Here is a 57671-nt window from a genome sequence, read left to right on the forward strand (position 1 = left end):
GCTTGATGCTTCTGCAACACCAGTTGACGGCCTTACATCACAAGGGGTGGCAGTCACGCTGACTGAAACCGCAAACGCTGATGGCAGCTTTACTTACCAAGCGACAGCGGGGACTAAAGCGGTCTTTACGCTGACAGTGAATACCGATGGCTCTTATAACTTCACGCTAGAAGGTCCAATCGACCACGCGGTAGATAGTGACGAGCTGACACTGAACTTCCCAATCATCGCAACCGACTTTGATGGCGACACGTCTGCTGAGACAATTCCTGTCAAGATCGTTGATGACAAACCGACACTTGGTGGCATCGAAGCAACAAGTGTGCAAACGGTTGACGAGGACGATATCCCAACAGTCGGATCTGATGGTACGCAGTCGAACAGCATTGCAGGTAACTTCATCGCGACTGATGGTTCTGATGGCATTTTGGAGTACAGCGTTTCTGACCTGACGACGCCAGTACAAGGCCTGACCTCTGGTGGTCAATCTCTGGTTATGGTTGAAGTATCAAACGCAGGTGGCGTTTCAGTTTACGAAGCTCGTATTGATGGCACGACGACACCAGTATTCCGTGTGACCCTTGATGCCTCTGATGACAGCTACACGTTCGATTTGCTTGCTCCTCTCGATCATCCAAATGCTGATGGCCAAAATGAACTGGTCATCAATTTACCGATAAACGCGACTGACTTTGATGGAGACGTGTCGAACAACATCACCTTACCAATTACGGTTGTGGATGATGTTCCGACCATTGATGGTTTGCTAGCAGGCAGCGAACAAACCGTTGATGAAGATGACCTACCAGCAGGTACGGATGCTGCAAGTGCAGAAGATACTGTTATTTCAGGTACTTTTGATATCACCGAAGGTGCTGACCAAGTTGCTTCTATTCAGCTGAGTGACCTGACCACGCCTGTTGCGTCACTGACTTCAGATGGTGAAGCTATCACCTTAGTTCTGTCTTCTAGCGCAAATGGCGTGAACGTATACCAAGGTGTTGCTGGCAATCCTGCTGAAGTGGTTTTCGAACTGACGCTGGATGCAACGAACAACTCCTATGAGTTCGATTTACAGAAGCCGCTTGATCATCCCGATGGTAATCAGCAAAACGAGATTGTTATTAACCTCCCTGTGACGGCGACAGATAATGATGGTGATACTTCACCAGCCTTCACATTGCCAATTACCGTTGTGGATGATGTTCCAGTTGTTACCAATATTGAAAGTCTACGTGTCGACGAAGATGACTTACCTCTTGGTTCTGATGGAACGAAAGAGCCATTAACGGTATCAGGTGAGTTCGAAGTCACTAGCGCAGATGGTATTGATGCTTTCGAATTGGATCTAAGCTCAAATCCTATCCCGAATCTGAAATCGGGTGGAGAAGAGGTAACACTTTCTCAAGACGTTGGCGCTTCAACTGCTGACGCGCTTGTATACGTGGGACAAACTCAGGGTGGAGTGACGGTCTTCACGTTGACACTTCATCAAGATGGTAAATACGACTTTGAGTTATCTGGTCAGTTAGATCACGCGGTTAACTCTGATGAGATTTTGTTGAATCTACCTGTGAAGATCACGGATGGCGACAACGATACCATCACTGCGACCTTGCCAGTGACCATCGTAGATGACAAGCCAACCATTGATGCTATTAGCTCTGGTAGTACCTTGTCTGTGGATGAGGATGATATTCCAAGCCAAGGTTCGGACGACACGCCAGAATCCAATATCATTGGTGGCAACTTTGACGTTACTGATGGTGCCGACTCTATCGTTAGCTTCCAGTTGGATAGCTTAACGTCGCCTGTTTCTGGACTTACCTCAGGTGGTCAACCGCTTGAGTTGGTTGAGTTTTCAAATTCAAACGGTGTGATTGAGTACCGAGCTTATGTACAAGGTACGACGGACACCGTCTTTAAACTGACGCTAAATGGTTCAGCAGACAGTTATGAATTTGAACTGTTGGGTGCACTTGATCATCCTGCGGGTAACGATGAAAACTCGTTAGTCATCAACTTCCCAGTCAACGCGACCGATTTTGACGGCGATGTGTCCAATAACATCACCTTGCCGATCACCGTGGTGGACGATGTTCCAGCGATTGTGAAAGTGACAGACTCTAGCCAACAAACCGTTGATGAAGATGATCTTTCCGGTGGCTCTGACACGACAAGTAATGATTCTACGGTATTGAACGGCGGATTTGAGGTCGTTGCTGGTGCAGACAAGATTGTCAGCTACCAAGTTTCAGACCTCGATGCCGTCGTGTCAGGCTTAACGTCGAACGGCAGCAGCATCGAGTTGAATCTAGTAGGCACCAATGGTGGAGTAACCAGTTACGAAGCGGTTATTACTGGCACATCAACTAAGATCTTCACGCTGTCTCTTGATGCGAATAATGACAGCTACCAATTTGAGCTGTTGGGACCAATCGACCATGACGCTGTTCAAGGTGAAAACAACCTTGTCATTGATATTCCAATTACAGTAACAGACTTTGATGGTGACACGTCATCATCACTGAATCTTCCAATTACCGTAGTTGATGACATTCCCGAAATTAAATCAGCAGATGCTTTGGCTGTAGATGAGGATGACCTTGCCAACGGCTCCCAGGCAGCCAACAAAGACAGCCTAGAAGCAACGGGCAATTTCGATACGGTGGAAGGGGCAGATACCGTTGTCTCTTATCAGCTGGATCTTACTTCTAACCCGATACCAGGAGTCACTTCAGGTGGTCTTGCGGTGACGTTAGTTCAAACCGCGGTAAGCAACAACAACTTTACTTATCAAGGTCAAACACCTGATGGTAACTCAGTGTTCACGCTAGTTTTGAACGCTGACGGCTCTTACAAGTTTACGCTTGAGGGTGCGCTAGATCACTCAACTCAAGGCGAAGATACACTCATACTTGATCTCCCAGTCTTTGCGACCGATGTCGATGGCGATACGGCCGGTATTAACTTACCAGTGACGATTACCGATGATGTTCCAACCTTGCACGATGCATCTATTTCGCGTGTTGAGGGACAAGGCAGCCGCACGGTTCGTTTATTCCGAGACCCTGTAGAGGGGGATGATGACCTTGGTGCTGACGGCGCACAAGTGACTTCATTCTCGGCTGATGATTCAGGCATTTACTTCAAGCAAAACGGTGTTGATTCCGATTCTGTTGATTTAAACGGCAGCAACCAAGTTGTGTTCGTTCACAAGGTTCTTGACGGAGTGGATACTGAAATCGGTCGTTTGGTTGTTCGAACCGATGGCAGTGTGTCATTCCGTCCGAATGACGATCTTGACCATACCGAAACCGACTCGATTGATTTCACCATAAACGTTGTTGCAACCGATGGCGATGGCGATATCGCAGATGCCGATGTGGATATCTCGATAAGAGACCGCAATGCGCAAATTGACACGTCTACCGTTACTGCGTTCGAAGACCAAGGGCGTGATGGTGTCGTTGTGGGCGTTGACTCTGCAAATACTCAGGACAACTTGTCGACGCTGGATGTTAGCCCTGCGAAAGTCGACTTGGTTATCAATTTACATGATATCGACCGTAACGAGAGCTTAGGTGACATCACTATTCGAGATGCTGATACTCACAACGGTACGTTCTACTACAGAGACGGCAGTGGCAACTACATTGAATTAACATCTGTGGGCAATACGGTTGTTCTCGACGCATCAAATGTTGAGCAGTCATTCAATGGTGAGCTTGTCTCGCTAGATAACTTGTACTTCGTACCAGATCGTCATACATCAACCGATGCTTCTGGTATCGATCCTCGTATCCGCGTGGAAATTCTTAACAATGGTACGCCAGATCATACGATTAATGGTCGTTTAGACATTGAAGTTGCTGCCGTTGCAGATATTGCAACGTGGACGGCAAACAGTGAATTTCACTACTCGGTTGATGAAGATGGAAACAATGTCGCACTTAACATCACGGCTGAAACCCAAGACACTAGTAACCCTGAAGGCATTGTGTTCGAGCTTGTCTTTACACAAGGAGAAGGTAACGCAGAGTTAGTCTATTCAGATGGTAGTGCGATACCAAAATCCGGTGGTGTTTATCTGGTGGATGCAAGCCGAATTGATGAAGTTCAAGTTGATCCGATAGATAACTTCTCGGGCGAAATCAGAATTGATGTCACCGCTATTACGACGGAAAACAACAATCCACTGCTTGGGAAAGATACCGCTCGCTCAGAAACCGAAACCATCATTATTGATGTAAACCCAGTTGCGGATAAAGGTAGTTTTACTGTAAACCGAATTAATGTGTTTGAGGATAATGCTCGAACTCAAAATACGGTAGACCCTGTCACTGATCACGACCCACTCCAATTAAGTGAAGTGATCACCATGAAACCATCAGCGGACTTAGATGGTTCTGAAGCGTTATTTGTGCGCATTTCTAACTTCTCAATTGATGGGGTTACTCTGGTGTGGCTGGACTCAGCAAACCCAAGTCAGATAGTAGAAGTGACCGATTCAGGCGGCAATATACTTTATTACGAAGTGCCAGAGTCTGAATTAGCGAACGTCGAAGTTCTTCCTCCGTTGCACAGCAATGATGACTTTACTTTCAATGTCGAAGGCATTGTGAAAGACACAGCATCATTGTCTACCGGTACGACAGAAGATGTGTTGTCACTGGGCAGTAAGACCGTCATCGTTGGTGTAAAAGGTGTTGCTGACATACCAGACACGGTATTAATTGACGCGGGGAACGTTTGGAACCGATTCGTAGACGGAGATGTGGCCGGGATAGAGACGACTATTGAAGAGAATGGTGTTGTAAACCTCAACTTCTCGGTTGTATCAGGTGAAGTTGCCGATAGACCTCTGGATGATTCAGAAGCCATTACTGTTATCCTGTCCAACATCCCCGATGGTGTTCGTGTCGTAGATTCAGACGGTTCAAGCGTTGACCTCACCTTTGTTGGCTATGATGGTAACGGTCAACCGATTTACGAAGCAAACATCACTGGGCTGAATTTTAATTCCGGTATTCAAATTATTCCAGAAGCCTCTTCAACCGAAAACATTGCGATTACAGGGACGATCATTGTTACCGAAAATGATGGTCATAGTCGTGTGATTGAAAGAGAGGTAAGGATCAAGGTCGAACCCGTTATTGACGCTCAAGATAACTACGTTGTTCGATCTGAGGGAGATGAAGATACGCGCTTTGACATCGATTGGAAACCGACGCTCGTACAAAGCCCTGATACCGATGAATTCTTTAGTGATGTAACCATCTCTGGATTTCCTCCAGGCAGCACGGTCTATGTAGATGGTGTGGCACAAACGCTTGTTTCTGGAACACTAACGCTTTCACCGCAAGCCGGTGAATCAGAGCAAGATTTTTCCGCTAAAATCTCTCAAAGTGGCTATGTTCAAGTCCAGTTGGAGCAGGATTCAAGTACTGACTTTGACTTGACCACGACCGTCACTGTGAAAGAGATTGACCATGAATATGTTGACGCTTCGAATCCCGGTGAAGGTATCGCTGAGAAAACCATCAATGGTACGGTGAATGTCCAAGTTAATCCAATCGTTGAGCCAGAGGATAAAACGGGGGCAATAGATGACCAAACCCGTCTGCTTGTCACTGAAAATGGTGGTGGTGCTACCGATATCGTGAAGTCAGACGATCAAGGTAACATTGATTTTACGATCAACACTTCTATGGGGGGCGAATCTGGTGCTCATATCATTAAATATCAAGAGTTTGATGCGTCTTCTGATGAAGTGGTGACTCAACTTGTTGTTCAATTTCACAATGTGGACCCTGAGATCCTCAACCAATTGGTTATCGTCGGTGCACTAAATGAAGGTGGAGGTCGTTGGACAGTAACCAATGAAGATAACTTCTCAATTAAAGCGCCGTCTGGTCTTGATTTAACACCAAATGATGACAGCGACGATGGCGATAACGGCGGTCTCTCTCAAATTGGCTTAACCATTTACGCAGAAGTGAATGATTTGGGCGAAGATTTGGGCAACGAAAAAGATGCGACTGTCATGCGCCAAACGGATGTGACACTTGAATTTCCTACCGTTCTCACACCACAAATGAGTGTAGCGGCAGAGATTCAGGTGGCTGATGATGTCCAAATTCAAGCGTTGGAAGATAATTCTATCAACCTTGGTGCTCAGTTAACGTCGAAAGTTGATGCGATTAATGCAGATGGCGTGGAGGATGTCTTGACTATTATCGTCGATCCTTCAGCTCCTGGCATTCCTCCTGGTTTGGTGATTACGGGGACGGATATCGACTTTGTCAATGGCAAATACGTGTTCCAAGCCCATATCGATGCGAGTGGAAATATTACTGGCCTTGATGGTTTGACGATGCACTTGGCAGAAGATTACGCAGGTGATTTCGAATTACCAATTCGGTTCGTCACTAAAGACACTGAGTCCGGTGATGAAAAAGAAAATAATGTCCAGTTTCCAGTTCAGGTTTTACCGGTTGCAGACGTTCCGAGTTCAGCCGGGGATCAGCCGTTGGATAGCGATGTCACACCGAATGTAAAAGTAGATATCGTTGGTACTTTCGGCTTGGATGCAAACAAACAACCTGTAACTGATCTAAATAACGACGTTCCCACGGCGGATGGTGTCGGTTACGAAGATGGCTTAATCCAACTTAACTTGAGTGTTGATTTTGCCGATCAATTTAACAACACTCAAGGTGGTCGAGAAACACTAACGAACATCAAGTTAGAGCTTGATGACACAACATTAGGTGAGTTTGTTGATGCCAATGGTAACAGCTTAGGAACCAGTATTGAGTTTAATGAAGCTGAGATTTTAGCTGGTGCGCTTGACAATGTTCTGTTTAAGCCAAAAGAAAATTACCCCGTAGGTGGTGGCCAAAATACCGTCAAGATTAATATCGAGGGAGAAATTACTGATGAAGCTGTGTTTGATCAGTCTATCTTGAATAACTCTGGCGATAATATAGATGTGAGAACCTTCACTGACGATGTCACATTTGAAGTTACGCCAGTCGTTGATGACATTACCATTACAGGTGCCGATCCGACGCAGCCAATCACGGTGATTGGTGACGAAGATACTTTAATTTCGCTGAATCAATCGGGCTCTGGTGTTTCGATCAGCCTGAACGATAATGACGGTTCTGAGAGTTTCGTTTCACTCAAGTTAACGGGACTTCCTGATGACTTTATCGTTAAATCCAATTCCTCTGATTATGTTGTTAAGAACAACGGTGGGGGCGAATGGAGTATTCAACTAAAAGATCTCACTCAGACGTCCATTGACCTGAGTGACATCCAAATTAAACCGCCAAAACACTTTAGTGGCGAGGCTGAGATAGGTATTACGGTCTTCATTCAAGAGGAGTTGCTACAAGTACCAACGGAACGAAACAACAACTTTACGCTGATTGTTAATCCTGTTGGTGATGATGTTGATGTGAATCCAGACACTTCGGCTGCAGGTAATGAGGGCGAAGACATTGTTATTAATGTAAATGCGTTAGTGGTTGATAACAAAGAGTCCATCGGAGATGGTGCAAACTACCAGGAAAATGATCCAGAGACGCTGAGAGTTGAGGTCTCAAATGTCCCTGATGGGGCGAGCGTTTCATTACCTGATGGGACAGTATTTACTGACCAAGGCGGCGGCGTTTTTGTCTTAGAAATCAATGCTCAAGACTTGGATCAAGTGGTGTTTAATTCTGGGGATCGCAACGATAACTCATGGGATGGTTCGCTGCATTTCAAAGTGCAAGCCGTTGATACTGGGCTCGATGGCAGTCAAAGCTTGGGCTCCGCAGAGGAGTTTGATGTCACTGTTGATGTTGAAGCAGTGAACGATCGTCCAGAGTTCGTCAATACCGTGGATGTGGAAACACCAGAAGATACGCCAATGCTGCTTGATGGTTTCAGCATTACCGATATTGATGCCGTACTCGATGATCCGAATGCTGAATATGTACTCAATGTGAACGTCGACAGCGGTATCTTGGCGCTTAATCCAACGCTCATCGCTACTTACAACCTAACCGTGAGCGGTGATGGTACGGACTCCGTTGAACTGAAAGGTACAGTGGCCGATCTAAACAATGCCATTGCAGACGGTCTGATTGAGTTTAATCCAGACCTGAACTTCTTTGGTGACGTTCAGGTGGACGTGACAGTCGATGACCAAGGTAATGAAGGTATCGTAATTGGTGGGGTAGATGACACCCTAAATACCAACAGCAGCAGCTTCAATATTGAAGTGACAGCGGTGAATGATACCCCAGAAACTACGCCAGTGACGCTACCGGATATTGAAGAAGATAGTGGTGTGTTCTCCATCTCTGAAGCGGATCTTATTGCGAATGCGACAGACGTAGAGAACGATAACCTCACGGTCAGCAATGTTCAGTTAACGGATCCGAATTCGGGTAGCATTACTTTCAACAGTGGTACGGGAGAGTGGGAATTTACCCCAGCACCAGATTACAACGGTCCAGTTGAAATCACGTACACCATTACAGATGATGGCACGACAAGTGGTGCATCCGATCCTAAATCGGTTAACGGCAACGCATCGTTCAACGTAACGGAAGTCAATGATGCTCCAACGACGTCTGAAGTGGTACTTTCTGATATCGCAGAAGACAGTACGGCGGTTGAAATTACCCAAGCTGATTTGTTAGCGAATGCTTCTGACATTGAAAACGACACCTTGATGGTGAGTAATGTCCAGTTGGTTGACCCAAGCAGCGGCACATTGGATTTCGACAACGTAACAGGTACATGGTCATTTACTCCTGCGCCTGGCTACAACGGCAAGGTCGATCTGACCTACGACATTACCGACAACGGTACAACGAACGGTGTTTCTGATCCTCAAACGGTGTCAGGAACGGCGACCTTCGAAGTCACTGAGGTGAACGATGCACCGGTAACATCAGAGGTAACGTTGAGTAGTACCGAAGAAGATGGTGGTTCGGTAACTATTACGGCTACTGAGTTGCTGAGCAACGCAAGTGATCCTGAGTCAGACAACTTGACCGTCGATAATGTTGCGTTAGTGGACCCAGCTTCCGGCACGCTGACTCAAGTGAGTGCGACAGAGTGGACGTTTGAACCCGCAGCAGATTTCTTTGGTGACGTTAATTTCACTTATGAAATCACAGATGACGGAACCACTAACGGCGCTCCAGACCCAATTACAATCGCGGGCACAGCAGTGTTGAATGTTGAAGCGACCAATGACGCACCTGAAATCACTGCAGCATCGGTAACGGATACGATCAACGAAGCCGATGGCCAGAAAATAACGGGTATTAGTGTAAGTGACATCGACTTCACTGGTGCGCAGGCGAATGAAATCATGACGGTGACTCTTACAGTTACCGAGGGCGACCTTCGTGTCGAGCCGCCAGCAGGTAGTGGTGTGACTGTTGGGGCGGGGATGGCTGGTGAAATAACCCTAATGGGCACACCAGATAATATTAACTCCGTTCTTGGAGCAACAGACGCTTCTGAGGGTGTATTTGTGGATGCAGGAGATGTCAACGCAGCTTCAATCACTTTATCGGTGAAAGTCGAAGACAACGGCGTGTACTTCGAAAATGCGGGTACCGCATTGGAAGCGAATCAAGATTTCACTATCAATGTGACACCTGTAGCTGATGCACCTACATTGAGTATAAATCCTCAGTTTAATTACATTCGTCAAATTGCGGCTAGCCAAACCGCGAGCAGTCAAGGTTTAGCGATTGTCGGAATCATGGCGGCGCTTACTGATATTGACGAGGTGCTGTCTTTGGAGCTAACGGGCGTACCAGCTAGTGCTGAGGTAACAAGTGGCGTTTCTCCATCAGGCATTAGCTTCGATGGTACCACTTGGACAGTACCAAGCGATGAAATTGATACGCTAGAAATTGTCGCAACAGATACTAACAGTGGTATTGATGTCGGTTCTTACGATATTTCGCTTACGGCGATATCAACGGAATCTAATGGCGATGAAGCGCAGTCTTCACCTGTCCAAATTAGTTTGGATGTGAGTAGTGATAGCGACGATATTGACCAGTCAACCGCAGTGGACGACAGCTATTTAGTCGGCGGAGACACAGGTATCAACTTGATTGGTGGAGACGGTGACGACGTTATTCTGGGTGGTGATGGTGATGACGTGCTTATCGGTGGCTTAGGTTCAGATATCTTAACGGGTGGAGACGGCAGCGATATCTTCAAGTGGACGGTAGATTCCGTTGATGAAGGGGCAGTGGATACCATTACTGACTTCACTGTTAACGAAGACAGTATCGATTTACGTGAAGTTATCTCTGATCTCAATAACTCAATGATCGACATGGATGATCTGCTTGGTCACATTTCAGCAGACTACGATGCATCGACGGAAAGTGTTTCTCTGAACATTACGACGGATGCAAATGTTCAGCAGACTATTGTCGTGGAAAACTTAGGTACTTCAATCGACTTCAACGGTCTCAGCTCCAACGAGATTGTAGAGTCATTGCTGAACAACGGTGTTATTGATAACGGATAAACCTGTATACAACACAAAAATGGGCGGCTCTGATAAGCCGCCCATTTTTTTCGGGAACGCTTGATTTTAAACAGGAGATATTTGAATCGAAATAGAAAGCAAGAACGAAGCAAAGGGGGTATCTTGTTACGACGTTATAGTGATAGTTGGAAATGAAAATAGCGATAATTTGACGTTAAATCGCCTAAACGTGGATGTCTAGCAAGCTGCCAATGATTTCATTGTTTTTCTCTATGACAGACGCGCCAACTCGGTTATAACCAGCGGCTTGTGCGAGGTTGATGAGAGATTCAACTTTTTGAGAGGGAAGGCTAGGTGTTGAGGCTGTTATTGCGACATCCGAAACCGAAGCTAAATCGATGTTGTGATCAGAAAGCTCTTCTTTTACCTTACTTACATTATTGCTAATGCCATGTGCAGCTTTCTCGGCCATTTGTTGTGACATCTGAACGATGTGGTGTCCAGATTGAATTCCTGATACAGGCATATCACTACTCCCAACATTATGATAGTGAGAGCATAGGTGGAGTTTATAAAACGTTCAAGTGTTTTATATCAATGACTTGATTAGGCAAACAGTTTGGCAAGCATTTCTCTTTCTTCACCAGATAGAACCGGTTTTTGCGCTTTATTTAGTTTCACGCTTATCTCACCTTGTAATGACTTTAACTGACTTGCCGTTAAATCACTGAGCTTTTGCTTAAGTTCATTAAATTGTTGTGCGTTCATCTCAATACCTTCGTCGTGATTCGGTTTATCCGTCGTTGCCCGAAATTCTTCATCCTTTGGATACAACATATTTATTCAACCAAAATAGATTAGAATTTGATCGATTGCTTTTTGTCCGAATATTGTCAAGGTGTGTTAAGTGATACGTCAGATTTTTCCTAAGAAGGTACATAATTACCCACTTTGGGGTAGATGGAAACGTAAAAAGAAAAAGGGAAGCGATATAGCGCTTCCCTCTTACATATGGTTTGAATGTTACTAACTTACCCTGACGGCAAACTTACTAGCAAGTGAATGAAGCTCTGGGAGCATGCGATAGATAAGATGAAGTTGCTGCAATACCATGCGGGCAGAGCTGTCGTCTTCATCGCGCCATTCGTTTAAGCGTTGCTCGAGTCCAGCATCATCAATATTAGATAGGTCACACTCCTCACAATGCTGGTGAAGCTGTTTATGAAGTACATCCAGATGCTGATGAATACAACGGTGAGCATCTAAAACGAGTTTATGAATTGACTCATCTTCGATGCGAGTTCTGTGCGCGCCTAATGCAGAAATATAGTTCAACATTGCGTGATTTAACGTTAGGAAGCGAAAACTTTCATCAACAGCTGCGCGATATTTGCCAGGCTCCGCCAGCATCGTACTAATCGCAGAAGAGAGTGAGGCATCATTATTGTGGGCCTGGCGGCGAGCGATACGGTAACTCAAATTGTCTTTCTTGCCGATTCTATACTGACCAATGATCTGATCGAGATACTGCTTGTTCGCCTCTATCGCATCCGACATAACTTTGTGAAGCCTTCTCGACTGCCAGTCGGGCAAAATAACTAATACAGCTCCTACTGCAAGCACACACCCGATGAGGGTATCTGCTAGTCGAGGAAGGACAACTGCGTAACCTTCACCTAGTTGATTAAATAAGAAGAGGACGAGCAGTGTAATAAAACCAGTCGCGTACCCATAGTTGTTCATCCGGAAGGCGAAAAACATCACACCAGAGATAACGATAAATACTAACTGGCTTTCTTGAGAAGGGAAAAAAGTCAGCAATGGTACACCAATCAACAAACCAGCTAATGTACCTATTACTCGCGCCGTCAATTTTTGGCGAGTGGCACTGTAGTTCGGTTGGCATACGAATAAAGTGGTTAAGAGTATCCAGTAACCTCGGTCGATGTTGAATATTTGAATGATTCCATAGCCAATCGTTAAGGCAATTGACATACGTAATGCATGCCGAAACAGCATCGAATCTTTGTGTAAATTTGCTGATATACGCTGCCACATCGCTTTTAGCGTGTGTGGGTTGGTATCGGCGAGGGTATCTTCTTCGAGGCCTTCAACATCTGGGTTGTTAATGTTATTAAGCTGTTTTTCTACCGTCGCTAAGTTATTGAATAAATATGTTAACTGCATCAGAAGACGTTTCCAGTGCCCTTGCTTTTGTTCTTCTAGATAAGCAAGAGAGTTTTGTACTTCAGCTAATGCCAGAATAGATTGATCGGTATGGGAGTATTCATTTCCTAGCTGAATGGCTAGTGCAATATCACGACACGCTTGGGCTTGAGACTCCAAAAGATATTTAAAACGAAACAGCACATCAGAACGTTCAAATTCGGTCGCTAAATCCTGATAGCGATAATGGCTAGAACTGACTCGTTCGTGAATGTCTTGAGCGATGAAATAAATATTTAAAAATCGGTCACTAGGCCCATCAATGTGACCCCGTTTCGATCGGTTAAGTAATGTGGTTTTACAAACGTTTAGTGCCGTAACCGTGGCAGCATTGCATTTTGCAGCTTCAATCCGCAGCGGTTGTGGCGTCAAGTTGGTCACAGGGTGAAAAAGCTTGGCTTTCGCATCAAGATAATTCGCCATTTGGAAGAACACATTGGCTAAGCTTTGTTGCACCGGTTGAAGAGGCCAAAATATCTGCCAAATCATGGACATGAAGTAATACCAGGCGGCACCAGTCAAAAGCAGTAGTGGCTGAAACCAAATGTTGGTGCTTTCATGTGCGCCAAGCATAGTATAAATAGCGATCAGCAACGAACCAAAAGCAATACTCGCGTACTTAGGACCTATCGCCCCAAGAATGATGAAGCCGAAGGTTGAGATAAATAATCCCAACGCAAAAGCCCATGGGGTATCGAACAAGATTTCAATTGAAAAAGCAGCAAGCGCAAAACAGAGAAAGGTGAGAATCAGAGCCTTGATGCGTCCAGTGAAACTGTCATCACTTTCAGCCAAAGCAGCAGCAATAACGCCTAATATTAATGGCGTTATCAGCGTGTTTTGCTCGAAGTACCAAGTTGGGATAACCACACCCAGTAAGGTAATGAGGATAAGAACGCTGTAATTTATCGTCTTGTTTGCCCAATATAGCCGAAATTTAGAAGTTGCTTGCACAATGCGCCTTATGTTTCCGATGAAGAACAGGGGGAATACTACCAGACCCACTATAGCGCGTTTATGATTTACTTTAAGAAAAATTCGTGGTTGCTGATAAAATCAGCAGGGATGTCATTGACTTATATTAAAGCTGCCAGGTCATGTATTGAGGATTGTAAAGCCAGCTTCAAATAACCTCAGCTTTAGGTTATTAAATCGACAGTAATGTGAATTTTATTAAAGAATAGAAGAAGAAGCTTACTTAGGAGCTCGCCGTTGCTACAATTTAGCGCCTTAAAATGATATAAATCGACAACTTCTAAACTAAAAGGCGCACGTTTCATGCAGCTTACTGCCACTAGCAAAGCACAGTTTTTTATTCAAAATGAGTACCATCACGTCGAAATAAAAGAGAACAGTGTTTTATTAAGCTCGATAGGCAGTGAAGAACATATTCCTTTTACGATCTGGAATGGCAAAGTTAGCGTAAAGCGTGGGTTATTATGGAGCTCTTTACAGTTTTTTGCTCATGAACACGAAGGCAAACAACAAAGCTGGCTAGTCCAAGGTTTACCGTGGCCACAATGCCGAAAGTTCGCGCTTGAGGCCGTTCGTCAATATCAAGAGTGGCACAACACTCAGTGCCGAAAACTGGCTGAGTATCTACCTAGGTGGGAAGAAGAGCTTTACAAACTAAAGCACTTGCCTGCTTACTTATCGCATTCTCAAGTGGTCTCCTGGGTTGAAAGTCTTAACCAAGAGTTAAGCGAGATGAAAACCACCCTAGAAGAAGCCAAAATGCGAATGCCGAATCGTATGTCGCAAATAGAGCCTTGGCTCATTGATACCTCTGCGGCGCTTGGTGAGCGTAATCGCGATTGGCTAGAAGCAGAACGTCCAAATTGGGAAGTGCTGTTTAATCAAATTGAATCCTCTCCTTTGAATTTATCCCAGCAATATGCGGTATTACTCAACGACGACCACAACTTAGTTCTTGCTGGTGCCGGCTCGGGCAAAACCAGCGTTTTAACCGCACGAGTTGCCTATTTGTTGCAAAGCCATCAGGCTCAAGCAGAAGAGCTTCTCATGTTAGCGTTCGGTCGTGATGCGGCGACTGAAATGAAAGAACGCTTAGTAGATAAAGTGGGCATGGCGGCAGACGGTGTGCGCGTCAACACATTCCATCAGTTGGGCTTGTATATTCTTAAACAAGTCGAACAGCAACCTGTCGAAATTAGCCCTTTAGCGTTGGACGAAAATCAACGAACGGCATGGTGTGTAGACTGGTTGAAAAAACATTGGATGACACCCACCAACTTTAAACGTTGGCAAAAACATTTAGACAAATGGCCGATTGCGTACCTAAAAGGGGATGATGAGTTAGGAAGCCATTCAGAAAATCCAAAACTGATCGCTTGGCTAGATTCGCAGCTGTCTCATTTAGCGGCGGTAGGGTTGACCAAAAAGCAAGTACAAGAAAAGCTCGTAAACCACCAAGACTATACGCGTTTAAATAGTGAACTCGCCTTATGCTGGCCATGTTTTACAGCGTGGCAGAAAATGCTTAAAGAAAGCAACCAAGTGGATTTCCCAACCATGATCAGTCGTGCGACAGATTATGTGAATAAAGGAAAGTTTGTCTCGCCATGGCGCTTTATTATGGTCGATGAGTATCAAGATATCTCTCCAGACCGTCTGGCATTGATTGAAGCACTGTGTGAATCCACTCAGAAACAAGCAGGTGCGACGTTATTTGCTGTTGGCGACGATTGGCAAGCGATCTATCAGTTTGCAGGAGCGGATGTCGATCTTATCACTGGTTTTAAAGAACGCTTTGCTCACTCAACCGTTCATCACTTAGATACAACTTATCGTTTCAACAATCAGATTGGTGATGTAGCGAATACATTCGTGCAGCAAAACCCATCGCAGTTGCCGAAAACACTAAACAGCCACATACAACGCAAGCAGAAGAGCGTACATACCGCGCCGAGCAATCAAGTGGAAAAGATCTTGGATCACTTGAATCAACAAGCCAAGCAAACCAAGTCAGTTTTATTGCTAGGACGTAACCATTATCATAAGCCCGATTTGTTCGACGATTGGTTGCGACGTTTCCCTAATCTCGATATTCGCTTTATGACTTGCCATGCGAGTAAAGGACGCGAAGCTGACTTTGTGATTATTCTTTCTGTGGATGAGGGGCAATTCCCCGCTAAGAAGAAGCAAATTCACATTGATGGTGCGTTGACGGAGTCCAAAGACAAATTCCCTTACGCAGAAGAGCGCAGGCTATTTTACGTGGCGATTACACGTGCGAAAGAGAAGGTTTGGATCACGCATACTGGCGCGGGATCTGCATTCGTTCAAGAGCTCGTTAATGGTGACTATCCCATAGTGACTTCCCGTTAAATGCAACGTTTAGAATGTTAAAAACAGCAAGGGCGATACTTGGTATCGCCCTTGCTTTATTTGGTTGGCATCAAAGCTTACATGCGCTCAGCAAGATAGGCTTCGTAATCCGGTACTTCGATGTCTACTTCTTGCTCAAGAAGAGGGGAGTTAAACAGGAACTTAGCGGTGGCTCGGTTCGTTGCTACAGGAATATTCCAAACACTAGCAATACGAAGAAGCGCTTTAACATCTGGGTCGTGAGGTACGGCATTCAGTGGATCCCAAAAGAAAACGAGAACGTCGATTTTGCCTTCTGAAATGAGAGCGCCTAGTTGTTGATCACCGCCCATCGGACCACTGATCATGCTCTTGATCGCAAGTCCAGTTTCTTTACTCAGCATGTGTCCTGTCGTGCCAGTTGCGTAAAGGAAGTGACTCTGTAGCTTTTCTTTGTTTTCTTTTACCCAGCGAAGTAGCTCAGGTTTGCAGTTGTCGTGAGCAACCAAAGCCACATGTTTATGGGTTGGCATGGTACGAATGGTTTTTTGCATCAAGATGTTTCCGTTTGTATGATTTTAAAATTGTTGTGACTCAATAGAACACGTTTTTGGTCTTTCAATCAACAGCCTTAACACGGAATGTCGGCCTATATTCTGACGGAGATAACGATTCTTCGATCGTGTCGTCATGAAGCGTCTTCGGAGTCAGTGGTTTGATGGTTGGTGAGGCATGTTTGTCATAAGCTTCACCTCTTAAGTAATGCGTTGCTTGCATCACGGAAAGCCGACCTTGCTGCACCATTTTATCTGTTGGTGCGAAGAGTACTTTGTTACGTAACAGGCCTCGATATACACCATGACTTAAGTACACAGAAACTAAACCGATCTCCTCAGCTTTGCCGGCACTGCGCAGCTCACTGATGGCCGCTTCAATCGCCACTGCACTGCCAACAATGTAATCTATATTTCCCATATCGATCACACGTTGAACTAGGTTACGTTGTAACTCCTTGTCGTTGTCTGCCCAAAATGAGTCAACAATGTTGATATCACTTCCTTGTATCGCTTCATAAAATCCGGCAGTAACGGGTTTCGTACCACCACGAGTTCGCGGCCCCAAAAGTAAGGCAATGTTGGTTTTTCCTGACCCCTTTGGATGACTAGCTGCCAAATATTGACCCGCTTCGTATCCCATCCAATGCCAGTCAACACCAACAGTCCCTTTTAGCAACTCACTTTGTTCTTCATCCAAGTCGAGTTGGTTCACAGTAGCAAAAACGGGAGTATTCCCCACCCAATTTTTAAGTGAATGCTCGTAAGCCTGTGGGTCCACGGTCCCAAGGATAACCGCATCTGCTCCCCATTGGTTACACAGTGCGAGTTGTTGTTCTTGACGGGTTTTGTTTGGGTAGCCGCCCGCTTCAAGGACTCGTAGCTCGACACCTTCTCTTTTCGCTTCGGACACCATTCCATAGTTTACTGACAACCAGTATGAATCCTTTAGGTGAGGGTATATTGCACATATTTTCTCTGCGGCAACCGCTGGCAAAGAAGCAACTAGGGTTAAAGTGGCTGCAGAATGTTTGAAAAATGTGCGAAATGCGTGTTGATTTTTAACCATGAAATGAAGTTCGTTGGCATAGATTAAGTAAACACTGCAAAATATAACGTAATATGTCGCTGAACACGAACATTAAGGTCATGAAAATATGCTGCTAGCAACTGCAAGCATCGGTCGTAAACTTTTGTTGTCTTTCATTGCGATGGCAATACTGGTCATGTTATCGGCACTTATTGGTGTGTCTGGATTTTCTTTGGTTGCCAAAACCGAAAGAAATGTCGTGGATTCTGCGATTCCCGCCATGATTGAGGCGAGACAAGTCTCTGAGTTGAGTACTCGTATTATTTCGTCTGTACAAATGTTGTCGAACGCAAGAAACGAGCAGGAAAGAAAGGAGTCAGGGCGAGTGCTGTTCGAACAGCTCGAGTCTTTACTCACTCACATCAAGGAGCTCGGGAGTGAGTCGTTCGATTCTCAATTGTTAGAAGCTTTAGAGAATAACGTCCAGAACGTTATCGACAATTTGGCAGAACTCGGTGTTTCGGTTGAAAAAAAGCTGTGGCTTGCAAAAGAGATAGATACTCGTGTTGAAGAAATGCGTCTGCTCAGTGAAGAGCTAGAACAACTAACTCGTACGCAAGTTCAGAATACAAGCACCATTGCTGTTGCTAACGTCACGCATATTTATGACTTATTAGAATCGAATAAAAAATCGCAAGTTTATCAGGCGCTAGATGCACTGGTGGAGGTCGATCTTGATCTGACTGAGCGATTGCATGAACTGCACTTGTTGGCCTTTAAAATGTTGAATCAGATTGAAGAGGCTCGGACATTAACGAATATTGAGCGAATTCAACAGGTTCAAAGTGATTTCGATAGCAACCTCAAAATCATGCAACGCCGTGTACTCGCTGTGGAAGATCCTACGCGCTCTAAGCAAATGAGCCAACTGCTCATAGAGCTTGGTAAGCGTCAGGTCGTATTTTCTATACTGATGCAGCAATACGAGAATAACGAACAGTCACAACAACTGATGCAAAAGACATTAGAGTTGTTCTCAGAGCTTAATGGCACGGTCAACAAATTGGTTGATGATTCAAACAAAACCACTACCGTCGCTGTAGACCAATTGACCAGCACACTGAAATTCGCTCAGTGGTCTCTAACCGTTATTTCAATTGTTGGTTTGATTGTATTGGTGCTGATTTTATGGCGTGTGGTGTACCTTTCTGTTGTGAAGCGGTTAGCTGAATATTCCGCTGCGTTGCTGTCTGTGGCACAGGGTAACTTAGCGGTTGAGTTGGAAGTGAAAGGCAAAGATGAGTTGGCGCATATGGGGCAGGCCATCATCACGGCTCGTAATACCGCGCAAGCACTAAAAGTGGTAGCAGAGGGTGAAGCTCAAGCCAAGCGAGAGCTTGAGGAGCATAAAGAGCATTTAGAAGAGCTTGTTGAGCAACGCACTTCGCAGTTAAAACAAGCCAACCGCCGTTTGAATGAAGAGGTTTTGAATCACGCTAAAGCTCGCAAGCAAGCAGAGCAAGCGAGCCGAGCAAAATCGGCATTCTTGGCGACGATGAGCCATGAGATAAGAACGCCAATGAACGGAGTGTTGGGGACAGCACGCTTGCTGATTGACTCAGGCCTCAACCCAATTCAAAAGCGTTATGCAGAAATCATTAATCGTAGTGGTAAAACGTTGCTCGCGATCCTTAATGATGTACTGGATTACTCCAAGATTGAAGCGGGGCATTTAGAAATTCGTCACATGGGCTTCGATTTACACCAAATGGTGGAGGACACTTTCCAGTTAATGAACAGTCGAGCACAAGAGAAGAAGCTACTGTTCTCCTACCATATTGAAAGTGATGTTAGTCGCTACTGGAAAGGGGATGTCACCAGAATCAGTCAGGTGCTGAACAATCTTGTTGGTAACGCGATTAAGTTCACTGACGAAGGAGAAATTGATATCTACGTTAGCCTGAACCCTGAGGACGAGTCGCAAGTCCTGTTTGAAGTATCAGACACTGGAATAGGAATTGCCAAAAAATATCAGAGAACGTTGTTTGATGCCTTCACGCAAGCTGAAGGTGGGATGAGCCAAACTGGAGGTACGGGGCTTGGACTTGCCATCAGTAAGCGAATCATTGAAGCGATGGGCGGTGTTTTAGAAGTCGATTCCGAAGAGGGAAATGGTAGCCGATTCTGGTTCTCTATTCCGTTAGAGGAAAGCGAACCTGTTGAAACAGGAACCGTGGCAACCGCACGTTGCAAAGTGAAAGCAAAGGTCTTGCTAGTAGAAGATAATGAAGTCAACCGAGTGGTCGCGGAAGGCTTTCTAGAAAGCATGGGGCATCAAGTCGTGATGGCAGAAAACGGCTCACAAGCAGAGCAACTGATCAGCACACAAGATTTTGATATCGCTTTGGTCGACATCAACCTCCCTGATTGTGATGGAACTGAGTTGATCCAACGCTTAAAGCGGATTGAGTGTAATAAGCCGGCCAATAAAGCGCTTGCCGTCACGCCAATGATTGCAGTGTCTGCACACGTTTTTGCGGAAGAAGTTGAGCGCTATCTAGCCGCTGGTTTTGACGGATACTTGCCTAAGCCATTAGCAAAAGAGGCACTCGCGGCATTGATTCAGGATGCGCTAGACGGAAAGCCGTTGTTGTTGCCACAAAATGCCGACTGTACCCCGTTTGATCAAATTTCACCTCAAGAACAAGAGCTACAATCAAAGGTCGTTCAAGCACCCCAAAAAAAGGAACCCGATGTGGTCATCATTAATCCGAGCGTGATTGAGTCCGATATGAAAATCTTGGGCAGAGATAAGATGTTGCACATTATTAATCTGTTTAGATCCACCAGCACTGATGTATTAAGCAAACTGCAAGCGTCTGCTGAGGACAATGATAGTAAAGAAGTAAAGAACCTTGCCCATAAATTAAAGGGCAGTGCAGGAAGTTTAGGACTAACTGCGCTAATGAACGCTTGCCAAGCAATTGAAGCCGCGGCTCAACCTTTAGATACCTATAATGCGACTAAAGATGATTTAGTTTCTCAAGTGTCTGCATCAATTCAAGCTCTGGATGAGTTAATGGCGAAGTAATCCATCGAGCATTGAAAATAAAAAAACCTCCGGCTTTCCGGAGGTTTTTTCTATTCGGTCATGTCATCTTCCCACTCGAATCGAGTGTCTAGGGCATAAGGGTCATCATCAAAAGGATGTTCCACTTTGCCACGCAAGTATTCGAGTTGATGCTCAAGCATATTGACCGTTTCGTAGTCTCCCTCAGAACAAGCAACGTAAATCTGTTGTTCAAGAGCGGCAATGTTATCTCGGATACCCATGAGAACCCCCTTAAATCATCATCGATTCTCAAAACGATTATAGTCAAGTAATCCAAATTCGATCGGTTGTTTTGTACGGTACCAATTATGTAAACGATCGCTAAATGACCAGAATTTTTCTGAGCTTCTACGAATCGCAAAATTATCCAATAACTTAACGTAATCGGACTCGTTTTGGATGGCACTAAATTGATCGACAAAATCTTTTACTTGGTTTTCGTTGATCGAGAAAAATGCCGCAGGGTAGCTTCCCACAACGCCGCGTACAATGGTCATATCATCGTTAGCAAAGTCACGGTTACTTTCTTCATCAAACAAGCTAGAGATGTTTGTGTGTGCATTGTTGTGAAGTAAGGTGAACAGTTCATCTTCCCCTGATTGACTTCTCACCATAAGCATAGTGATTTGCGGAACGGTTTTTAGGCCTTCACCACGAACGTGGTCAATACGTTTTAGTTGCTTTTTACTACTCGCAGAAAGAGCCGTGTCTTGAATTTCGTAGCGAGGCAGAAGCACATCTGAAACATGTTCGCTCAACAACTCCACCAACTCCGTTTTTGGATCGTCACTCTTATACTGAACGCTGGTTGGTTGGTTAAACGGCTTCACATTTCGTTGTAAAAAGTCACTCAACTGCGGGCTTTGATCTTTATACCAGCTAGATTGCAGTTCATGGCGCATATCGGCGGGTAACAACGAGATAAAGTTACTTTCGCCTTCTAGACGCAAGAAGTCCATAAACATTCGTGTCATGAGCTGATGGCCGAAGTTACCGTAAACGTCAAACCCAGCAACAAGCAAATAGTGGATACGCTCTAGTAACGCGTAGTCAAGAATCCACACTGTTTTAGGCTGCTCACCAACTAACCCTTGAACAACAGAAGCACTATCAAAATGGCGGAATATCGTTAATGCCGCATTATGGTTGGTGCCATTACCGTCCCAAATTACATCGGTGGATAGGTTTTCACCTTCTTTAAACCAGTTATTAGTGAACTCAGATTTAGCCTCTAGGTAGCGAGCTTGCTGGCGCGCGTACTTGACCCAGTTGGTAACAGGTAGCGTGTTACTTTCTTGTTCTGCCGGTAGTTTTAGGTTATCAGCCTGAGATCGGTAAAACTCATTTACTTCTGGGATGTCTGCTTTATCTGGATCAAGGAAAAACACCCAAAAGCGATCATTGATAACATTCAATGCCAGTTGGCCACGACAAACTGGGCCTTTGATGTATGCCATTATTGTATTTTGTGCATTATCTAGCATGAACTTAAAGCGCGACTTCACTGGAAGGTCGATGAATGATGTCATCGGGTTTGCAGCAACTTCTGGTTCATAACTCGGTAGCTGACTAACCATGTAATCAGCATCAATAAACCAAGTTTTCCAGTTCTCTATGCGTTGCTTGTTTAACGCGAATGGCATGTGAGTTTTATCTACGATGGTCCCTTGCTCTGGAATAATTCGATAAAACACACGTTCAACCCCTGGATCATCGTACGGGCGACGCGTTGAAATACGTTTGACGGGCTGTCCTGGTGGTGTAGCAGAGCGGACGAGCGTGAAGAATCGGGGATCTTCATCGAGTTCCGAAAAGTAGAGATGAGATAAAAATAAATGCTCATATATATACCTAGCCATCAGCTGATTTTTCAAATCAGAGTGGTTAAGTAATGCTTCGTACTTATCTATTTGCGCTTGCTCTTTCTCACTAACAGGTCGGTGAACGTTCATTATTGCGCCGTTTTCCAACCAAGTCATGAGTGTGTGGTATTCACTGTTTGATAGGTTTGGCATACCAAAAGGCATTCCCCAGGTCGGGTTATCCTTTTCGTATTGCTCGTATTCTTCAATCGTCGGACAGGTTTGCTCTCGGTCTATCGAAAAGTCAAAGCCTTCTAACTGGACTTGGTCAGGCAATGGGTGGCGCTCTTTTTGTTGTAGCAAACGTGCGATAAGGCCTGCATCAATGTTGGCTGCCATGCTTTGATCACGTTCGTTGAGAACCGGATGAAAACCCGCATCGCGCCACTCTTGGGTTGTTTCTGCATCTTCGAATAAGCGTGTTGGTGCTGCGGCTGTGAGTCTTGTTCCTTCATATACCAGTGCTTTACTCGCACCACGGTCAATGCCCTCAACAGAAGAGAGCTTAAGCTGACATGGTGCATCGTAGCACGCGTGGCAGACGACACAGCGGTTATCCATAATGGGTTTAACTTCGCTTTGGAAGAAGTTTGCTTGAGGGGTTTCCACGTCAACAGTGCGTTCACGCACGAGCTGTGGACCAAACAGTTGATCATAGTTAAGACCAGCATAGGTTGCACAGCCGGCAAACAAAGTAGCAATGCAAAGTGTAAAAATTAAGCGCAAATTCATTGAGTTATTTTACGTGATTAGAATTTGCATTAATTAAAGCAAAATAAGCGGTCAATTACCAAAAGTTGGGTCAATTAGCGTTAATTTTTCTGTTGATTGTCTGAGCGCTTGAAAATGTAACCCTGGCGGTGGACTGTCTGAATTCTGTCTGTTGGAACGCCTTCGTGAACTAGACGCTTTCTCATTCTGCTCATGTGCATATCGAGTGCTCGATCATGTTCAGTAAATTCACGTTTTAGTACTGTTTCGTAAAGAAAAGGCTTACTAAGTACTTGATCTTGATGGTGAGTGAGAGTTTGCAGCAGCTTAAATTGAATGCTTGTTAACTGAACAGATGTCTTGTTTGGCAAGTAATTGAGTACCACAGAGTGAGTGCGCTTATCTAGTAATAGCTCCTCATCATTATGGTGAACGCCGTTGTGTTGGCATTGGGAAGTTTTTCCATTTGAAACCTTGGAGTCAAGCACACGGGTACCTTAATTATTAATAGTAGTAAAACGTATTATCATTAATATTTATATAAAAGCAATCAGGTACTTTATGAGCACTGTGATATGCGTAGACAATCTTAATACTTGAGATTAACAGTAGTGATGAATGGTGCGATGGCGCTCTGAACTAAAGTGCTATTGGAGTGCGTATTAGCTACAAATAACGGTGTAATGTTAGGCAAAGATAGAAAGAATTCTCATTTAGTAAATTCGCTTATCCGCTATTTGTGAACTATACATTCTGTTGCAGGAAGCACTTTTCTAATACACACAGAGGTTTATATGACAGCGAAATATGGCGTTAAACGCCGATTAGCGATTCTTGCCGCCGCTTTAATCGGTGCGACAAGTAGCAGTATCGCAGCAGAGAAACCAAATATTCTCGTCATTTGGGGTGATGATATTGGCCAGTCCAATCTCAGTGCTTACACGTTTGGCTTGATGGGGTACAAAACACCAAATATAGACAGTATCGCCAAAGAAGGCATGATGTTCACTGACTATTACGGTGAGCAATCTTGTACAGCGGGCCGTTCTACTTTCATTACGGGCCAAACCGTTCTTAGAACAGGTTTGAGTAAAGTGGGGCTTCCAGGTGCTGATCTTGGCTTGAAGGAAGAGGACGCAACCATTGCCGAAATGCTGAAGCCGATGGGCTATATGACAGGGCAATTTGGTAAAAACCACTTAGGTGATAAAGATGAGCACCTTCCTACTAATCACGGCTTCGATGAATTTTTTGGCAACCTTTATCACTTGAACGCCGAGGAGGAGCCAGAAAACGTCGATTATCCTAAAGATCCTGAGTTTCGTAAAAAGTTCGGTCCGCGCGGCGTTATCCGTTCGTACGCTGATGGCAAAATTGAGGATACAGGACCTCTAACTCGCAAGCGCATGGAAACCGTGGATGAAGAGACGTTAGATGCGGCACTCGACTTTATGGATCGTGCAGTCAAGGCTGAAAAACCTTTCTTTGTCTGGTGGAACGCAACTCGTATGCACTTCCGTACTCATGTGAAAGAAGAGAACTCTGGAAAAACAGGCATCAGCGAGTATGCAGATGGTATGGTCGAGCATGATAATCATGTAGGTCAGCTGCTGAAAAAAGTGGATGATTTGGGTATTAAAGACAACACAATCGTCTTTTACTCCACCGATAATGGCCCACACATGAACTCGTGGCCAGATGCAGGCACAACGCCATTCCGTGGAGAGAAAAATACCAACTGGGAAGGTGCGTACCGAGTTCCTGCGATGGTACGTTGGCCGGATAAAATTAAAGCTGGCTCTGTTTCGAATGATATCATGCATCACATGGACTGGATGCCAACGTTCGTTGCTGCCGCGGGTGATGACAATATCAAAGAGAAATTGCTCAAAGGTTATAGTGCGAATGGTAAGAAATTCAAAGTTCACCTAGACGGCTATAACTTCCTACCATATTTGACTGGTAAAGAGGATAAGGCCCCACGTGAAGAAATTTTTTACTTCTCAGATGATGGAGACTTAACTGCACTTCGTTATAACAAATGGAAGCTGGTCTTTATGGAGCAACGAGCAAAAGGTACGTTGCGTATTTGGGCTGAACCATTCACCACACTTCGTGTTCCTAAGATCTTCAACTTGCGTATGGATCCTTACGAAGTGGCTGATATCACTTCTAACACTTACTATGATTGGATGCTAGACCGTGCTTACATGCTTGTTCCTGCGCAAGCTTACGTTGGCAGATTCCTTGAAACGTTTAAAGAGTTCCCACCAAGGCAAAAAGCAGCAAGCTTCTCGCTCGATCAAGTGATGGAGAAACTAAAAGAGAACCCAAATAAGTAAGAAAAGCTAAGTGAAGTTCCACATCTAGAAAGAGGCTCATTAAAGTGAGCCTCTTTTTTATCTGTAAAATTCTATCTATTAAGGTTTGTAGAAAGCTTGATGACGAAAACGCCTAACGCTTCAATTGACAAGAGTTATAAACAAATTGGTTCGTAGTGGGCTGCCGTTAAGTTGGCTTTGATTTTTTCACGTAGAGCGATGTGGGCTGGGTTGTTTACCTCTCGCTTATGGTAAACGAACTTGTAAGGGATAGAGCGTATCGAAATGGGGCAGGGCAAAATTTGAAGTTTGAGCGCTTTGCTCCACTTGTTTGCAAAAGATTGAGAAACGATCCCTAAACTGTCTCTTTGGGCGACATACAGCGCCATGCCTGCTAGCGAAGATGTGATCAAGTCGACTTTTCTTTCTTGAATTGTTTCCTTTGCTAGTTGCTCGAACCCCGACATGTTGTTCCATTTTCCTGAAAATAAACAGTGAGTTTCCTCATAAAATTGCTCTTTTGTGAGCGTGCCGTGTACACGGGGATGGTTCTCACGACAGATAACCACGGCTTCTTCCTCATAGGCATCTTCAATAATAAACGCTGCATCTTTCGTGATCACCGTATCGATTACTAGATCGACTTTTTGTTGTCTTAACAGCTCAAATAATAGGAACTTTTCGGGTGGTGATTCATAAAAAATAGTGTTCTTTATTGGGTCCATAATGTGCAACAAAATTTCCGAACAACACACTTCAAAATGATTTTTATCAGATATCGCATTGTCAATAATATTAACCGCTTGCTGGAATTGCGGCAGTAATTGATAAGCGGTGGAGGTTAGTGCGATCCCTCGTCCTTTTTTAACGAATAATTGCTTATCTACGACTTGCTCTAAACGCTTTATTGCAGCGCTCACAGCAGGTTGTGTAAGCCCTAATTGTTCCGCGGCTTTTGTATAAGATTGAAACTCCGCAACAACAAGAAAAGTTTGGATCAAATTCAAGTCCATAACGTCACTCATAAATTTAATTTATAGGTTAACTAATTTTGACTGCATTTATCGCCTGAAATTAGTGCTTTATCTTATATCAACAATGGTATTGAAAAGCGAATACCATTTTTACGCACTAGCGAACTCTTGGAGATAATATGAAAAATGCGATCAAAACGAGCAGTAAAAAACTCGTACTTAACGCATGTACGTTAGCTTTGGGCGCTGCATCTGCAGTTGCACATGCAGCGGACAAACCCAACATTCTTGTCATCTTTGGTGATGATGTTGGTTACTGGAACCTTAGTACCTATAACCAAGGCATGATGGCGTACAACACGCCAAACATCGATAGCATTGCTAAAGAAGGTGCGAAGTTCACTAACTTCTACGCACAGCAAAGCTCGACAGCAGGCCGTTCTGCATTCATCACTGGTCAAATGCCAAAACGTACAGGTCTATCAAAAGTGGGCTTACCAGGCGCTCCGGAAGGTATCTCGGAAAAAGATCCGACGATTGCAACCGTGCTTAAACAAATGGGTTACGCAACCGGACAATTTGGTAAGAACCATTTAGGTGACCGAGACGAGCATCTTCCTACCAACCACGGTTTTGATGAATTCTTCGGCAACCTATACCACTTGAACGCAGAAGAAGAGCCAGAGAACGTGGATTACCCTAAAGATCCGGAGTTCAAGAAGAAATTTGGTCCTCGTGGCGTTATCCATTCTTACGCTGACGGTAAAATCGAAGATACCGGTCCACTTACGCGTAAGCGTATGGAAAATGTTGATGGTGAGTTTCTTGATGCCGCAGAAAGCTTCATAGAAAAACAAGTAAAAGCGGACAAGCCGTTCTTTACTTGGTTTAACACCACTCGCATGCACAACTTCACACATGTTCCAGAAGAATACCAAGGTAAAACAGGTGCCGGTTTCTACGCGGATGGTGTTAAGCAGCACGATGACCAAATCGGTCAGCTACTTAACAAGATCAAAGAGTTAGGTGTGGATGACAATACAATCATTGTTTACACCACTGACAACGGCCCTATGGTTGATTTGTGGCCGGATGCTGGGATGACACCGTTCCGCTCAGAGAAAAACACTGGCTGGGAAGGGAGTTTCCGTGTGCCAATGTTGATTAAATGGCCTGGAAAAATTGAGGCAGGTAAAACATTCAACGGCATGATGTCATTAGAGGACTTTTTCCCGACACTAGTTGCTGCGGCAGGTGATACCAAAGTTAAAGACGAATTACTAAAAGGCAAAAAAGTTGGCGATGTGGACTACAAAGTTCACCTAGACGGTTACAACCAATTGCCATACTTAACGGGTAAGTCAGACAAATCCGCACGAAATGAGTTCGTTTACTGGAGCGACGACGGCGATCTTGTGGCATTGCGCCAAGGAAAGTACAAGTTCCACTTTATGATTCAAGAGAATGAAACGGGTATGGATGTATGGCGTAAGCCGTTCACTAAACTTCGTGTGCCACTGATCTTTGACTTGAGCATTGATCCATTTGAACGAGGCGATCAAGGCATGGGTTATTCTCGTTGGATGTACGAGCGTTCATTCTTAATGATGCCAGCAATGGATACAGTGAAAGAGGTGATGGGTACATTCAAAGAATTCCCGCCTCGTATGGAAGCAGGTTCGTTCGTACCTAAGTCTTCTAAGTAAATTAAGATTATATAGCGCTTTTTGGAGCGCTATATACCCAAATAGCTTCACTTTTGCTGTACAGCGCTCACGAGGTTATTTGGGTATATGTAATAGTGAGAAACGTATGAGTAAGATTTCCCCTCGCCATTCTACTACTATGCCTATTGTTCCTCTTAAAACGGCGTCTAAAGCGCCTGTTCTGGGCGCGTATGACCGTCGATTCCATGTGATGGCAAAGCCAGGCGGAGCAAAGTGCAACATCGATTGTCAGTACTGCTTTTATCTGCATAAAGAAAATCTACTGCACCAAGAAAAGCAGCCAAAAATGGACGACGCAACATTGGAAGCGTTCGTGAAAAGCTATATCGAAAGTCAGGATGGCGAAGAAATTGTATTCTCATGGCAGGGCGGGGAGCCGACGCTGCTTGGGTTGGACTATTTCCGCAATGTCGTAGCTTTGCAAAAGAAATATCAGCCGAAAGGCGTTCGCATTGAAAACGACCTTCAGACCAATTGTATTTTGCTAAACGATGAGTGGTGTGCGTTTTTAAAAGAGCACAACTTCCTAGTTGGCTTGTCGATTGATGGACCACGAGAGCTGCACGACAAATATCGCAAAACCCGCAGCGGTAAGCCAACGTTTGATCTCGTGATGAAAGCGGTAGATAAGCTCAAAGCGCATGGCGTGAAATTCAACGCGTTGGTCACGGTGAATCGTCACAATGCGAAATACCCGCTCGAAGTATATCGATTTTTAACCCAAGAATTGGGTGTGACTTATATTCAGTTTGCGCCGGTGGTAGAAGCCAACAACTTCCAAACAACCGCGCCGCAGTTTTGGAACGAACAGATGATCCCAACCAAAGGCAGTGATCTGGCTAAACCGGGGCATCCAATGTCGATTGTAACGGATTGGTCAGTCGATCCTGAAGACTGGGGACGCTTTTTAATGGCGACCTTTGAAGAGTGGGTGAATAACGATCTTGGCCGTGTGCTGGTTAATCTGTTTGAAACCGCGGTGGCGCAAGTAATGGGGAAACCGTCTCAGCTTTGCGTGACGGCGGAGTTTTGTGGCAAAGGGTTGGCGATTGAGCACAATGGCGACGTGTTCAGTTGCGACCACTATGTGTATCCAGAATACAAACTCGCCAACATTCATGAACACTCACTGAATGAAATGGCCTTCTCTACAAGACAATATACTTTTGGCATGGCAAAACGCGATTCATTGCCGACGTATTGTAAGCAATGCCCTTACTTGCCTTATTGTTGGGGTGAGTGCCCAAAAAACCGTTTGATCAAAACGCCGAATGGTGAGAGTGGTCTAAACTATTTGTGTTCGGGAATCAAAATGTTCTTTGATTATGCGTTACCGATGTTGGTTGGTCTTGCACAACTTCTCCAATCTCAAGAACCGCAAAGATAACATAGTGAATATAACCTTAAGTTATTTCATTTGTTCTTATACTTAACTATCGAAAAGACGGCTTAAACCATTGAAAAGGTATCCTATGAACCACGCACAACAAGCGATAAAAGAACTCATCGAACAAACAGAAAAAAGCGTCATTGGACAAAGCCACGTGGTTCGAGCTTTAGTCATCGGGTTATTAACAAATGGGCATATTCTGCTAGAAGGTTTACCGGGAACGGCAAAAACACGTTCCGTAAAATCGTTGGCGAACTTGTTAAACACCAGTTTTGGTCGAATCCAGTTTACGCCGGATCTTTTACCATCTGACGTGACGGGTACTGAGGTTTATCAAGAGCTGGACGGTAAGCCGCAACTCCACTTTCAACCTGGGCCCATTTTTAACAGCATTGTACTTGCTGATGAGGTCAACCGTGCACCTGCCAAAGTACAAGCGGCACTGCTTGAAGCCATGGCCGAAGGCACAATCACAGTAGGCGATAAAACTCACGTATTGCCAGACTTATTTATGGTGCTTGCAACGCAAAACCCAGTAGAGCAAGAGGGCACGTACCCACTGCCAGAAGCGCAAATGGACCGCTTTATCATGAAGGTTACCGTCGATTATCCAGAAGATGACGCCGAACGTGACATCATTCGTTTGGTGCGCAGTGAAGAATTGGGTGCGGAAACCAGCAGCGAAATTATTACGCCAAAACACATCGAGCCAGACGTGGTGCTAGAAGCGCGTCGTCAGTTACCAAACATCGTGGTATCAGACCTAGTGGAAAACTACATCGTTGCGTTAGTGATGGCGACTCGTAAGCCAGAGCGTTATGCCGATTCAAACTTAGCAAAATGGATTGAGATTGGCTCTAGTCCTCGTGCTTCTATCGCACTTGACAAATGCGCTCGTGCGTATGCGTGGATGCAAGGACGTGACCATGTGACTCCTGACGATGTGCGTGCCATGGTTCCGTCTGTATTGGGCCACCGTTTTTCTTTGACCTACGATGCACTGGCAGATGGGGTCGATCATCAACGAGTCGTACAAGAGCTGCTAGATTGTGTAGAAATTGGGTAAGTGGGAGGCATTATGGCTAAGCCAACTCTTGCGCCAAAATCACAGGGGATGGATCCCCGTTTGTACTGCGATTATGCTCGTTTAGTACGTCTGCAAGCACAAGCAGAATCATTCAGTTTACTTCCTCATCTAAAAGCGGGTAGCGTACTCTCTGGCCGACACAATTCGTTGTTTCGCGGTCGTGGATTGAACTTCGAAGAGCTGCGCCATTACCAATTGGGTGACGATATTCGTAACCTTGATTGGAAAGTTACGATGCGTACAGGTAAGCCGCACGTGCGCAGCTATACAGAAGAAAAAGATCGCAACGTAATCGTGTGTGTCGACCAGAGAAGCACAATGTTTTTTGCTTCGACGCAAGTAATGAAATCAGTTGTCGCGGCAGAGATCGCAGCGATGTGTGGGTGGCGAGTATTAAAAGATGGCGACCGAGTCGGTTTTGTCATCGCATCCCCGCAGGCATTGTTTCACAGCAAGGCACAGCGTTCGCAAAACGATCTTCTGGCGCAACTTAAACGTCTCGCTAAAGCCAATCAATCGCTCAATGTGGACTCCTGCAATTCCGAAAAAGTAACGTTCAGTCAATGGATTGAGCTTATTAAACGCATGAAGCTCAAGCAATCCACTTTGATTTTTATCAGCGACTGGAGCGACTGCGAGGAGCACCACCTTGATCACCTTAAACAGCTACAACAGCACAACGATGTTCTTGCAGTGATGGTCAGTGACCCATTAGAACAAGCGCTACCAGACGATTTGGCAAAATCGAAATGGGTGGTTGGTGACGGGCAGTATCAACTCAATTTAGACAGCAAAGCAAAGGTAGAAGCTGCGAGCGCAAAGCTTGAGGCTCGAACTAGCTTACAGCGTCAATCACTCTCTCAACTTATGGCGATGAAACACCTTCCGCACATCGAACTCGATACGACAGGTGAGCACATTAAACAATTCCAAAAACTGGTAGGAGGGCGTTAAATGAGTGATCTTCCTACGCCTCCAAGTACCTACATACTCAGAGAGCTGCATGATGTGGCCGTACCATCTAGCGTGAGTTGGTACCCGCAAACTATTGGCTGGAAAATTTTAGCGGCGGTTGCGTTCATTGCATTGGTATATTTCGCATATCGCTTGGCTCGGCAATGGTGGCATAATCGTTACCGAAAAGAAGCTCTACTGGCGATTTCGCAAATCAACCCGAGCGACAAAGACATGCCAAAAGTATTGTTCTCTGTGCTTAAAATAGTGCTGATTCATATTGATAGCCGCAACGCGAAATTGTTTGATACCGCCTTTCTGCGCAAGCTCGATGCGCTGTATCCGCAAACCAGAGACTCTCAAGCAAACTCGCAAATGGTTTTTAACGATGAGCTTTCAAAGTGTTGGCTACAAAGTATTGTTGACCCAAGCGTTACGCTAACCAACGAAGAGCGAGTAACGCTTATTGCTCGTGCGAAAAACTGGGTGAGTGAGCACCGTTGTGATGCTCAAAAAAGCGCGGCAAATAAATCACCACGATTGAAACGCAAAGCACATCAGGGAGGTCAACATGAATGATCTTCTTGCATCGATAACTGGTTTGTCTGGTTTTGAATTTGCTCACCCAATGTGGTTTCTGGTTTTGCCCTTGCCGTTGGTGGTGTACTACTTGGTGCCTGCATATCGCACTAAGCAAATGGCGATCAAAGTGCCGTTTTTTAGTCAGCTGGTGGAAGCGATTGGCGAGACGCCATCAGAAGGTGCAAGCCAGTTGACCCCGAGTTGGTGGCAACGAGCAACGTTAATTCTTTCATGGCTTTTGGTGGTGTGTGCGATGGCAAAACCCACCGTGTTAGGCGAGCCTCAAGTTCGCGAGAGTTTAGGCCGCGATGTGATGGTGGTGGTGGATCTTTCGGGCTCCATGGCCGAGCCAGATTTCACCTCACGTACAGGCGAAAAAATTTCTCGTCTTGATGCGGCAAAAGAAGTGCTGTCGGAGTTTGTTCAGTCTCGTAAAGGTGACCGATTAGGCTTGGTGCTTTTTGGTGATGCTGCTTTCGTGCAAACGCCATTTACCGCAGACCAAAAAGTGTGGCTCGAACTGCTTAACCAAACCGATGTGGCAATGGCAGGGCAGAGTACCCATCTTGGTGATGCGATTGGCTTAGCGATTAAAGTTTTTGAGCAAAGCGATAAGTCGCGTAGTGCTTTAGAACAAGACCAAAACCGTGAAAAAGTCGCGATTGTATTAACCGATGGTAACGACACGGGCAGTTTTGTTGAACCGATTGATGCGGCGAAAGTTGCGAAAGCCAAAGGCGTGAGAGTACACGTCATGGCGATGGGCGATCCGGAAACGATAGGTGAAACCGCGTTGGATATGGACACGATTCATCGCATTGCGAAAGAATCCGGCGGTGAAGCGTTTGAAGCACTCAACCGTGATGAACTATCGGCTGCCTACGACGAAATTGGCAAACTGGAACCTCAACTTTACGAAAGCACCACATACCGCCCAAAACAAAGCCTTCACCATTACTTGATGGCGTTAGTGGTCATCATGCATTTGCTCGCGTTCAGCGTCGCAACACTTAAAAGAAGGGCTGTTACACGATCATCATTAGGAGAGAGCGATGTTTGATTCTCTTAGTTGGACGCAATTCTTTACGCAGTTTCATTTTATTCGACCACTGTGGTTACTGGCTTTGATCCCCATGTTTTTCTTGGTGTGGTTACGCTGGCGAGAAGAAAGCGAGCCAAGCTGGAAGGATATTCTGCCCGAACATTTACGCAATGCTTTGACGATAGGTGAGCGAGGCTGGCGTAAGCAACTGCCGCTTAAGCTCTTGATGCTAATTGTGTTCATCGCCATTGTGATTTGTGCAGGCCCAACGTGGCAACGAGAACCTTCTCCCTTTGGCGAAGATAAAGCCTCTATGCTTGTGGTGCTTGATAACAGCGACTCGATGCTGCAAAAAGATCTCCCACCAAGCCGCCTTGAGCGTTCCAAACAGAAAGTACGCGATTTGCTAGCCGTGCGAAAAGGCGGAAAAACGGGTTTAGTCGTGTTCGCGGGCAGTGCTCATGTCGCAATGCCTATAACTCAAGACAGCAAAGTATTTGACCCATTTTTGGCGGCCATTACGCCAGAAATTATGCCCGTGCAAGGTAAGCTTGCCGAAAAAGCCTTGCCGTTAATTGATCAACAATTGCAAGGTCAACCAGGCTCCACCGTTCTGTTGGTGAGTGATGGCGTTAATCCAGCCACGATTGAGCAATACCAAGCGTATTTCTCGGGCAAACCTTATCAACTGTTAATTCTTGCGGCAGGGAATGCTGACATTGTGAGTAACAACCCAATGGATTTGGATTCTCTACAAAAACTGGCTAGTCAGACTAACGGTCGATTGGTGGAAGTGACTGTCGATAATAGTGATATCGAGCAACTGAACCGATACGTTGAGCGCAATATGCAGCTTAATGGCGAATCTTCAATGCCTTGGAAAGACATGGGTTATCAACTTCTGTTTCCAATCGCGTTGATCATGATGCTGTGGTTTAGAAAAGGGTGGTTAGTGCAGTGGTGCGTGATTGTAATGATGAGCGGTACACTGTTGATGCCGACCAGTGCAATGGCGGAGAACATTTCTGTTAAAGCCGAGCAGCCACAAGTTGTGCAAAAAGTGACGACCTTCGACAAGGTGGCGCAATGGTGGTGGGATTTGTGGCTGACGCCAGACCAACAAGGACAGCGTTTGTTCAACCAACAAGCGTATTTAGAAGCTGCAAAACACTTTGTCGATCCATTACGCAAAGGCACGGCGTACTACTACGCTAGCGAGTTTGAGCTCGCGCACAGCGCGTTTTTGGAAATGCAAAACGACCCGTCCGAAGAGGTTCGAGATTACGGTCTTTATAATGCGGCGAGTGCATTGGCGCGTCAGCGTGAATATTTGGCTGCACGTGACTTGTTAAAATCCCTAGCCAACAAGCCAACGTTGAGCGAGAGGCTAAGACCGGATGTTGAGCATAACTTGAAAGTGATTGGTGGTATTGTAGAGGACATCAACCGGATGAGTGAGAGTCAGGCAGGAACGGAGCAAGAAGCATCAACCGAGCTAGGCGATAACCCTCAAACCGCAGAAGGGGCGGATGAAAAAACGTCAGCGGAGTTGATGATTAAAGAGACGTTAAGTGCAGACGACATCTTAGGTAGCCAAGAATTAGCCGACAAATGGTTAAAGCGAGTCGAAGCGGATCCTAAATACTTCTTAAATGCGAAGTTTCAGATTCAATTGCGTTCAATAGAAACCGGAGAATCAACCTCTACTGCGAACGAAAATACAGAGGAGGCGGTGCAATGATGAAAAGCCACCGTTTTACGCACTTTGCTTTACCCTTGTGGTTAGTTATCTGTTTCGGCTTCCTCCTGAGCAGTAGTGTGTTGGCTCAAGATATTCGTGACGTTCAACGAAAGCATGGAGTTGAGTTACAAGCGTGGGTTGGTAAACAACCAACGGCTGGAGAGAAGCGTAAAACACCAAGTTTTAGCGTCAATGAGCAAGTTATTTTAACCATCGAAGTGGCAACGCCGCGTTGGTTTACGGGTGGTACGAGAATTGGCAATATTGAAATACCCAATGTTATCGCCAAACAGCGTAATCAACTAGCAACCAACTTTACTGAGCAAAAAGAGGGGCAAACTTGGTCGCGTCAACGCTGGGAAGTGACTTTGTATCCTCAAGCTTCTGGTGATTTTGTGGTTCCACCTGTCGCAGTGGGCGTTCAGGTGTCTGCGCCGGACGGCGAGAAGATATCAGGCACACTTTACACGCAGTCGATTAAGTTCAAAACCGTCTTGCCATCGGGCCTGCTGAGTGGTGAGACACCTTGGTTTGCTGCAACAGATGTAGAGGTAAAGCAAGAGTGGGATACCTCCACTGAGTCACTCAAAGTTGGGGATGCAATCACGCGTAAAATCACCATTTCGGCTCAAGATTCACTATCTGTATTGCTACCAGACTTGTTGAAAGGAGAATCAACAACCCGTTATCAAGCGTATCCTCAACCCCACCGTTTGACAGATACGCAAACACGTGGTGATTACCAGTCAACACGCACAGAAGAGAGCGTGTACGTGATTCAACAAGGTGGTGAATTAACCCTGCCGGATTATGAGTTCCGTTGGTGGAACAGTAAGACTCAGCAAGTGGAAACGGTGATGTTAGAGGGCAAAACTTTTGCCGCGAAGCACACGTTGAAGTCCTTCATCAGAACGTACTTTGAATGGATTGTTTCCACGCTTATGTTGCTGGGTTTTGTGATTATTTCATCGGTAGCCATTAAACGTTACTACCGCAACAGACCAACACCAGCATGGTTGACGTTCCACCGTTTGTTAAAGGCTAAACGTTGGTCTGAAGCAAGGACCATATTGTACAAACAATTGCGTTTAAATACGGCCGAGCTAGAAATGACCAAAGCCGATACGAGTGAATCGTGGCAAAAAAGTGCGTCGGGAATGCAAAATGGTGAAAATAGCGCTCATTTACTGAAGTCGATGTGGCGCAAAATCCAGACCAAACAAAAACGCTTTAAATTCCGTATTCCGCGAGCGTTACCAGAACTGGACAAAGTCATTGGAAGAGATGGCAATGAATAAAACGGGGCGCTAATATAGCGCCTCGTTTTTATTAGAGAATAGAGTTCAAATGAGCCAAGAGTTTATGCGCCGCGCATTGGAAGTGTCCCAAAATGCGCTTCCTGAATGTCAACCCAACCCGCCGGTTGGCTGCGTGTTAGTGAAAGACAATCAAATCGTTTCTGAAGGTCATACTCAAGCGATTGGTGGCAATCACGCGGAAGTGGAAGCGCTGAATGCGTATCAAGGCTCGTTAGAATCGGTGACGGCATACGTTACGCTGGAACCGTGTTCGTTTGTTGGTCGCACGCCAGCTTGCGCGGTGACATTAGTCAAATCCGGCATAAGCAAAGTCGTCGTAGCCATATTGGACCCCGACCCACGCAACAGTGGTCGAGGTATCGAGATTCTAAAACAAGCAGGTATAGAGGTAGAAACGGGTTTATGTGGAGAGGAAGTCTGCGAGTTTCTTACCCCTTACTTAGGCAAAGCCTAATCCAAGCTTTATGTTGCACAGTGATGCCAGTTTATGTGGTGAATGAAGTGCGTCAAAATTGAGTTAAAACTCATTAAAATAAGCCATCCCGCTCATTTTTTATACGTTGTTACGCGAAAAATCATGTTGTTAGAGATAAGATAGAGAAAATGACTTTCGAAAATTTAATAGCATGAAACCGACTGACCTTAATCTTATTCCTATTTTCACTGCCATCTATGAAGAGCGTAACTTGTCTCGGGCGGCGGCGCGTTTAAACATCACCCAACCTGCGGTGAGTAAAGCTCTATCAAGGCTACGTGATATCTACGATGATCCATTGTTTCATCGTTGCGTTAAAGGTGTCGAACCAACCTCGTTCGCGATGGATATTTATCCTGCTCTTCTTGCTTCAGTACAAAATTTCACTTCGACATTATCAGCCTCTAGAGAGTTTGACCCTAAAGTGTCGAATAGAGTGTTTTCTATTGCCTGTGTGTCCGTTGCAAGCTTTGAGTTGCTACCTCAAGTCATGAAACAAATCCGTGTGTCGGCGCCAAATGTTGCATTAGAAGTACATCCGCTTTTTACGGAAGACTTTGAAAGTGATCTGCGGTTACAACGCTACGATTTGATCATTGATATCACACCAAGAGCAAGAACGGTGTTAAAACTGGAAACTGTACTTACGGAGCGTTTGGTGGTGGTATGTAGCGAAGCGCATCCACGCCTGAATGATGAGATTACGGCTGAACAATTTTTTGAAGAAGAACACGTAGTGGTTTCGCAGTGGCAGAGTCGTAAGAGCTTGTTAAACGCCGATGACATTGTCGACTTGGATAAGAGAAAGATTAAGTATCGAGCCTCAGGCGTACTAGAAATGCTCCCAATTATTTGTGGTAGTGAATACATTGGTTTAATGCCAGAGTCGATGATCAACTTGTTCAATAACACCTATCATGTTAAATCTTTATCAATGCCATTTGATGAACAAATGTATGAGCTTTGCACAATCTGGCATCCTAGTCGCACAAACGACAGCGCCCATCAATGGTTGCGTTCACAGATTAAGCAAGCAGGAAAAGTCATCAACCAATAGGAAGTGCAATGAAAAAGACAATACGTGCCATCCTTAACGGAAAAAAAGCTGGGAATCCAGAGTTAAGAGATGCAATCATGAAAATGAGAGAAAAAGGCATCGACGTACAGGTGCGTGTGACGTGGGAATCTCAAGACATGCCGCGGCTAGTGAAAGAAGCGGTTGATGAAGGCATTGAACGTATTGTTGTCGCTGGAGGCGATGGAACCGTCAATGAGGCGGCTTCTGCGGTTATTCAAATTGACGAAGAAAAACGCCCTGAGTTAGCCATTATTCCCCTTGGTACCGCCAATGACTTTGCTACCGCTATTCAAGTACCTAATTCCATTAAGGCGTCTTTATCTCTTGCTGTTGAGGGGCAGTCCGCTTTGGTCGATTGCGTCAAAGCGAACGATCGCTGCTTTATTAACGTGGCAACAGCAGGGTTTGGCGCAGAAGTTACAGCAGAAACGCCTGTTGAACTCAAAAACTTTCTTGGCGGTGGAGCTTACACGCTAACTGGTGTTGTAAAAGCACTTGGCTTTAAACCATATGACGGAACAATAACGATTGAAGGTGGTGCGTATCAGGGAGAAATGTTGCTCGGTGCGTTTTGTAATGGGCGCCTTGCTGGAGGTGGGCAAGAGTTAGCTCCAAAAGCGATGATTAATGATGGGCTGATGGATCTAACATTGGTGCGCCCATTTTTACCTCATGAGCTGCCTAAAGTAATCGACGAGATCAATAACCCGAGTGAGAAAGGAGAGTTTGTGAAGTACACAAGAGCAAGCTGGTTGGAGATAGACTTCCCGAATCCATTACCTCTTAATTTAGATGGAGAACCCTATCATTCGAGAACCATTAGATTTGATGTTCAGCCTAAGAGTATACGATTAGTCGTACCGCAAGATTGTCCTTGCTTGACTAGCTAAACGAGCGTTCTCCATGATTATTGCTTAACACAGCCACTAAAATGTGGCTGTGTTGCTTGTGTTGAGGTATCGTCAACTTCTTAACGTTTTTGAATGGTCTCAACGTCTATCTGCGTAGTTGTCCAATCTGAGTCAACCTCTCCTCGAATCATTACGGTATCTTTTGGTGTCACTTCTTGACCCATCCAATCTTCGTTGTCGATCTCTACTTCGATTTCACCAGTGTTGTCTTTGAACAAGTAAGTCTCGTTACCAAATGATTGAACAATATGCCCGGTTAGCACTACAGCGCTGTCGTCGGTTGCGTTGCGCGCCTCTTTCACCGTATTGATTGCACTGACTTCTGGGCCATTAAATGCGGCGAAAGCCGAGCTTGAAAGTAGGGCAAGCATGGATGTTAACAATACTCTTTTCATTATCCTCTCCTGATATTAGAAGTAATAAGTTGTGCCTACGTTAAAGGATGCAGTGTTCGCGTATCGGTCTAGTTGATATTTTGCGTTTACACCTATGGTGAGCTGCGGGAAAATTCTGTGTTCCGCACCCACTGAGAACATTGCGCCTAGCTCGTTGTTTTTCTCCGCGCTATGGAAAAGCGTGTTGGTCATTTCCACATCGTCGTTCGTGACAAGTTCGTATTCTTGATGTTTAGAAACCTTGGCGTTGTATTCCGTGTAAGTTAGACCCGCTTTGAATTTTGTTGTCCATTTATCATTTAATGCATAGTTAAACACAGGAGCCAACGACACTTGCTTGGCTTTGATTGACGCATCCCAATCCATTTCATGATGGTAATCTTTGCCATCGATTGACTTGATACCTAGGTTTTTTGAACGACTATCATCAAGGTCAAACTAGCTGTAACCTAGTTCCAATGCCCAGTTGTCATTAAATGCGTAACCGACAAAGCCTGAGAAAATACCGTCTTCAAGCTCAGGGTTGAGTGTTACGTTGTCAGTTGAAAAGTGAGGTTCCAAATCATGGTCAGTGGTGCCTAGTCCATATTCCAGACCTACATAAGGAGCCGCAGATACCGAAACTGAGCAGGTAACAAGTAACGCAAGAAGTGTTTTGTTCATTTTATTTTGCCTCTTCAAATCAACTTAGTGAGTAGAAGCGCATTTTGTGTGAAGAAGCGTGAAGCGATCGTGAAGCGATCGTGAAGAAACGAAAAAATGTTTAGAAAAAAGAGCAAGGGGCGATAACCGAGGGGCGGTTTGAGTGAACAAACACCAAGCTCTTTATATAGAGTAAGTTAAGTTGCTGCGACGTAACACACCGCAAACGGGACATTAAGGCGAGTAAACTCTTTGATCCAACGCCATTGGTTATCCTGGAGTTTATCGCCAGGGCCTTTCACTTCAATCCACTCGAACTCGTTTTCTTTAAAAGCAATGAGATCCGGCATCCCATTACGGTAAAGCTTAAGGTCGCTCAATTGTATTTTGAACAGCGCCATCAGCATATTGGTTGGGATAGTGTTGAGTGCTGTTTCGAGTAGCTCTTTACTTATTAAATTCCAATGTACAAATGGATTACTGATGCCAAACTTCTCATCGTATTTTGTCAATAACATCTGGGTGTTGCCCGCTTCTAGTTCGGCAAAAGCGGTGTCTATCAAAGCTTGGCGCTTGGTAACAAAATCCGAGTGATATAAATCTAAAGGACGGTGTTGATAAGCGTTAATGAATGCCCCTTCAATAGGAGCAAAAATCGCATCCCAAAAAGTGAGACCAAGTAATGCATTAAGCAGTGCATTTTCGGCGTAAAATACAGTCCAGCCTAAGGACTCAAAATACGCTTTGCTGGCGAGTTCGACTCTCTGTTGAGATAAATCCAGTTCAAGGCAGTATTCCGTACAGGTTGGCTTCGTCACTCTTGGCACTTTCTCGCCTTGTTTTCGTTTTAACCGTTGCTCAAGTTTTTGTGCAACTTCGAGCTCAGACACATCGATCGGTGAGTTAAGCATATCTGTGACAATGTCACAAAATAAATCATCATGGTTTAATTTGTCATAGATACGTGCGCGTCGTTCTCGGCTCGGTGTGAGTTGAGTTTGGCCAAATAGAGATAGGGCGGTCTCTAGATCATTAAGCCGTTCGTAATCACGTGCTATGTCATTCAACATGTGCTCGCGTTTACGATCTACGTAACGGTGTTTAACGGGCTGAGGCATTGCCTCAATTAATAAGTCGAGATTGGCTTTGTCTTTTCGGTCAAATTGCCAGTACAGGTTGGCCAACTGGCTCAGTTCAATTAAGCGGTCTATTTGCTCACGTGAATCAAAGAAACGGCGCACTTTACTCAATTGATATTGCTCGAACTGATGCAAACCTAAGTCATCAAGCACAAACTGACTTAAGTCTTGATGGGTGTTGGCAAAAAACAGAGTGAGTAACACGTCGATCATATGAGCAGAATTGAGTTTGACGATCGTAAACTCAAGCCGCTCTATACGATCAAATTCCGTATTACTCAAATGTTCGACAAGGGCGTCTTTCTTGAGTGATTTCGGCAGTTCGGGATAAAGCGCGGAGATTTCTGGTTTGGTCAGTAAATTAGCCGCTAACTCTTGATGAGAAAGGGGTGGGGAAAGGGCTACAAACTCATGCTGACTCAATTCTGCCAGTGCTTCATTGATAGAAGGTATTTCTTGATAACTCAGCTTATCACTTCGAAACCAACATCCCTTTCGGCTGTATAAACGCACCAAAAGGCACTGGGCGTGTTTGCTCAAAGAATCAAACGAGCAAAGCCATGCGTGTTCTTCCTTGGTCAGTAAATCGCTGTACCAAGTTATTGCGTGATGAGTCAGCTTGAAGAAGTTCTCTAGATAGTAGTCTGGTGCAAGTTCGATAGGGCTTTCCATAAACGACCGATAACAAAAAAGGCTTAACCCATAGGTTAAGCCTTTTCGCTATCAAATCAATTCGCAATTATGCGTTTTTTAGCTGTGCTACTTTCGCTTCAGACAATGGCTTAGTGATGAACGCTAGTACGATACATACTGCCATCATTGCTGAAGAAATTGTGTAAGCCAAGGTGTAGCCGTCGCCATTTGTCATCGAGAAACCAACAACCGCTGCGCCGATTGCACCACCGATACCCCATGCTGTGTAAAGCACGCCGTAGTTAGTGCCGTAGTTTTTCAGACCGTAGAACTCAGCCGTTAGAGTAGGGAATACCGCTAGAAGTGTGCCGTAACCTACCGCTGCGATTGCTGTACCGATGATCAGTGTAAACTCAGAGTCGAACGTCGCGAACAGCACCATGTTTACGCCTTGTAGAACGAACGCGAGTAGAAGCGTACGAACACCGCCGATTTTATCTGCAAGCATACCCGCGGCAACACGACCGCCAGAGTTAAATACAGCAAGAATAGACGCTAGGTAAACCGCGTTTGGCAAGTTTGCTTGAACGCTTGCGATTGTCGTGATGTTACCAATGATCATTAGACCAACAGAAGCTGCAAACGCGTACATGATCCATAGAGAGTAGAACTGTGGCGTTTTCAACATTGCTTTCCAAGTTAAGTCATCTGACTTTTTCACCGCTTTAGGTGCTTGGCCTTCTTTTACTTTAGGCTCCGCAGGTGTGTAGTCTGCTGGTGGGTTGTTGATGGTTGCTGCAAGAGGAACTGCAATCGCTAGGATACCAACACCAAGAACCATAAAGCTAGTTTGAATGCCCATGCTGTCTATTAGCGCAGAAGTTACTGGCGCAAGGTAAATAGCCGCTAGACCAAAACCTGCCGCAATAATGCCGTTAACCATACCTTTCTTCGAAGCGTGGAACCACTTCATCGCAGAAGGTGATAGGCATGCGTAACCAAAACCGATACCTGCACCTGTGATCACGCCGAATGTAATGTTCAGCATGAGTGGAGAGTTCACAAAGCCAGAAGCGATCATGCCCAGACCTGTAAGAACAGTACCTAGGATAAGGATCATTCGAGGGCCCATGCGGTCTTGAAGAATACCTGCAATAAGAAGACAGATAGAGAAAGTGATGGTTGCAGTTGCGTAAGGTGCAGAAGCTTCTGCAGCACTCCAGCCTGATTCAGTTACCAGTGCCTTGTTGAATACACTCCAAGCATACAGGATGCCAAGACAAAGGTTGATACAGAACCCTGCTAACAGGATGCGCATAGCTTTATCAATCTTGCTCATTTTTATTCTCAGTTTTTCCTCTTATTGGCAATGCCGCAAAGAAGGTTGGTTTAAAGATGTTTTTTCTCAAAATTAGTTTGCGTTTTTCAACGTTTAACGCAATGAGCGCGGATTATAACCAATAAATATGTGATTGGAATCTCTTTTTACGGTTACTGATAAAATAATTTGCAACATTAAAAGTGGATGTGAATTCATGGTTTTGTATGTAGTAAGAACGTTGTAAAAAAGTGATATTTTTTGTTCGCTAATAACGAATGATGAGTCAAGACAGAGAGGTTTTACGCTGTTGAGTGCACAGTTCACATTTCAAATAAAAAATTTCAAAATGTTTCCATGTTAACCATCTGTAACAAAAATGGCGAATTTATCATCTGACGGTCGTAAGTATCAGATGCAAAGGGTTTCTTAATTTTTAATTGTTAACCTTTTGTAATAATTGAAGCTGATTAGCTTTTGTGTTCATTAAGTGAGCAAAAAAGTAACTTGTAATTGCTGATTTTAGGCGCAAAATATAGTGAAAAATGAGTTTTCATTTATGAAGGGATGCTTTTTAGATTTGTTGTGAGGTGACTTATGAAACTGTTCCTATTACTCATGGCTTCGGTATCCGCTGGTATCGCATCAGCAGACCACATCCATTCATTTATGTTGGGCTTATCCATTGCTTCTTTAGCGGTATGGAGCTGTTATTTCTTCGCATTTCGCAGCTCGCGCTTTCCACAGCTTGCTTTATTCCTACTCATTTGCGGTATGCTTTCTAAGTTGACGATAACCGTAGTCGGTGTGATGTGGGGAATGTCCGCGGAATTAATCACGTCTCCAATCGTATTCGCACTTTCATATTTATTCTTTTCGCTTGCCGTTACCTACTTATGGTTTAGCTACAGAGAGAGCATCACTAAGATTCCTGACCGATTTAAGTCAGCGTAAATCATCACATTAGAATAAAAAAACGCCAGCACATTTGCTGGCGTTTTTAATTAAACGTAATTTTGTTCGGATATTGCTTTTAGTTTGATCGTGGCAATACCGTTAGGCACTCATTGGAACAAGCACCATAGTACCAATAATCACCGTGATAAGGCCTGCTAGAACTGGAACGGATGTGCGTTTTACAACCTCAAACGGGCTGATGTTTGCCATACCTGATGTCGCAACGATTACGCCAGATACTGGTGAGATAGTACGGCCTAGGTTTGATGCTTGAAGCATCGGGATAATTAGGAACGCAGGGTTTAATCCCATTTTAGCAGCTAAAGATGGTGCTAACTCCACGAACGCATAGAAAGGCGCGTTGCCCGAACCCGTTGCAATTGCTGCTGCAACTGTCAATGCAGTTAGAATAAGCATTAAAGCAACGCCGCCTGCACCAGCATTGTCTGCGAGATGAAGTAGGTTATCGATAGCGCCGATAGACATCAGACCTTGTGCAAAAACCCCTGCGGCAACCAAAAGCATCACAACGCCTTTAAACGCGTCAGCCATGCCCGCGTAACAAGAATCTAAATCTTCTAGTGATTTCTTACCATCGAACTTATTTACAACATAATGGATCAGAGATCCAAGGAAAATCGAACCAACCACAATAGTGTAGATGTCTAGACTAAGTCCTGGAATGGTACGACCGTTGAATAGGAAAACGCCGATGATAGGTAGAAATGGAAGAGCTGCATAAAACGCTGGTGCGTCAGCTTTGATCTCTGATACATCAATTTTTTCCATTGGCGTATTTTCTTTCTTATCTAAGTATTTGTTCCAGAAGAACGCTGCCGCTGCCATGACGATGATTGCGCAAATAGAAACAGGCAACACAGTTTGTACCGCAAACACATCAAGCTCTAAACCAGACTTTTCTGCTGCGATAACAACATCACCAGAAGTAGGAGAAAGGATGATTGCCGCTGGAGAGGCACACACTGCAACGGCTGCTGGACGAGAAATGCCCATCGCGACCATCATTGGGAATAGTGTCGCCATTAATAGTACGCCAAGGCCTGTTGCAGAACTTACCGCAAGAGACATTAAACACGCCACAATGTAAGCCGCTACCAAAAGGACGTAAGGAGACTTGATGACAGAAAGCGGTTTAGAGAACTGTTTCACTACCACGTTGTTCGCGCCGATATGAGTCATGTATGACGCAAAACCACAAAGCAGCATGATTTGCATACCAAGACCGCCACCGCGGTATTGAAGCATGTATTTCACGTATTCAAGCGCATCTGTCACCATGTTACCAGTTGAGGTGATTTTTGACGGCAGCACGTCGTGCCCCAAAACGCCAGTCATAAGAAGTAAAGCAATACCAGCTGTCAGTAACACGCCCGCAGCTTTATAGCCTTTGACAATAAAGTAACCCACCGCAATGGTAACCACTAAGCCAATTAAGAGCTCTAACATAGGGATCTCCGAATGTTATGTAAAAAAGAAAGAAACTGTTTCAGTTTATGACAAGGAATTTACAGAATTCTTAGCTGTGGCACGAGACAAATATGGGGCTTGCATGATCTGAGACAAATAATAATTTAATAAATAATTTCGTTAGATTGTATTGTTGGAATTTGGTTTTCTAAGTGTTATGTGCTGGTTTGAAGCTATTTATAGGAAGGAAAATATGACTAGGAAAGTGAATGAATAAAGAGTGAATTGATTCACAATAGGAAAAAGACTTTACTCAGTAAGCAATTATTGGAAAACACTATTCACAACAAAAAAGCTTCGCCGAAGCGAAGCTAAGTCATCGTAAGAATGAGGATAAACTATGCGTATCGACGAACCATAAGGTTCCAACTACGCTGCTGCCGTTCGAACTCTGCTTTAATTTGCTGATACTTCATTTTTGTTACAGAACATTCGTATTTCTTTACCACACTGGCAGTTTTGGCACCGAGTACTTCTTTGCGCATCTCGTAGTATTCCTGCATGTGATGAACTAGAGTATCAAACTCGTGCTGTAGCTGATCGAGGATTGTTTGCGTGTTCGGTTTCGATTCTAGCTTTTCTCTTGCTTTCTTCAAAAGTTGACTCGCACGGGCTTTTTCAATTCTAAATGTAGGCGTTGTGCGCAACTTAGATGTGAGTCCTAGCCAAGAACATGACTTTATCAACCACTTCGTTGGGTCGTAATGCCACCAATACACGCCATTGCGATAGTCATTCTCGAAAATATGATGGAAATTATGGTAACCCTCTCCAAATGTGAAAAAGGCGAGTACACCATTATCGCGAGCAGTGTTTTTGTCTGTGAAAGTTTGCTTACCCCAAATATGTGCGAGGGAGTTAATGAAAAAAGTCGTATGGTGACTCATAAAGAGTCGAGCCGCACCAACGACCAATAACATCCCCCAGATATCACCGTAGATCAGTCCGAGCATGACTGGGAAACCAATATTAGTCAGTAGGGCAAGTGGAACATAATACTTATGCTGCCACATGACGATTTTGTCGCGCTTTAGATCACGGCAGTTTGTATATTCGTTTTCCTTTGATTTATTGTAATCACGTAACATCCACCCAATGTGAGAATACCAAAACCCCCGCTTGGCTGAGTACGGATCTTTATCGTTATTGTCGACATGTTTGTGATGCACACGATGATCAGAAGACCAATGTAATGCACTATTTTGCAAAGAAAATGCTCCTCCAATCGCAAAAATGGCGCGCAAAATAGGATGAGCTTCGTATGTTTTGTGGCTCCAGAGACGATGATAGCCTGCTGTAATAGAAAGGTTAGTAAAACTAAATGCAATCACTCCCCAAATTAGATGTTCCCAACCCAGTCCAAAATGATATGCATACCAAGGCATTACAATAAAAGTTAGAACAAAACTGGCAGAAAATATTAATGTATTCAACCAGATAACAGGTGGTTTGTTTTGAGTCACAGGTGTATCCCTAACTTTGAGCTAACAACTGTTCGCCAGAATATCAGCGTACACATGTAAGTCAAATTAAAGTTAGACAAATGTGATGATTCCTTTGGGTGTAGATTAAGGAACTTGATGGGATATTTTGCTTTTAATTGAATAATGAGTAGTATTAAAAAATGAGCTCTGGCTTAAGGTGTATAAAATCTGCCAAGAAACAAGTGTTATAAAGGTGGAATATACCGAGACTCTATAAAGAAGCAAAAATGTAAGAAAATAGGAATACGTAATGGATTTACGATTAGCGGAATATAAGGACTACGAGCGCATTGCGCATCTTCATGCGGATAGCTGGAAGCGTCATTACCGTGGCATTCTTAGTGATAACTATCTTGAGAAAGAAGCGATTGACGACAAACTACTGATTTGGCAAACCCGTTTGACCAACCCACCATTCAATCAGCACATTGTCTTGGCAGAGGAGGGAGGTTTGCTACTTGGCTTTGTTTGTGTGTTCGGCAACCATGATTTCGAGCGTGGAACCTTTATTGACGCATTGCATGTCGATGACAGTTACCGTGGTCGTGGGATTGGTAAGCAGCTATTACTTGCTGTCGCAGAATGGCAACAGCAGTACTTTAAAGACACAGGTCTTTATTTAGAAGTTGTGTCGCAAAACATTTCTGCGATTGAATTCTATCGCCACATTGGTGGACAAGAGGATCAAGAGCGAACTTGGCGCGCACCTGATGGCAAAGAGGTGTTAGAAAAAGTATTCCGTTGGAAGAACGCCCAGTCATTAGTTAGTGGGATTGAGGAAAACGTGATTTACTCCTAACCTAGCGTTCTAAAACATTAGATAAGAGCAGTCTCAACACTGCTCTTTTTTGTTTATGCACCCTAACGTTATGTTTTATTACAAGCTTTCTAGAAGTTAACCCCCATGGCTTTTAGTTCGAGCTCACATTGCTGAGCATTTTCAAACTGAATAGCAGCCATTCCAACTGCTCGGGCACCTTCAACATTGTAAGGCATGTCATCAATAAATACTGTCTCTTCGGGGTTAAGCTGATACTTTGAAAGTAGAGTTTGGTAGATCTCCGCTTGTGGTTTTAGTAATTGAACTTCAGAAGAGATGATTGCTCCATCAAACAGTGGCCAAAACTCATAGGTAGTACGAAGATGTTCCACAATTTCGTTGATGTTGTCTGTGAGCGCATATACGCCATATCCGGCACTTTTTACTCGTTTTAACAGCTCTATACTGCCGTAAAGTAGTATTTGAGTGTGTTTTACATAATAAAAGAAGCGGTCCATTTCTTCCGTCGTTACTTGGTGTTCACGTTGATAACGCTGTTTTGCTTCCCTTTCGGAGATCGTCCCTTTATTTAAATCTTTCCAGATTTGTGATGAAAATAGCATCTGAGCCATTTTCTCTGACTCTACGGAACCACCAAATGTTAAGCGAACGATTTCTACTGGAGACCAGCGTACCAATACATTACCTACATCAAAAATGACATTTTTTATCCGGAAAGAATTCATGACACACCCCAAGCCAATTGTTTGTCACCGCGGTATATGCGGTGAGTGCTGTTTTTAAATCGTTGGAAAGCCGTGCCAAAGGCGCGACTTAAGTTTCTGGAACAAAATGAGATTAACATCCAATTGGATACAGAGCGATTATCGCAAAATTGCACTAAACTATATGCAACTTTGTTTATTTGGTTGTAAATCAAGTGTAGCTGTCTTAAAAGATTGAAACTAAAGATAAGTATTGCGAGCTGTTTACGTCATTTCGCGCTGCTTATAAATGATGATTAATATATAATTAGTTAATAATAAAACGATAAAAGTGAATCAAAATCACACTATTGTGCGTCAGGCGGAGTAAGCAAAACAGATTATATGGACTCGATACGTAAGGTTTATCAATATGCAGAACCAAACCTAACTCTCGTTGGCTGGATGGGGTTTCTTGGCTTTCCGCTGTACTACTTTGTCTGGGAGTTTGCCTTTCCACAGGCTTATGAAAATTTACCTCTTAGATTGTTTTGCTCGTTATTGTTTTTCGGCATCATTTTTAGAAACCGCTTATCATCGACTTGGAGAGATTATGTTCCTATTTACTACCAAGTGACGATAACGCTGTGCTTACCGTTTTTCTTTTTTTATATGTTACTGATGAATGACTGGTCCAATGTATGGGTTATGTCGTTTATGTCTGCAATTTTCTTACACATTTTACTGGTTCATGTTACTAGGGTCATGTTTGCTCAAACCTTTGCTGGGATAGGTTTAGCAACATTCTTCGCTTGGGTTGCAAAAGGGTTCCATCTTGACTTGACCATGGATTGGACTCATGTGCCAATCTTTCTGTTTATTTATGTCTTCGGTAATTTGTTCTATTTTCGTAACCAAGTTGAACATGAAGCGAAAGTCTCGCTGGCAAAATCATTCGGGGCAGGGATCGCACATGAAATGCGTAACCCGTTGAGTGGGCTTTGCACTTCAATAGATATTATCCAGTCGATCTTGCCCAACATGAAAGAGGCAGGAAAAGAGCAGTACGTCATGAGTGTAGAGGATGTCACCTTATTACGTGAAGTGAGTCAGGATGCAATGAACATTATCCAATCGGGTAATGAAACCATCGATTTATTGCTAACTTCGATTGATGAAAATCGAGTTTCTCGTTCTAGCTTCAAAAAATATTCAGTTCACTCGGTCGTTGAACGGGCAATTGAAAGCTTCAGTTATAAACGTGCCACTGATCGATTTGCCATATCGCTGGATGCGAGAAGTGAGTTTGAGTTTCTAGGTAGTGATACATTACTTAAATACGTTATGTATAACCTCTTCAAGAATGCCTTCCATCACCGTAAATCTGAAGATTTTCACATACATGTATCCATGATAAGTTCAGAACGCTTTAATCAAATTGTTGTAACCGATAATGGTGCTGGCATTGCTCCTGATGTTCTACGCAATATCTTTCAAGACTTTTACACCACTGGCAAATCAGGAAGTTATGGTTTGGGTCTACCGTTTTGTAAAAAAGTCATGCGTTCATTTGGGGGGAACATTGAGTGTCAATCTCAGTTAGGGGAGTGGTCTCAATTTACGTTAACTTTCCCACTAACGACATCTGATACCGTTACTGAAATCAAAAACGATCTGACTAAACTCAAAACCATTCTAACGGTGACTAGCCAAGATATCTTGGTGTCTAAAGTAACAGATATTAGCCGTTTTATGGGCTTTGACTCGACGATTTTAGATGCCAACCAAGTACTCAAAAAGAAAGAGTACGAGTTCGAATTCGATCTGATTTTTATCGATCTTGAGAGCTTAGATCCAAGAGCAAACCAATTGGATAGATTAGAATCTCTCTTGTCTTTCACTGAAGCACGCATAGTTTATCTTTTTGAGCATCATCCGACTCAGAGAGCACGTAAGGCTGCATATGAACCTATTTGGATCGAAACGCAAGCCTGGTTATTGAATACTAAACCAACTATTGAGCGTCTCTTATATGATTCAAGCTATGTATCGACACCAACGGCCTCGGTGACGTTAGATAATTCAAATAAGCGCACAATTATGGTCGTGGATGATAATGAATCTTTGCGTAAATTCACGGCAATGTTACTTGAAAAGCAAGGCTTTGAAGTGATTCAGAAAGAAGACGGGCAGCAGGCTCTGGATACACTAGAGCAAGAAGATGTTGATCTCATTCTGATGGATATCGAAATGCCAATTATGGATGGTGTAGAAGCGTCTAGGCGAATTCGAAGCTCGGATAAAAACTATGCGTCGGTACCTATTATTGCGCATACAGGGGATAGTTCACCTGTCACGTTGGACAAAATTGGGTCTTCGGGTATGTCTGACTTCATCGTAAAACCGGCGGATAAAAATCGTTTGTTCGATAAAATCGCAAACTGGATCTAATCATTCGCGACTTGTTTTCTTGAGGCGAGTTGCTCACAACGAATAACACGAATAAAGAGCTCAGCAAAACTGTTGAGCTCTTTAGTTTTATCTACACACTAACTTACACAAACTCTAAGTCAGGGTGTGCAAATGCTTGTTGGCAGACAGTGAGTACATGATCAACTTCAGCAGCTGTCATGTCTGCATTGACTGAAAAACGGATGATGTTTTTGTTCCTTCCAGTTGCAGGGCGGCAAAACACTGCGCCGTAAACATTTCGCTCTTCGAGAAAGTCGCGGACTCGCTCAGTGTTTCTCTCGTTACCACATTCTAATGCGATAATTTGTGATTCACTGCGAATAGTAAATCCAATGCGTTTTAAACCAACGGCTAAAGACTTGGCTCTTTCAAACAGAATATCTCGCTTATCATCTGATTTTCTTATGACGTCCAGTGTTTTCTCTAGCCGAATGATCTCTTGCGGTAATACGGTAGAACTAAATATTGCAGGGTACGCCACAAATGGAAGCGTCTTCGCCAGTTTTTCTGGGCCTAAAATCGCGCCAGCACGATAAGCAAATGTCTTGGCAAGACTAACGGTAATAAAATCTACCTTATGAGTTAAGCCAAGACCCTGCAGTATCCCCGCACCTTGTGGACCGTGTGTACCTAAAGAGTGTGATTCATCTACAACCAGGCCGCAGTCAAACTCCTGTGCTATTTCGTAGATATCACGTAGAGGAGCGATGGTTCCGATAGTGCTGTAAACCGAATCCACAACAATGATCCCTGAACCGTGACGTGAAATCTGTTTTCTTAGGTGACTGGTGTTGTTATGCATGAACGGATGAATTTGTGCTCCGGCAATACGTGCGCCTTCCCACAAAGACATATGTGCAAAGAAATCAATGTACACAGGTATGTTCGGTGCACAAATAGTCTGCAATAAACCGACATTCGCAGCCCAACCAGATTGAGAAAGTAGACAACTAGGCATACCAACGAAACTGGCTAGTTGCGTTTCAAATACAGGTTTCGATTCATCGTCTTGTAAGAAAATCGCGGACATCACGACGTTGTCATCGTGCTGGGAAATCGCATCACGATGCGCGTTTTGAATCTCCTTATTATGAGACAGTGCAAGGTAATCATTGCTTTGCAGGACAACGGCATTACACGGTGGGCGTTTACCAAGAACAAGGTGTTTTTTGTTCTCATTCGGTTCGATTAGATCTTGAATATAAAAATCTAGGCGTTCCTCGATAAAGGAGGGAAGTGGTTTGCTTTGTATAGTTTCACTCATAATAAATCTCTTCTTCATATGGAAAAACGCCAGCGCTGACACTTATTCATATTGCGGATTTTGGGGAGAGTGTCACTAACCAGGTTGCATAAGTTTGCAGACCCTTGCAAACTCGACATTTGAGGGTTGGATGGTGGCTGTAACTCTATAGGGGCCCGGGGTCTAAACTAGTTTGTGCTTAAAGTTTATACGGCGATTTTGCGGTGTTTTTTCGTGCTTCATATCTGGGATTTTGGATGAGGAATATAAAGTTTGAAAAGTGAAAAAAATGGGCGCATTAGATAACAAAAAAGGCGCGAAAATCGCGCCTTGAAACATGAGTAGATAAGAGACAAGCTTATCGCTTATTACGTAAATAGCGCTTACGACGCTCTTCTTTACGCTTCGCTTTTTCTTCTTCTTTACGGGCGGTCTCAATCTCGACTTCAATCAGCTCTTGAGTGATCATTTCTGGGCGTTCTAATGTAATTTGGCCCAAAGTGCCTTGACGAAGTTCGTGCAATAAGATCTCTGATACTTTGTGCAAGTCAACACGTCCACCTGCACGTAGTGCACCGCGGCGACGACCAATTTCTTCCATGATCTCGATATCTGATTCTGGAAGCTCTTCAATTTGATAACGCTCTTTAAGCTTGTCTGCATAATGAGCTGCTAGGTATTCAATGGTATAGAATGCGACTTCGTCATATTCCATCGCTGTATCTTTTACCGCGCCGGTAGCCGCAAGGCGGAAGCCACTGTGTGGATTTTCCACTTTTGGCCATAAAATTCCTGGAGTATCAGATAATACGATGCCATTTTGCAGGTTGATACGTTGTTGACGACGTGTAACCGCGGGTTGGTTACCTGTTACAGCGATTGTTCGACCTGCGAGGGTGTTAATGATCGTCGACTTTCCAACGTTTGGGATGCCCATGATCATGGTGCGAATGTTTTTACCAATTTCTTCTCGGTGTGGGGCAAGTTTGCGGCAAAGCTCCATGATTCGATGCACTTCTTGTGGTTCAGAAGTCGTGATCGCCATTGCTTTTACATGTTGCTCTTGCTCCAAGTGCTCAATCCACAGTTGAGTTAATTCTGGATCGGCCAAATCACGTTTGTTCAAAACTTTAACGACAGGTTTGTCACCACGGATTTGAGAAATCAAAGGGTTTTCACTACTGAAAGGAATACGAGCATCCAGTACTTCGATGATCACATCCACTTGAGGGATTGCTTCTTCGATCTCTTTACGTGCTTTGTGCATGTGGCCAGGAAACCACTGGATTGAGTTATTAACCATTTGAATTTAATACCTTAATTTTTCTAATGCTCCAGCGGTTGTAAAAGTAGCAATGTGAGTCTTGAGTAATACAATACTAGAATGCATTTTCTAAAACTGTGTTTACTTCAAGCTGCTCGAAACCGCGGAGTTGAGCTTTCTTTCATGTTAATACGTCAGTTTATCATGGAATGATGATGAATCATTCAAGATGAAAGTAAAAAGCTATGGCGTGCAAACCTAAAAGCACACATCTCTTATATATACCGACTCGCAGTGAATATCCGTCTGGGTGAGAGACCGAACGCAAACGCTGTGTAGTCAAAGGTGGATTGTGTTGTCAGATTGTTCTGACGGATTTTGGTTTTTTGATTTTATATCAAAGCTTTATTTTTATTTCGCTATTGAGCGAAGTTTGACTTTTATCTGACAAAAACTAGTCTGAGCTTCCATTCAGAGGAAGCAGTCATGCTCAGTATTCTTAGAAGTATTACGGTATCGTCCGTCGCCTTAATTTTTTTAGCGAGTTCTTTTTGCTCAACTGCCAAACAGAGTCCTAAACCGAAGGTCATCGTTGGTGTTATTGCGCAAGACGAAGCTAAAGACTCGTTTGACGGTAGCGTTGGTCCTTCGTACGGAATTAGTCTTGAGTATTTGTCTAACATTACTAAAGCTTTGGATTATGAGTTAGAACTTCGGACTTACAAGCATATTCCGTCTTTACTTGCGGATGTCGAAAGCAAGAAGATTGATGGTGCGGTTGGATTTAGTAAAACAGCAGCAAGAGAAAAGCGTTTCTTGTTTTCGATGCCTTTCTTTTCGAGCACTATCGCTGTTTGGTATCGGAATGCCACTTACCGAGATAGTGATGCGCGTGATCTTAAATGGGTGTGTGTTGAGGGCAGTGTGTATTGTGACAACCTCACTGAACGTGGTATCGATAAGATACATTATGTTAAAACACGTTTAGAGGCGTTTAATGAAGTTAAGCGAGGTAAAGCGAACGCTCTGATTTACACTTATGTTGGTATTACCCAATATTTGGATTTGAATGACATTGTAAAAGGGGTTGTCGATATTCCCAGTTGGTTGAAAAACGAAGAGGTGAGTTTTATCGCTTCGTTGGACAAACAGAGTCTGATCGATGACATCAACAAAATCCTTCAGTGGGAGCAAAATGGAAAAAACATTCGCTCCGTCGCCTCGAAAAATCCTTACCATATCAGTGATAAGTTATTGGTAGATTACCGACGTAATCATCAAAACAAACTAGTGATAACTTACAGCAGCAGTGACGAAGCTTATCCGTTTCTCTACCGAGACTCGCAAACGGGCGAGTTAGATGGCTTCTTTCCAGATTTTGTCGACTTATTGCAGTCTCGTACTGGCTTGAGCTTTAAGTATGTGAAGCCGACGTCGAGCCTTTCAAATGGATTAACGGCATTTGATGCCGATATAGTCCCCATCTCTTATGTGGGTGAGCTACCTAAGTCAGATTGGTTGTTCACTAAACCATTCATGCACAGTAATTACGTGGCTATCCAAGCGGAGCAGAGCAAGCGCGATAAATCTGCACTGAAAGAAGCGGGTATTCTGCTCACTTTGAAAAAGCAAGGGTTAGTTCATTTGGGCACTTGGCAGCAAGGCCAAGTTGATCATTATGATGATTTGAAAAAGCTGCTTACCGATTTGAAATCGGGCGTTTTGGATGTGGCTTACATTCCTGACGACATGGTTCACAACATGATTGCACAAGATCAAGTCGATGGCTTGGTGATCAATGCGGAGGACGTTTTGACGTTCTCTAATGCATTTGCGGTTGCAAACCACAATACACAACTTCAACACATGTTGAACAGCATCATCGAAACCATTGATTCTAACGAGATCGAAAAACTGCTGCGTTCTCACCGAAGCTTCAAACTGACTTATGGCTATGACGCGGAGCAGATCGCTACATTTGTTGTTGCTGGTTCATTCATATTCTGTCTCATGTTAATTGCGGCGTATTTCATCTTAGCTCACATGCGACTTAAAGTGAGGTTAGCCGAATTTAATGCTGACAATGAGGAAGCGGAAAAGCAATGGCTGATGGACATCATCAAAGAGATCAATAGCTTGGTTTTTATCCATAGTGAAAATAACCATATGGAGATGAGCAATTGTGCCAACTACAACAGTAAACAGTGCCAACAATGTAAGTTGAAAAGTGATTCTGCGCACGCTCCTCTGGTGAATAATTTTGATGAACTGACCACTGTTATCGCTGGAAAGCGTATTTCAGAAGAGGTTGCCTCGTCGGGCTGTGAACTTGATATTAAACATGTATATCGAGAACGCAAAGTCATCGCTTCTCCTAGCGGTAAGAACAAGTTTGTACTGACTGTTATTCAAGATATTACCCAGCAAAAAGAACGTGAGCAGGCGTTAATCGATGCGCAAAAAGAAGCGCAAACCGCGGTACGTGCGCGCGAAAACTTTTTGGCAACCATGAGTCACGAATTAAGAACGCCATTGTCGGCAGCACACGGCATCCTCGATTTGCTAAATCGCCAAGTGACGGCAGATTCAAATCGCGAGTTAATTGCCCAAGCCATACGCTCGCTCAATCATTTGAATACGCTAGTAGACGAAGTACTGGATTATTCAAAATTAGAGGCAGGGCACTTAACCGTCGCCCCAGTTAAGACCGACTTGCTTAAAACCTTGTGCGATGTGTTTCGAAGCTTTGAACCACGAGCGCTTGCGAAAGGTTTGGATTACAAAGTGACAATCAAACCATTTTCGAATGCTTTCATTGAAATCGACGCGCTGCGATTGGTGCAAATTACCACCAATCTACTCTCCAATGCGATGAAATTCACTGCCGAAGGAGAAGTTGGAATCAGTGTCATTCTTCATGAAAAGCAGCTTATTTTGAAAGTGGCGGATTCAGGTATCGGCATGACGGATGACCAACTCGAAGGCATTCTCAATCCTTTTGTTCAAGCGGATGACACTATTACGCGTAAATATGGCGGTACTGGATTGGGGCTGAGCATTGTTGACCGATTGATCGACTGCATGGGCGGCGTGCTCTGCATCGATTCACAATTTGGCTTGGGCACGACGATTACCGTCAAACTGCCAATTGAGCATTGCGACTCTGAGCCAGACGTTTGTTTGAACTGGACGTATAGCGAGAGCTTACCACTTAATATTCGCCAGTGGTGTGACGCGTGGAAAATGCGTCCAGCGACGTTAAAAACAATGGTGGCGAACCTTCACCCTATACACGACAGCGATGCCAGTTTTAATGGCCTAATGCTGCGTGACGAACAAAGGGTACTTGGCAGTCTTACGCTAAGAGAGATTCAATATCCAGATACATTGTTCAATTTGCTCAGCCAAACGCAGCAAGAAACCAAGCTTAGTGACGTAAATCAAGAAGTGGTTTCTTGGGTTCTCGGCACGGTACTGGTCGCAGAAGATAATCCCATTAACCAAAGTGTGATAGCAATGCAGCTTCATGAACTTGGAATCGAACCTGTCATTGTGAATAACGGCCGCGAAGCATGGGAATACATCAACCAAGATGAAAACGTTGTGTTGCTGCTGACCGATTTTCATATGCCAGAAATGGATGGCTATGAGCTTGTTAGGCACGTGAAAAACTCCGAATTTAAAGCAATTCCAATCATCGGTGTGACAGCAGAAGATGCTCGTCTTGCCATTGAACGTACACAGGATATCGGCATTGATGATGTGCTCTACAAGCCCTATGACCTTAATCAATTAAAAACCGTTTTGATTCCATTTATTGGCGAAAAAGAGAGGGGTAGGCTGCCCGGCTGGATTAAACGGTTCAAAGCTCAGGACGCAAAAGAGATTGCGCGCGTGTTTAGTCAATCAATGTCTACAGATATAAAAAACTTAAACGCCGCATCGACTGAGCGAGACAAAAAACGGGTCATTCATGGCATCAAAGGAGCGGTTGGGACGATAGGGGTAAGCATGCTGGCTGAGCTTTGTATTGAGGCAGAACGAGTTACTGCTGCGGAGTTTGACAGGCGAACAGCGGAGCTAATTTTACGAATCGAGCAGGAGATCGAAAACATAAACTATTGGGTAGAGACAAATGAATACACAATTTAATGTGATGGTGATTGATGACCATCCGCTACAAACCACAATACTTACGCAAATATTGGATCGCTATTGCGCGCA

At 44.3% G+C, this 57671-nt stretch carries 37 protein-coding genes and 1 pseudogene (1 of these 38 running past the window's edge); 20 read left to right on the forward strand and 18 right to left on the reverse strand.

All coding sequences use genetic code 11. The features are described 5' to 3' along the window. Window positions 1-10564 (forward strand): cadherin-like domain-containing protein (locus tag R7E47_RS18030; protein WP_318084852.1); only part of this gene is annotated, 10564 nt, incomplete at its 5' end. A gap of 184 nt (window positions 10565-10748) precedes the next feature. Here R7E47_RS18030 and R7E47_RS18035 read toward each other — a convergent pair. The 3 genes from R7E47_RS18035 to yccS all read right to left on the reverse strand — a co-directional run bounded on the left by R7E47_RS18035 (window position 10749) and on the right by yccS (window position 13705). Beyond that, entirely contained in the window at window positions 10749-11051 is a 303-nt protein-coding gene (locus R7E47_RS18035; RefSeq protein WP_262600135.1) for a hypothetical protein, read from the reverse strand. Window positions 11052-11131: 80 nt separating this feature from the next. After that, on the reverse strand, window positions 11132-11362 hold the full coding sequence (locus tag R7E47_RS18040) for a hypothetical protein (protein WP_005376575.1): 231 nt from the start codon (window positions 11360-11362) through the stop codon (window positions 11132-11134). Between the two features lie 189 nt (window positions 11363-11551). After that, the gene (gene yccS / locus R7E47_RS18045) at window positions 11552-13705 is read right to left on the reverse strand and encodes a YccS family putative transporter (protein ID WP_031781171.1); all 2154 of its coding nucleotides are present in this window, start codon (window positions 13703-13705) and stop codon (window positions 11552-11554) included. A gap of 324 nt (window positions 13706-14029) precedes the next feature. Here yccS and helD point away from each other — a divergent pair, with 324 nt between their 5' ends. Beyond that, window positions 14030-16099 carry a DNA helicase IV gene (gene helD / locus R7E47_RS18050; protein ID WP_258483581.1) on the forward strand — a complete coding sequence of 690 codons (2070 nt, stop codon included), beginning with the start codon at window positions 14030-14032 and terminating at the stop codon, window positions 16097-16099. Window positions 16100-16176: 77 nt separating this feature from the next. Here the strand turns inward: helD and R7E47_RS18055 are convergent, their stop codons facing one another. Beyond that, window positions 16177-16632: a methylglyoxal synthase gene (locus tag R7E47_RS18055; RefSeq protein WP_005376571.1), complete on the reverse strand. Its 456-nt coding sequence runs from the start codon at window positions 16630-16632 to the stop codon at window positions 16177-16179. Between the two features lie 64 nt (window positions 16633-16696). Beyond that, window positions 16697-17746: a TMAO reductase system periplasmic protein TorT gene (gene torT / locus R7E47_RS18060; RefSeq protein ID WP_258483590.1), complete on the reverse strand. Its 1050-nt coding sequence runs from the start codon at window positions 17744-17746 to the stop codon at window positions 16697-16699. Between the two features lie 43 nt (window positions 17747-17789). Here torT and torS point away from each other — a divergent pair, with 43 nt between their 5' ends. Then, window positions 17790-20753, forward strand: a complete 2964-nt coding sequence (torS, locus tag R7E47_RS18065) for a TMAO reductase system sensor histidine kinase/response regulator TorS (protein ID WP_017821547.1) — start codon at window positions 17790-17792, stop codon at window positions 20751-20753. A 50-nt stretch (window positions 20754-20803) separates the two neighbouring features. Here torS and R7E47_RS18070 read toward each other — a convergent pair whose 3' ends face one another. From R7E47_RS18070 to R7E47_RS18080, 3 genes are all read right to left on the reverse strand, one after another. After that, on the reverse strand, window positions 20804-20995 hold the full coding sequence (locus R7E47_RS18070; RefSeq protein ID WP_005376565.1) for a hypothetical protein: 192 nt from the start codon (window positions 20993-20995) through the stop codon (window positions 20804-20806). A gap of 18 nt (window positions 20996-21013) precedes the next feature. Beyond that, window positions 21014-23368 carry a fatty acid cis/trans isomerase gene (locus tag R7E47_RS18075; protein ID WP_258483580.1) on the reverse strand — a complete coding sequence of 785 codons (2355 nt, stop codon included), beginning with the start codon at window positions 23366-23368 and terminating at the stop codon, window positions 21014-21016. A gap of 80 nt (window positions 23369-23448) precedes the next feature. Beyond that, window positions 23449-23835 carry a winged helix-turn-helix domain-containing protein gene (locus R7E47_RS18080; RefSeq protein ID WP_213885837.1) on the reverse strand — a complete coding sequence of 129 codons (387 nt, stop codon included), beginning with the start codon at window positions 23833-23835 and terminating at the stop codon, window positions 23449-23451. A 306-nt stretch (window positions 23836-24141) separates the two neighbouring features. On the opposite strand from R7E47_RS18080, the gene R7E47_RS18085 reads away from it, so the two are divergent. Next, window positions 24142-25689: an arylsulfatase gene (locus R7E47_RS18085; RefSeq protein WP_258483578.1), complete on the forward strand. Its 1548-nt coding sequence runs from the start codon at window positions 24142-24144 to the stop codon at window positions 25687-25689. 134 nt (window positions 25690-25823) lie between these two features. Here the strand turns inward: R7E47_RS18085 and R7E47_RS18090 are convergent, their stop codons facing one another. Next, window positions 25824-26681, reverse strand: a complete 858-nt coding sequence (locus tag R7E47_RS18090; protein ID WP_025767859.1) for a LysR family transcriptional regulator — start codon at window positions 26679-26681, stop codon at window positions 25824-25826. A gap of 140 nt (window positions 26682-26821) precedes the next feature. Here R7E47_RS18090 and R7E47_RS18095 point away from each other — a divergent pair, with 140 nt between their 5' ends. The 11 genes from R7E47_RS18095 to yegS all read left to right on the forward strand — a co-directional run bounded on the left by R7E47_RS18095 (window position 26822) and on the right by yegS (window position 38927). Then, a complete protein-coding gene (locus R7E47_RS18095; protein WP_318084861.1) occupies window positions 26822-28348 on the forward strand; it encodes an arylsulfatase in 1527 nt (508 codons plus the stop codon). A 106-nt stretch (window positions 28349-28454) separates the two neighbouring features. Further along, window positions 28455-29756 carry an anaerobic sulfatase maturase gene (locus R7E47_RS18100; RefSeq protein WP_115386602.1) on the forward strand — a complete coding sequence of 434 codons (1302 nt, stop codon included), beginning with the start codon at window positions 28455-28457 and terminating at the stop codon, window positions 29754-29756. Window positions 29757-29841: 85 nt separating this feature from the next. Then, entirely contained in the window at window positions 29842-30825 is a 984-nt protein-coding gene (locus R7E47_RS18105) for an AAA family ATPase (RefSeq protein WP_005376549.1), read from the forward strand. Window positions 30826-30837: 12 nt separating this feature from the next. After that, window positions 30838-31800: a DUF58 domain-containing protein gene (locus R7E47_RS18110; protein ID WP_017821549.1), complete on the forward strand. Its 963-nt coding sequence runs from the start codon at window positions 30838-30840 to the stop codon at window positions 31798-31800. Further along, window positions 31801-32379 carry a DUF4381 domain-containing protein gene (locus R7E47_RS18115; protein WP_017635361.1) on the forward strand — a complete coding sequence of 193 codons (579 nt, stop codon included), beginning with the start codon at window positions 31801-31803 and terminating at the stop codon, window positions 32377-32379. Further along, the gene (locus R7E47_RS18120; RefSeq protein WP_318084863.1) at window positions 32372-33442 is read left to right on the forward strand and encodes a VWA domain-containing protein; all 1071 of its coding nucleotides are present in this window, start codon (window positions 32372-32374) and stop codon (window positions 33440-33442) included. Before R7E47_RS18115 ends, R7E47_RS18120 begins: the two co-directional genes overlap by 8 nt. After that, window positions 33435-35165 carry a vWA domain-containing protein gene (locus tag R7E47_RS18125; protein WP_033906483.1) on the forward strand — a complete coding sequence of 577 codons (1731 nt, stop codon included), beginning with the start codon at window positions 33435-33437 and terminating at the stop codon, window positions 35163-35165. The genes R7E47_RS18120 and R7E47_RS18125 overlap by 8 nt, the downstream gene beginning before the upstream one ends. After that, the gene (locus R7E47_RS18130) at window positions 35162-36463 is read left to right on the forward strand and encodes a BatD family protein (RefSeq protein ID WP_318084865.1); all 1302 of its coding nucleotides are present in this window, start codon (window positions 35162-35164) and stop codon (window positions 36461-36463) included. Before R7E47_RS18125 ends, R7E47_RS18130 begins: the two co-directional genes overlap by 4 nt. A gap of 49 nt (window positions 36464-36512) precedes the next feature. Next, window positions 36513-36938, forward strand: a complete 426-nt coding sequence (locus R7E47_RS18135; protein ID WP_262606053.1) for a bifunctional diaminohydroxyphosphoribosylaminopyrimidine deaminase/5-amino-6-(5-phosphoribosylamino)uracil reductase RibD — start codon at window positions 36513-36515, stop codon at window positions 36936-36938. A gap of 172 nt (window positions 36939-37110) precedes the next feature. Further along, window positions 37111-38016, forward strand: coding sequence for a LysR family transcriptional regulator (locus R7E47_RS18140; RefSeq protein ID WP_213966176.1), 906 nt, complete (start codon window positions 37111-37113; stop codon window positions 38014-38016). Between the two features lie 8 nt (window positions 38017-38024). Next, a complete protein-coding gene (gene yegS, locus R7E47_RS18145) occupies window positions 38025-38927 on the forward strand; it encodes a lipid kinase YegS (RefSeq protein WP_053303508.1) in 903 nt (300 codons plus the stop codon). Between the two features lie 80 nt (window positions 38928-39007). Here yegS and R7E47_RS18150 read toward each other — a convergent pair whose 3' ends face one another. The 4 genes and pseudogenes from R7E47_RS18150 to R7E47_RS18165 form a co-directional block, all read right to left on the reverse strand. Further along, window positions 39008-39343, reverse strand: coding sequence for a YgiW/YdeI family stress tolerance OB fold protein (locus tag R7E47_RS18150; RefSeq protein ID WP_017635355.1), 336 nt, complete (start codon window positions 39341-39343; stop codon window positions 39008-39010). A gap of 15 nt (window positions 39344-39358) precedes the next feature. After that, window positions 39359-40006, reverse strand: a pseudogene (locus R7E47_RS18155) (AcfA family outer membrane beta-barrel protein). Between the two features lie 176 nt (window positions 40007-40182). Then, on the reverse strand, window positions 40183-41796 hold the full coding sequence (locus tag R7E47_RS18160) for a VRR-NUC domain-containing protein (protein ID WP_262653583.1): 1614 nt from the start codon (window positions 41794-41796) through the stop codon (window positions 40183-40185). Between the two features lie 67 nt (window positions 41797-41863). Continuing rightward, window positions 41864-43096: an OFA family MFS transporter gene (locus tag R7E47_RS18165; protein ID WP_005388232.1), complete on the reverse strand. Its 1233-nt coding sequence runs from the start codon at window positions 43094-43096 to the stop codon at window positions 41864-41866. A 576-nt stretch (window positions 43097-43672) separates the two neighbouring features. Between R7E47_RS18165 and R7E47_RS18170 the strand changes: the two genes are divergently transcribed. Then, the gene (locus R7E47_RS18170) at window positions 43673-44029 is read left to right on the forward strand and encodes an NADH:ubiquinone oxidoreductase (RefSeq protein ID WP_318084873.1); all 357 of its coding nucleotides are present in this window, start codon (window positions 43673-43675) and stop codon (window positions 44027-44029) included. 102 nt (window positions 44030-44131) lie between these two features. Here R7E47_RS18170 and dcuC read toward each other — a convergent pair whose 3' ends face one another. Both dcuC and R7E47_RS18180 read right to left on the reverse strand, forming a co-directional pair. Beyond that, window positions 44132-45499, reverse strand: a complete 1368-nt coding sequence (gene dcuC / locus R7E47_RS18175; protein ID WP_203345392.1) for an anaerobic C4-dicarboxylate transporter DcuC — start codon at window positions 45497-45499, stop codon at window positions 44132-44134. Window positions 45500-45858: 359 nt separating this feature from the next. Continuing rightward, complete coding sequence (locus tag R7E47_RS18180; protein WP_017821552.1) at window positions 45859-46983, reverse strand: acyl-CoA desaturase; 1125 nt, start codon at window positions 46981-46983, stop codon at window positions 45859-45861. Window positions 46984-47254: 271 nt separating this feature from the next. Between R7E47_RS18180 and R7E47_RS18185 the strand changes: the two genes are divergently transcribed. Further along, window positions 47255-47803 carry a GNAT family N-acetyltransferase gene (locus R7E47_RS18185; RefSeq protein WP_005376525.1) on the forward strand — a complete coding sequence of 183 codons (549 nt, stop codon included), beginning with the start codon at window positions 47255-47257 and terminating at the stop codon, window positions 47801-47803. An 89-nt stretch (window positions 47804-47892) separates the two neighbouring features. On the opposite strand, the gene R7E47_RS18190 is transcribed toward R7E47_RS18185, so the two are convergent. After that, a complete protein-coding gene (locus R7E47_RS18190) occupies window positions 47893-48510 on the reverse strand; it encodes an HAD family hydrolase (RefSeq protein WP_054701759.1) in 618 nt (205 codons plus the stop codon). 363 nt (window positions 48511-48873) lie between these two features. On the opposite strand from R7E47_RS18190, the gene R7E47_RS18195 reads away from it, so the two are divergent. After that, a complete protein-coding gene (locus tag R7E47_RS18195) occupies window positions 48874-50919 on the forward strand; it encodes a response regulator (RefSeq protein ID WP_258664873.1) in 2046 nt (681 codons plus the stop codon). Between the two features lie 103 nt (window positions 50920-51022). On the opposite strand, the gene cqsA is transcribed toward R7E47_RS18195, so the two are convergent. Beyond that, complete coding sequence (gene cqsA / locus R7E47_RS18200) at window positions 51023-52204, reverse strand: alpha-hydroxyketone-type quorum-sensing autoinducer synthase (protein WP_017635350.1); 1182 nt, start codon at window positions 52202-52204, stop codon at window positions 51023-51025. 337 nt (window positions 52205-52541) lie between these two features. Further along, entirely contained in the window at window positions 52542-53486 is a 945-nt protein-coding gene (ylqF, locus tag R7E47_RS18205) for a ribosome biogenesis GTPase YlqF (RefSeq protein ID WP_005376521.1), read from the reverse strand. 447 nt (window positions 53487-53933) lie between these two features. Between ylqF and R7E47_RS18210 the strand changes: the two genes are divergently transcribed. After that, entirely contained in the window at window positions 53934-57599 is a 3666-nt protein-coding gene (locus R7E47_RS18210) for an ATP-binding protein (RefSeq protein ID WP_258627157.1), read from the forward strand. Beyond that, window positions 57583-57671 carry the start of an EAL domain-containing protein gene (locus tag R7E47_RS18215; protein WP_053307629.1) on the forward strand. Its footprint extends 1078 nt past the window's final position, so 89 of the gene's 1167 nt are visible here — the first part of the coding sequence; its start codon is at window positions 57583-57585; its stop codon lies off the right edge, out of view. Before R7E47_RS18210 ends, R7E47_RS18215 begins: the two co-directional genes overlap by 17 nt.

It is taken from the genome of Vibrio sp. Vb1026 (assembly GCF_033338745.1).
GTDB lineage: Bacteria > Pseudomonadota > Gammaproteobacteria > Enterobacterales > Vibrionaceae > Vibrio > Vibrio alginolyticus.

Bases quoted from the DNA above. Each gene is read 5' to 3' on its own strand.
- R7E47_RS18110 (WP_017821549.1), top strand. From the start codon at position 30,838: ATGGCTAAGCCAACTCTTGCGCCAAAATCACAGGGGATGGATCCCCGT.
- R7E47_RS18095 (WP_318084861.1), top strand. From the start codon at position 26,822: ATGAAAAATGCGATCAAAACGAGCAGTAAAAAACTCGTACTTAACGCA.
- R7E47_RS18055 (WP_005376571.1), bottom strand. From the start codon at position 16,632: ATGCAAAAAACCATTCGTACCATGCCAACCCATAAACATGTGGCTTTG.
- R7E47_RS18115 (WP_017635361.1), top strand. From the start codon at position 31,801: ATGAGTGATCTTCCTACGCCTCCAAGTACCTACATACTCAGAGAGCTG.
- R7E47_RS18190 (WP_054701759.1), bottom strand. From the start codon at position 48,510: ATGAATTCTTTCCGGATAAAAAATGTCATTTTTGATGTAGGTAATGTA.
- R7E47_RS18085 (WP_258483578.1), top strand. From the start codon at position 24,142: ATGACAGCGAAATATGGCGTTAAACGCCGATTAGCGATTCTTGCCGCC.
- R7E47_RS18075 (WP_258483580.1), bottom strand. From the start codon at position 23,368: ATGAATTTGCGCTTAATTTTTACACTTTGCATTGCTACTTTGTTTGCC.
- R7E47_RS18070 (WP_005376565.1), bottom strand. From the start codon at position 20,995: ATGGGTATCCGAGATAACATTGCCGCTCTTGAACAACAGATTTACGTT.
- R7E47_RS18170 (WP_318084873.1), top strand. From the start codon at position 43,673: ATGAAACTGTTCCTATTACTCATGGCTTCGGTATCCGCTGGTATCGCA.
- cqsA (WP_017635350.1), bottom strand. From the start codon at position 52,204: ATGAGTGAAACTATACAAAGCAAACCACTTCCCTCCTTTATCGAGGAA.
- yegS (WP_053303508.1), top strand. From the start codon at position 38,025: ATGAAAAAGACAATACGTGCCATCCTTAACGGAAAAAAAGCTGGGAAT.
- torS (WP_017821547.1), top strand. From the start codon at position 17,790: ATGCTGCTAGCAACTGCAAGCATCGGTCGTAAACTTTTGTTGTCTTTC.
- helD (WP_258483581.1), top strand. From the start codon at position 14,030: ATGCAGCTTACTGCCACTAGCAAAGCACAGTTTTTTATTCAAAATGAG.
- R7E47_RS18120 (WP_318084863.1), top strand. From the start codon at position 32,372: ATGAATGATCTTCTTGCATCGATAACTGGTTTGTCTGGTTTTGAATTT.
- R7E47_RS18040 (WP_005376575.1), bottom strand. From the start codon at position 11,362: ATGTTGTATCCAAAGGATGAAGAATTTCGGGCAACGACGGATAAACCG.
- R7E47_RS18100 (WP_115386602.1), top strand. From the start codon at position 28,455: ATGAGTAAGATTTCCCCTCGCCATTCTACTACTATGCCTATTGTTCCT.
- R7E47_RS18185 (WP_005376525.1), top strand. From the start codon at position 47,255: ATGGATTTACGATTAGCGGAATATAAGGACTACGAGCGCATTGCGCAT.
- R7E47_RS18160 (WP_262653583.1), bottom strand. From the start codon at position 41,796: ATGGAAAGCCCTATCGAACTTGCACCAGACTACTATCTAGAGAACTTC.
- R7E47_RS18135 (WP_262606053.1), top strand. From the start codon at position 36,513: ATGAGCCAAGAGTTTATGCGCCGCGCATTGGAAGTGTCCCAAAATGCG.
- R7E47_RS18210 (WP_258627157.1), top strand. From the start codon at position 53,934: ATGCTCAGTATTCTTAGAAGTATTACGGTATCGTCCGTCGCCTTAATT.
- dcuC (WP_203345392.1), bottom strand. From the start codon at position 45,499: ATGTTAGAGCTCTTAATTGGCTTAGTGGTTACCATTGCGGTGGGTTAC.
- R7E47_RS18035 (WP_262600135.1), bottom strand. From the start codon at position 11,051: ATGCCTGTATCAGGAATTCAATCTGGACACCACATCGTTCAGATGTCA.
- R7E47_RS18165 (WP_005388232.1), bottom strand. From the start codon at position 43,096: ATGAGCAAGATTGATAAAGCTATGCGCATCCTGTTAGCAGGGTTCTGT.
- R7E47_RS18140 (WP_213966176.1), top strand. From the start codon at position 37,111: ATGAAACCGACTGACCTTAATCTTATTCCTATTTTCACTGCCATCTAT.
- R7E47_RS18125 (WP_033906483.1), top strand. From the start codon at position 33,435: ATGTTTGATTCTCTTAGTTGGACGCAATTCTTTACGCAGTTTCATTTT.
- R7E47_RS18130 (WP_318084865.1), top strand. From the start codon at position 35,162: ATGATGAAAAGCCACCGTTTTACGCACTTTGCTTTACCCTTGTGGTTA.
- ylqF (WP_005376521.1), bottom strand. From the start codon at position 53,486: ATGGTTAATAACTCAATCCAGTGGTTTCCTGGCCACATGCACAAAGCA.
- R7E47_RS18150 (WP_017635355.1), bottom strand. From the start codon at position 39,343: ATGAAAAGAGTATTGTTAACATCCATGCTTGCCCTACTTTCAAGCTCG.
- R7E47_RS18195 (WP_258664873.1), top strand. From the start codon at position 48,874: ATGGACTCGATACGTAAGGTTTATCAATATGCAGAACCAAACCTAACT.
- R7E47_RS18090 (WP_025767859.1), bottom strand. From the start codon at position 26,681: ATGGACTTGAATTTGATCCAAACTTTTCTTGTTGTTGCGGAGTTTCAA.
- R7E47_RS18105 (WP_005376549.1), top strand. From the start codon at position 29,842: ATGAACCACGCACAACAAGCGATAAAAGAACTCATCGAACAAACAGAA.